We start from the raw sequence: 57,671 nt of genomic DNA, 5'->3' as shown, positions 1-57,671 counted from the left end.
TAGCCATCTTCTAAAATGAATCCTGCAGAACAATATATATTAAATCAGCCCGAACCTTTTCGGGCTATTTTATTGCATTTACAAATTTTAGTAGAACACACTTTACCAGAAATAGAATTAAAATACAAGTATAAAATCCCATTTTACTACTTAAAAGGAAAGCCTTTTTGTTATTTCAATGCCAGTCATAAAAAGCAATTTGTAGATGTTGGTTTTGTAAAAGGACCACAAATTAAAATACACCAAGAACATCAAATTACCGAAAATCGTAAAAAAATGATGTCACTTAGATATACGTCTTTAGATGCTATAAATGATAACATTTTTATTGATGTATTGAAAGCTGCTAGTGAGTTGTATTGAAAAACAAATAGCTCTATCATCAAAGGTAATATTCATTATTGTCACTTCGAGTGATTTTACGAAGAGTAACGAAGTAAAATTGTATCGAGAAGTATAAACTTAAAGTTCTCGATACATTTTTTATTCCATTTAAAATTGCATAAAAAACACTCGAACTGACGTAGTTTTATAAACAACTATATTAGAAATATAATTAGTGATAATTCGTGTAATTGGTGTCACTAATTAAAAACTCTGCACCAACTTTCTAATCGCTACCAAATTAGTTAGTAAACCTTCTAAATTATCTAAGTGTAGCATGTTTGCTCCATCGCTTTTTGCGTTAGCTGGATCAAAATGTGTTTCGATAAATAAACCATCTACATTATTTACAACGCCAGCACGCGCAATAGTTTCGATCATATCTGGTCGTCCGCCTGTAACACCAGCGCTTTGGTTAGGTTGTTGTAAAGAATGTGTAACGTCTAAAACTACAGGCGCATAGTGTTTCATTGTAGGAATACCTCTAAAATCTACAATCATATCTTGGTAACCAAACATAGTACCACGATCGGTAATCCAAGCTTTATCACTTCCTGCATCCTTTACTTTTTGTACAGCGTGTTTCATCGCTTCAGGACTCATAAATTGTCCTTTTTTAAGGTTGACTACTTTTCCTGTTTTTGCAGCAGCAACAACCAAATCGGTTTGACGTACTAAAAACGCTGGGATTTGTAATACATCTACGTATTGTGCTGCTTTTGCAGCATCGCTAACTTCATGTATATCTGTAATGGTAGGGACATCAAATTTTTCAGACACTTTAGCAAGAATCTCTAATGCCTTTTCATCGCCAATACCTGTAAAACTATCAATACGACTACGATTTGCTTTTTTAAAACTACCTTTAAATACGTAAGGTATATTTAGCTTATCGGTAATGCTAACTACTTTTTCGGCAATGCGGTAAGCCATGTCTTCGCCTTCAATTGCGCAAGGACCACAAAGTAAAAAGAAGTTATTACTATCTGTATGTTTGATTTTAGGTATGTCTTGAAGTGTCATTATTATAGTTTTAGATGCTACAAAGATACTATTAATGACCGAAATAAATAGGCTTTTATTTTTAGTTGAAATAAATAATCTTGGCAAACACTTGCATTAGCGATTGAAGAATTGTTGGAGCACATCTTTGATTGCGACTTCTGAAAGCGCGACCCTTAGTAACCTGTTAATAATCTTTGTTTTAGTCTAAAAAAAGGCGTTGTTACAAAGGGTAATGCCCAATTAAAAAATAAAGTGTTGAATATATATAATTTATACCTACCTTTGCACGCTTAAAATAAGGCACTATTTATGGCTAAGATTAAAAACATTGCAATTATTGCGCACGTAGACCACGGTAAAACAACGCTGGTTGATAAAATTATGTATCACTGTCAGTTATTTAGAGAAAACGAAAATACTGGTGATTTAATTTTGGATAATAACGATTTAGAGCGTGAACGTGGAATTACGATTACTTCTAAAAACGTATCGGTTACTTATAAAGACACTAAAATTAATATTATTGATACACCAGGTCACGCCGATTTTGGTGGAGAAGTAGAACGTGTTTTAAACATGGCAGATGGTGTACTTTTATTAGTTGATGCTTTTGAAGGACCAATGCCACAAACGCGTTTTGTACTTCAAAAAGCTATTGATTTAGGGTTAAAACCTTGCGTAGTTGTAAACAAAGTTGACAAAGAAAACTGTACGCCGGATGAGGTACACGAAAAAGTGTTTGACTTAATGTTTGAACTTGGTGCAGAAGAGTGGCAATTAGACTTCCCAACAGTTTATGGTTCTGCAAAGAACAACTGGATGAGTGAAGATTGGAAGCAACAAACAGAAAACATCGAACCATTATTAGATATGGTTATCGAGCATATTCCTGAACCAAAAATTGAAGAAGGAACAACGCAAATGTTAATCACATCTTTAGACTACTCTAGCTTTACAGGTCGTATCGCTATTGGACGTTTAACACGTGGCGACTTAAAAGTTAACCAACAAATTACGTTAGTAAAACGTGATGGTTCTAAGGTAAAAAGTAGAATTAAAGAATTACACGTCTTTGAAGGTTTAGGTCGTATAAAGGTAGATCAAGTACAAACTGGAGACATCTGTGCTATTGTTGGTCTTGATGGTTTTGAAATTGGAGATACTGTTGCCGATTTCGAAAATCCTGAAGGATTAAAAACAATTGCAATTGACGAGCCAACAATGAGTATGTTATTTACGATTAACGATTCGCCTTTCTTTGGTAAAGACGGAAAGTTTGTAACGTCAAGACATATTAAAGACCGTTTAACAAAAGAGTTAGAAAAAAACTTAGCCTTACGTGTACAAGAGACTGATAGTGCCGATAAATTTATGGTCTTTGGTCGTGGTGTATTACACTTATCGGTTTTAATCGAAACGATGCGTCGTGAAGGTTATGAGTTACAAATTGGTCAGCCACAAGTAATCATTAAAGAAATTGATGGTGTAAAATGTGAGCCAGTTGAAGAAATGACTATCGATTTACCAGAAACAGTATCAGGTAAAGCTGTAGAGCTTGTAACGATGCGTAAAGGTGAAATGATGAGTATGGAAGCTAAAGGAGACCGTATGGTTTGTGAGTTTATCATTCCGTCAAGAGGTATCATCGGTTTACGTAACCAATTATTAACAGCAACTGCAGGAGAAGCTATTATGGCGCACCGTTTTAAAGAATATCAGCCAGTAAAAGGTGGTATTCCAGAAAGACAAAACGGATCTTTAGTATCTATGGAAAACGGTCAAGCTATTCCTTATTCTATTGATAAATTACAAGATAGAGGTAAGTTTTTTGTGGATCCAGGAGAAGATATTTACGAAGGTCAAGTTATTGGAGAAAACTCTCGTCAAGATGATATGACTGTAAACGTTACAAAAACTAAAAAGTTAAGTAATGTACGTAGTGCAGGAGCAGACGATAAAGCTAAAATTGTACCTGCAATTAAGTTTTCTTTAGAAGAAGCTTTAGAATACATACAAAAAGATGAGTATGTAGAGGTAACACCAAATCACTTACGATTACGTAAAATTTTATTAAAAGAAGTAGAGCGTAAGCGTAATAAAGCTTTGTAAAAAGTGACCGATACTACCATATCAAATCCTTTGCTTAGGCGCATTGTACACTCTAAATATATAGATGTACTAGGAGTAGTTTTGGTAGTTAGTATTACGCTTTACAGAAACTTTCATGAAACTATATATTATGAAGGAGGTATCCGTTTTGGGATACCTTTTTCTAGTTTATGGGGCTATATAGAAAAAGGTGCTTTCCCGATAGGAATTTTATCAATTATTGGTGCGGCATTTTCTTTATTAGCGACACGTTTTTTAGTTAGACAAAGTAATATAGGTAACGTAATTTGGATTTTTACGACTATAAATTCTGGAGTTATAGATTATTTATTTGGCAATCATTCAGCTATAATAACTTATCCTTTAACCTTTGGATTAGCGTTACTGTCTACAAAAAAATGGTATGAAGGCGAACGTATTAAAAATGCAGATTTTAGATATTGGATATTATTTATTGTTGCATTTATAATATCGTATAGTCTTGTATATTTAGGGTTTTATTGGTTTGGTACAACAATAACCAATCCAATTTTTAAACATACAATTGCAATTATTTTTGGAATATCTATTATAGGAAATGTTGGTATTGTATTTAAATACAAACAGTCCTTTTTAGTCTGGACATTTTATAATTTTGCTCAAATAGTAAAGAATTTTATTCAAGGTAATTTAGCTAATGTTATCAAATATGTATTTTATTTAAGCAATGCTATTTTAACCTATTTTGATTGGCATCTTAATGGAGATGTAAAAACTTTAAAAGAAAAATAAATGGAATTATTCGGTATAACTTTAACAGAATACATAGGCTATTTTGCCTCTTTTTTTGTCTTACTTTCATTTACAATGAAAAACGTAAAAAGACTAAGAATTATTAACATGATTGGTTGTACATTATTTATAATTTATGGGTTTATGTTACCAACTGTTAGAGTTGGTTTGCCTATAATTATAGCAAACGCAGCAATTTTTTGCGTTAACTTTTATTATGCGTTTTTAAAGAAAAATTAGTACTTTCAAAGCTGTAAAACAGTTACTTTATTTATTCTGTACTAAAATATTCAGCATCACATCTTAAGCTTTGGAATGACTTTATAAGTCAATCCAAAAATGGCACATTTCTTTTTAATCGTCATTTTATGGATTACCATAAAGACCGATTTGAAGACTATTCTTTAATGGTCTTTAAAGATAAAAAACTTGTTGCTGTCTTGCCGGCAAATAGAGTAGAAGATAAGCTGTTTTCTCATCAGGGATTAACTTATGGCGGATTTGTGTTTTGTGAAAATATTAAAGACTTCACTAGTTTAGTAGATATTATAAGTCAGGTCGGTGTATTTTTAAAAAAGCAAAATTTTAAGTCTTTAAAGATTAAATCAATTCCTGAATTTTATTACAAACAAAAATATCTCTATAATGAAATTATTACTTGTTTTAATGAACAGGTAGAAGAGACTAAAATGGTTTTTGCAGTAGATTTAACTAAAAAGTTAACGATACATAAAAATAAATTAAAAAAGTACAGGAATAATAAGCATCATTTTATAATAGATAAATCAAATCAATTTGACCGGTTTTGGAATGATGTTTTAATTCCTAGATTAAGAGAAAAACACCAAGCACAACCAGTTCATTCACTTTCTGAAATTAAATATTTATCTAATCTATTTCCTGATAACATAAAACAATTTAATATTTATTTAGATAATATTTTATTAGCAGGTATAACTATTTTTGAAAAAGACCATGTTGTAAAATCACAATATGGAGCAACTACAACTCTAGGAGAAAAATATCGAGCATTGGATTATCTTTTCATACACTTAATCAATTTGTATCAAAAAGAAGGTAAGCAAAGTTTTTCTATGGGTACAGCGTTTGCAAAAACACCTTTAGGGTATAATCCTGGCTTAAAGAAGCAGAAGGAGGAATTAGGTTGTACCATATTTGAACAGTCAATAATTAATTTAGAGTTTGATGATTAGTTTTCTAGACTTACATAAAATAAACGCACGTTTTGAAACCGAATTTAAAACAAAGTTTGAGGCTTTTTTAAAAAGCGGTTGGTACATTCTTGGTGAAGGAGTAAAACAGTTTGAAACCGAATTTGCTACCTATTGCGGCACGCAATATTGTATAGGAACAGGTAATGGTTTAGACGCTTTAGAATTGATTTTTAAAGGTTATCTAGAGTTAGGACTTTTACAGCCAAAAGATGAGGTAATTGTTCCTGCAAATACTTATATAGCAAGTATTATATCTATAATTAATGCTGGTTTAACTCCAGTTTTAGTAGAGCCAGACGCAAAAACTTTTAATATTGATGTATTAGAAATAGATAAGCATATTTCAACTAAAACAAAAGCAATTTTAGTCGTTCATTTATATGGGCAGTTGTGCGATATGAATTCTATAAATAAACTGGCTAATGATAAAAATTTATTAGTTATTGAAGATGCAGCACAAGCACATGGTGCAACAGCAGATTCAAAAAAAGCAGGCAATTTAGCAGATGCTGCAGCATTTAGTTTTTACCCTTCAAAAAATCTTGGCGCATTAGGAGATGCTGGTGCTGTTACTACAAATAATGAAGAATTAGCGAAGGTGATTTTCAAGTTAAGAAATTACGGATCTTCAGCTAAATATGTTAACGAATTTGTAGGAAGTAACAGTCGTTTGGATGAAATACAGGCATTGTTTCTTTCAACTAAATTAAAACAATTAGATGCAGATAATTTAAGACGTCAAGAGATAGCAAAGTGTTACTTATCCGAAATCAATAATCCTAAAATCAAATTACCGTTTTATGATTACTCCTCAAACCACGTGTTTCATTTATTTGTTGTTTTAGTAGAAAATCGTCAGGATTTTGTTAATTATTTAAAAGCTAACAAAATAGAGTCGTCTATACATTATCCTACAGCTCCTCACCAACAAAAAGCGCTTTATCGATTAAATAGTTTAAAATTTCCGATAACAGAAAAAATTCACGAAACTTGTGTTAGTCTACCTATTAGTCCTGTGATGACTCAAAAAGAAGTAGATCAAGTTATTAGAACCCTTAATGATTACTAATTGAAAAAAGTATTAAACTATATTAATAATAATGTTTTATTAAAAGTAGCTTCACTTAATTCAGTATCTGTGATTGTTAAAATTATAGCTGGATTTTTAACGTCAAAGTTTATGGCTATTTTTATTGGTGCCGAAGGTATGGCACTAGTGGGTAACCTTCGTAATTTTGTAGGTTCTGTACAGTCTGTATCTATTTTAGGTCTATACAAAGGTGTTGTTAAATATATAGCACAACATAAGCATGACAGGACAAAACTTTCTAAGATACTATCTACAGTTTTTTATTTAGGGTTTATCTCTACTCTTTTACTAAGTTTTTTAATTTATTATAATGCAGAGTACATAAACGACTTCATTTTTAAAGCCTATAATAACTACACATACATAATAAAAATTTTAGCATTAGCACTACCTTTTTATGCATTAAACACGTTGGCTTTTGCTATAATGAATGGTTTTTCTAAATATAAATATTTAATCATATTCAACATTTTTGGTCAGATTTTAGGAGCCATTATTACTATTCTTTTAATTTGGAAAAACCGAATAGATGGAGCCTTAACAGCTGTTGCTATTGCAGAGTCTATAATCTTTTTAATTACGCTTGTAGGGATTATTAATAGACAAAACTTGGCACCATTAATTAAAGCTAGTAAGTTTAGTTTTAAGTTAACTAAAAAGCTAAGTTCATATTCCGGAATGGCTTTGTTTTCTGCCATTATTTTACCTTTAGTAGCATTATTTATAAGAAATTATATTATAGATAATGTAGGAGTAGAAAGTGCTGGACATTGGGAAGCAATGAACAGAATATCTAACTACTATTTAATGTTTGTTAGCACACTTTTGTCTCTATATATTTTACCTCGTTTTTCTGAAATTGATACTATTAAAGACTTTAGAAAAGAAGTGTTTAGCTTTTATAAGACTATAATTCCGATTTTTGGATTAGGTCTCATTATCATTTACTTCTTAAGACATTTTATTGTTTTAATTGTTTTAACTGAAGAGTTTCAACCTGTAGAAGACCTATTTTTTTGGCAGCTTTTAGGAGATTTTATCAAAGTACTATCAATAGTTATTGCCTATCAATTTTTGGCAAAACGAATGTTTTGGCATTATATAATTACAGAAGCTTTTTCTGTAACAACCTTATACTTTACAAGTCAGTATTTGATTGATGAGTTTGGAGTTGTTGGTGCAAATATGGCTCACTTTGTAACTTATGTATTGTATTACGGGATTATCTTGATGATTTTTTATTCTTCTTTATTTGGTATAATCCCAGAGAAACAGGAAGAAGATTAATTATTCTGCCAAGTTGCTAAGTATTGTTTTGCAACTTCTTTATAATCATGATGTGTTTCAATAAACTGTCTAGCATTTTTAGAAATCTTATTAATTTGATCAGGGTTTTCTATTAACCATTCTAATTTTTTAACTAAATAATTTACATCAGGTAAAGCGTTTATAGCAACAGTATCTTCTTCTAAATTATAATGATCTAGCCATTCTTGTTCAGCGCCTGTAAAAACTACTTTACCTTTTGCCATAGCTTCTAGAGCATTGTAACCTTGGTCGTATGCATAGATCTGGTCTAATAATATATGAGCGTTGTTGTAAATGTTTATGTATTCTTTATAGGGTAGATTAGTAGTTTCAATGATATTTACTTTGTCTTCATATTTTTTCTTAATAATATATAATGCTTCAGTAAAGAATTTGTTACCTTTTTTTATAGAAGAATGACTATTAATACCATGAAAAATGTTGATTTTATCATTTACATTTAGAGGAATGTATTCAATTTTATCAACATTAATTGGGTTTGGGATTAAGCCTAAGTAATGCGGATGATTTTTTAATGGGATATGATAATCCATATCAGAAGCTATTACGCCTTTAGTATTTTTGTAAATAAAATGATGTAGTTTTTTATATGGTGGTGTTATGTATTTTAAAGCGTATATAAATCTTTTCTTTTGGGACTGGTCTTCTAAATATGAAGTCATGGAAGAATGTTTTAACTTGCCATCTAAAGCGTATTTGACTGATATGTAATCATTACCACAACATAGCAGAAAAGTATCTTTATTTTGAGAAAATAGTTTGTCTAAAAATTTAATTTGAAATTTAGGATAAGTAAATAAAGCATCTTCATTTATTAACTGTATAATATCAAAACCTTTTAATTGATTGATTTTTTGGTTGTAGTAAAAAGCGTTTTCAAGTTTAATAAAATCAAGATTTAAAAACCTTATAAACATAGAATTAATAAGGCTTAATATTTTTGATTTTTTGATTTTAGAACTAACATCAATGTCAACACTAAAATCTTTAAAACCATCACCACTTCCAATTAAAATTACATTATGACCTGATTTTTCTAAACCTTCTTTTAAAGAGTTATGTAATCTGCTAAATTCGCCAACCAATAAAATGTTCATTTATTATATCTTTACGCCAAAAGTATTAAAATATATTTATGATTAGCCAAGATACATTAAGTTTAGAAATTCTTATTTCTACAATGAAAAGAAGTAATCTTGACTTTTTGAAACCTATGTTTCCTAAAGATTTTACTAACTATAATATTTTAATAATTAACCAAACAGAAAAAGGGCAAGAGTTAACTTCAAAATATGATAATATAAGAGTTCTTAATTCATATGAAAAAGGACTGTCTAAAAGCAGAAACCTAGCACTTAAAAATGCAAAAGGAGATATTTGTTTACTAGCAGATGATGATATAAAATATGTTGAAAATTTTGACAACATCATTAAAAATGCTTTTAATACAAACAAAAATTTTGATGTGTTAACATTTATGATGTCTGATTTTGAAGGAAAACTTGCTAAAAAATATAATTTACAAAAACAGCATAATTATAAAAGTTTAGTAAAAGCAAACTCCGTCACAATAGCATTTAAAAATCATAAAGTAATTGAGACAAAAATAAAATTCGACACCAATTTTGGTTTAGGAAGTATTTTTGAAATTGCAGAAGAATTTATCTGGTTAAGAAGCTTGTATAAAGCTAATCTTAAAATAGGATTTATACCAAAAGTTATAGTACAACATCCTTATGAAAGTTCTGGGCGTTTTGGGGGAAGTGATCGTGTAATAGCAGCCAGAGCAGCACTGTTTTATAAATACTCTAAACGATTTGCATATTTAAAATTAATTAGATATTTAATATTAATGCTAAAAAAACAACAAATAAAGCCTAATGAATTTGTTAAAAAACATCGTATAGGTTATAATGCTATTAATTATTATAAAATCATTTTACAATCAAAAAAAGAGTAAATGGAGCATACTACAATTAATTCAGTAAAACTAGTTGATATACCCAAAATTAAAGATGTTAGAGGTAACCTTTCTGTCGTAGAAAAAGATACCATTCCTTTTGATATAAAACGCGTATATTACTTATATGATGTGCCAAGTGATGCCTATCGTGGTGGGCATGCACATAAAGAACAGTTAGAGTTACTTATAGCATTAAGCGGAAGCTTTGAGGTGACTCTTGATGATGGTAAAAGTAAACGCTCAATAATATTAAATAAACCAAATAAAGGCTTATTAATACCTAAAGGAATTTGGAGAGAGTTGCAAGATTTTTCATCTGGATCTGTGTGTTTGGTACTAGCTTCAGATGTGTTTGATGAAGAAGATTATATTAGAGATTACAATGATTTTTTGTCTTTTAAAGATTAATTTTTTTGATATAAAAAACTAAAATAACTTAGCTTTAGTAGTTGTAATAAAAAAATATTAGGCTTATTACTTAGTAGCTGTTTTTCTATTATACCATTGCATGATTTGTAAAACCAACTAAAAAGAAGGTTTAGATATATTTTTTTTATTCTAGAATGTGTCTTAAGTAAACTATTATCATGCTTGGTTATTTCTCTTTTTTCAACTGAGTCATACAGCAACTTTACTGCATCTTTTTGTTTCTTTAAAAAGGAACTATTATCCTCAAGTCCTAAATGGATAACTTCATTGTCAATATGTAGAGTTTTTATATTTTGCTCTTTTAGTAAAGTAGCAAAGATTAAATCACCGCCATAAGTATTTGTTTTTACTTGTTTTGATAAAGAAAGATAAGTGTCCTTCACTATTAAAAGGTTTGCTGAAATTATGACCTTATATGGATTTAAATTTCTTTTTTGGGCAGTTACTTCTTCCTTTTGTTTTCCATATTTCCATCTTAAAAGATGTTTTTTATTGCTGTTTTCATCGTAATAAAAACCACCAAAAATAGCTTTGTAATCTTGATCTATGTAGTTTAGATACTTAGTTATAAAGTTATCGTTTTTAGGTATAACATCTGCGTCTAAAAACAAAAGCCATTTATTTTTGGCTAATTTTGCTAAATGTTCTCTTGTTGCAACTCTTCCTTTGTTTTCGGAGCTTATTTTATAGTAACAACTTGATAGTTTTTCAATTTTTTTGTTTGCTTTAGTAAAATCTGAATCAGAGTGATCGTCTAAGCAGATAATTTCAAAGTCAATGTTTGCTTTTAAACATTTTTCATGAATGTTTAATACCAAATCGTAGATGTAGTAATTGTAAGTTGGTATTAAAATGGATAACATAAAATTTTAACTTTTACGTTGTACAACTTCAAACACTTTGTTGTCATCACATTTTAAAGTCTTACTTGGGTATTTTAAAAGTAAAGCATAGTCATGGGTCGCCATTAAAATGGTGTTTCCGTTTTTGTTAATGTCTTGTAGCACTTCCATTACCTCAATACTTGTTTGTGGATCTAAATTACCAGTTGGTTCATCTGCTAGGATTAATTCTGGCTCGTTTAATAATGCTCTTGCAATAGCAATACGTTGTTGTTCTCCTCCAGATAATTCATGCGGAAATTTAAAACCTTTAGTTTTCATACCTACTTTGTCCAAAACGGTTTCTATGCGTTCTTTCATTTTATCTTTGTCTTTCCAGCCTGTTGCTTTTAAAACAAAGGTTAAATTGTCATTTATGGTTCTGTCGGTTAGTAATTTAAAATCTTGAAAAACAATACCAAGCTTTCGTCTTAAAAAAGGAATTTCTTTTTCTTTAAGTGTGCGTAAATTAAAATCTACAATATGACCTTCGCCTTGTGTTAGTTTTAAATCACCATAAAGCGTTTTCATAAAACTACTTTTTCCAGATCCAGTTTTTCCTATTAAATAAACAAAATCACCTTTGTTGACTTGTAAATTAACATTAGATAGTACTAAACTTTCTCCTTGAAAAATACTAGCATCTTTTAATTCTAAAACGGTTTGACTCATATTCGATTTTAATTATTTATAACAAAGTAAACAAAATTTTATGTCACAGCCTATTAAAAGGTTTTTATATTAATCTTAAAGCATTACCTTAGTCCTTTTTACAAAAAATGATAAAATTACTGCCTACCAAATACCGTATAATTTATCTCATAATTTTTGTTTTAGGACTTTTAAAAGTCTTAATAACTGGTGCTATTTTTTATCCAGATAGTTATGCGTTTTTAGATATGCAAATTAACAGGTCGCCTGTTTATAGTCTGTTCTTAAAACTGACAACGACTGTTTTTGGAGATTATTATGAGGTGCCAGTTTTAGTCTTACAGTATTTATTTTTTGTATTTGCTATTAATTATTTATTAAAGTCAATCAAATCAAAAATCAATCTATCAGCAGTAGGAGTTTTATTAATCCAGTTTTCAATTTTAATAAATGGGTTGTACTTTTATTTATCGGTAAATAGAGTGCTTTCTGAAGCTATAGTGTTTCCTTTAATCTTAATTTTTATTGCTGAAGTTTTTAAACTATTATCCAATAAAACACTTAAGAATTCTTATAAACTAATTGTTGTTTTTTTTGTTCTACTATTTACAAGAGGTCAATTTTTAGCTTTTTTACCATTATTAATTTTAGCGCTTGTTTATGTTGTTTATCAATCTAAAAATTATAAAAAAGGATTCATTGTTTTATGCTTAACATTAGCAACACCTTTTTTAAGTAGTCTTTTAGAAAAGACGTATAATAAAATAGTTATAGGTGAATTTAAAGGTTATGCTATGACCTATGTGCATTTTATAGCAAATCCTTTTTATATCGCTAATGCGGAAGATAAAAATCTATTTTCTAATCCTGATGAAAAAGCATTTTTTAATAGGACATATAATTTAATGTTAGATAAAAAAATAACAAGAAACCAAGCTATACAAACCAAATATGTAGACGATTATCTTTTTTTTGAGAACAACTTTTCAAAAATTTGTAACGCTTCAATTCATCAGGCTAACATGGATTATTATGGCACGCAAGGGTATAATTATTTAGAACAGCAATACAAGGTAGACCAAATGACATCTAGTATGTTTTTGCCTTTATTAAAGGCAAACTTTAAAACATGGGTAAGAATGGTTGTAAAAAGCTTTATTAAAGGATTTGGCGGAATACAAATGTGTCTTGCTTTAGGATTATTACTCTTATATTGCATCATGTTTTTTAAAGATAATACAATGTTATTTTTAGGAATAGCAATAACTTTAAAGGTTTTAAACGGAATTATCATCGCAATGGTCGTACATTCAATTTATAGGTATACTTTTTATTTTGATTGGGTTTTATTAGCAGCATTTATTTTAATATTAGATTCTAAAATTAAAAAAGCATAAGATGTCTGTAGAGTTATCCATAGTAATGCCATGTTTAAATGAAGCTGAAACCATAGAAAGCTGTATAGCAAAAGCACTAAATTTTTTAAAAGAAAACAATATTTCTGGAGAAGTTGTTATTGGTGATAACGGAAGCACAGATGGTTCTCAAAATTTAGCATTGGCTTTAGGCGCTAGAGTGGTAGATGTAAAAGAAAAAGGTTATGGTAGCGCGTCAAGAGGCGCAATTGAAGCAGCCCAAGGCAAATATGTAATTACTGCAGATACAGACGATAGTCATGATTTAGAAAACCTAATGCCTTTTGTAAAAAAACTGCGCGAAGGTTATGACTTGGTAATGGGTAATCGTTTTAAAGGCGAAAAAATTGAAAACTCAATGCCTTTTTTACATCGGTATTTAGGTAATCCAGTACTGAGTTTTATAGGGAATTTATTTTTTAAAACTAAAATAAACGACTTTCATTGTGGTTTACGAGGTATTAATAAAAAAGCATACCAAACACTAGATTTAAAATCTACAGGAATGGAGTTTGCTTCAGAAATTGTAGTAAAAGCCTCCATGTTAAATCTTAAAATTACCGAAGTCCCAACTACAGTTTTTCCAGCGGGAAGAACACGTAAAGCGCATTTAAGAACATTTCCCGATGGTTGGCGTCACCTTCGTTTTTTATTGCTGTACAGTCCAAAATGGTTGTTTCTTTTTCCTGGGTTGTTATTATTATTAATAGCCTTAATTGCTACAGTTTATTTAGTGGTTAAACCAGAAGATAATTTAATAAAATGGTTGCCGGTTTCGTCTTCATTAATATTAATCGGGTTTCAGTTTATATTATTTTATGCGCTAACAAAGATTTATGCCACAAATCAAAACCTAATTCCAAGAGGAAAAAACTATAATAACCTATTTAAATATTTTACTTTAGAAAAAGGTTTGTTAGTTGGATTTTTAATGATTCTTGGCGGAAGCGCAAGTTTAATCTATTGCTTTTTAGCAGAAACTTCTTCTTTTGAAGTGTTAAAACTCTTAATTCCTTCTGCAATTTTTACAGCGCTTGGTGTACAACTAATTTTGTTTAGCTTTTTCTTTAGTATACTTGGTTTAGTAGATAAAAAAGAATAACTAAAGTCTACATTTAATAACTACGTTTATAATTATTAGTTAAATCTAACGTTAAGCAATTAGATTAATTTATCTTTGATTTACAATTTAAAAAACGTGTCAATGTTAGTAAAAAAACAGCTCACCTTTTTAGTGGTTTTTCTATTTTCGGTAATGATGATGGCGCAACAAACTGCCATTTATACAAGTCCTTTAACCGATTATCAAAAAGCACTTCAACTATTTAATAATCAACAATATTTGGCAGCGCAAACCTTGTTTAGTCAGGTTAAAAAGCAAACCGATAATCCTAATATCGAAAGCGATTGTGCTTTCTACATTGCTAATTCGGCAATTAGATTAAACCAGCAAGGTGCAGATACGATGATGGAAAATTTTGTTGAAAATTATCCAACAAGCACTAAAAAAAACACAGCCTTTTTAGATGTAGCCGATTATTATTTTGAAAACGGAAAATACGCTTACGCTCAAAAATGGTACGAAAAAGTAGACGAAGCGTCTATGAGTAGAGCAGACCGAGAAAAATTCAATTTTAATAATGGTTACGCTTCATTTGTTACCAAAAATTATAACGATGCTAAAAAGTATTTAACGCGTGTAGAGACTTCACAAAAATATGGCTCTCAAGCAAAATACTATCTTGGTTTCATGTCTTATCAAGGTGATGATTATGATAGCGCCAACAAGTATTTTGATCAAGTTAGTGATGAAGAAAAATACAAAGAAAAGCTAAGCTATTATCAAGCCGATTTAAATTTTAAACTAGGTAAGTTTGAAAAAGCGATAGAATTAGCTAAAGAAAAACTGCCAACTAGTGATAGAAATGAAATTTCCGAACTTAATAAAATTATAGGCGAAAGCTATTTCAACTTAGAAAAATACAGCGAAGCCATTCCGTATTTAAAAGAATACCAAGGTAGAAAAGGTAAGTGGAGCAATACCGATTATTACCAATTAGGTTACGCTTATTATAAGCAAAAGGATTACGATAGTGCTATTTCAGAATTTAATAAAATAGTAAGTGCAAATAATAGCGTTGCCCAAAATGCTTACTATCATTTAGGTGAAAGTTATGTACATGTAGGTAAAAAACAAGAAGCATTAAACGCTTTTAGAAATGCATCTCAAATGGATTACGATTTAAAAATTCAAGAAGATGCTTGGTTAAATTACGCAAAGATTAGTTATGAGATTGGTAACGCTTACCAATCGGTACCACAAGTGCTAACAGGTTATTTAGAAAAATATCCTGATACACAATATAAAGATGAAGTAGAAACACTTTTAATAGACTCTTACATCACCTCTAAAAACTACAAAGAAGCATTAGAACTATTAAAAAACAAAAAGAGTTTTGAAAGTAAAGTAGCGTATCAAAAAGTAGCGTTTTATCGTGGTTTAGAATTGTACAATGAAGGAAATTACCAAGATGCAAAAGACCTGTTTGAAAAATCATTAAGCGAGCAACAAGACCAAACCTTTACTGCACGTGCAACATTTTGGAATGCCGAAACCGATTACAATTTAAGTGATTACAACGAAGCTTTAATTGGTTTTAAACAGTTTGAACAACAAACTGAAGCACCTTCAACTAAAGAATATACTAACTTAGATTACAATATTGCTTACACCTATTTTAAACAAAAAAAGTATAGTGAAGCGACACAGTATTTCAACAGTTTTATCTCAAAACACAAAGAAGATAAAGTAAGATTGAATGATGCTTACTTGCGTTTAGCCGATGGTTATTTTGTATCAAGTCGTTATACAGATGCTATTTCGGCTTACGAAAAAGCAATTGCTGTTGGACAATTAGAAAACGATTATGCGTTCTTTCAAAAGGCGATGAGTTATGGTTACATTAGTCAAGATGCTAAAAAAAGAAGTGAGTTAGAGCAATTTATTTCAACCTATAAAAATTCAAAATTACGTGATGATGCGATGTATGCGTTAGGAGATTCTTATGTAAAATCTGGTGACGATGCTAAAGCAATTCAGACCTTTGATCGCTTAATTTCAGAATACAAAACAAGTCCGTTTAACAGCAAAGCGCAATTACGTCAAGGATTAGTGTTTTACAATAAAAATGATAACCAACGCGCATTGACTAAGTTAAAAGCTGTCGCAGAGAATTATCCAAATTCGGCAGAAGCCAATCAAGCGGTTTCTACTGCACGATTAATTTACATAGATCTAGGTCAGGTAGATGCTTATGCGGCTTGGGTAAATACTTTGGATTATGTAGAAGTTACCGATGCCGATTTAGATAACGACACTTACGAAGCTGCCGAAAAACAATTTTTAGACAACAATACCAATGCAGCGATTAAGCAGTTTAATAACTATTTAAACCAATTCCCTAATGGATTACATGCTAACTCTGCACATTTCTATTTGGCGCAAATGTATTTTAAAAAGGACTTAACAGATAATGCAAAACCACATTTTGAATATGTTGTAAACCAATCACAAAGCGAATTTACGGAAGAAGCATTGCTACGTTTGTCTCAAATTCAGTTAGATCAAAAAGATTGGAATGCAGCAATACCAACGTTAAAGCGTTTGGAAGCCGAATCTAATTTCCCGCAAAATTCTCTGTTTGCGCAGTCTAATTTAATGCAAGCCAATTACCAGCTAGAGCAATTTAGTCAAGCTGTAGCTTACGCGGAAAAAGTACTTGCTAACAACAATTTAGATAACAAAATTAAAAGCGATGCTTACGTCATCATTGCACGTTCTGCAATCAAAACAAATAATGAAGCTAAAGCTAAAACAGCATATCAAAACGTTGAAGAAACCGCAACAGGTGAAACTGCTGCAGAAGCTTTGTACTACAGTGCTTATTTTAAAAACAAAGAAGGTGATTATGAAGCGTCTAATGCAGTAGCACAGCGATTAGCTAAAGATTATTCGGGTTATAAATATTACGGAGCAAAAGGCTTAATCGTTATGGCAAAGAATTTTTATGCTTTAGGCGATGCGTTTCAAGCGACTTACATTTTAGAAAGTGTGATTAAAAACTTCAGCAACTTTGAAGATGTAAAAGCAGAAGCCGAAACCGAATTAGCAACTATAAAAGCTGAAGAAGCTAAAACAAATTCTTCTGTAATTACTGAAGATTAAGATACAATCATAATTCAATAAAACTAAATTATGTTTAATAACAAAAAGCAAATCATATTACTGTTTTTATCTTTGATAACAACCGTAATGTTATTTTCTCAAGAAAGAGATCAAGACACTATAAATACAGATGTTATAGATGTTATAAAGCCATATACACCAACCGTTTCGGATGCATTTAAAGTAAAAGAAACACCAACGTTAGATGATACCGAAACTGGTGCAAAAAAAGAAGTGCAATACAATATTTTTTCGTTTCCTGTAGCATCTACATTTACACCAGCAAAAGGTAAAGCAGCAGTTGTTGACAAAGCAAAAAAAGTGAAATTATACGATAACTATGCTAGTTTAGGTGTTGGGACTTACACAACTATTGTTGGAGAAGTGTTTTTAAATCATGCAATTGGTCGTGATCAGTCTGTAAGTGCTCATATTGCACATCAATCGTCTCAAGGCGATGTGGAAGATGTGTTGACAGATAGTGGTTTTTCAGATTCTAAATTAAATTTAAGCTATACTAATAGAAATAGAGATTTTACTTGGACAGCTTTAGGTGGATTTCAATATCAAACTTACAATTGGTACGGTTTACAACAACCAATTTTTGATCAAACAACAGCAGATGGATTGGACGTTGGTCATTCTTTTTACACTGCGCATGTTGGTGGCGATATTAATTTTGAAGATGCAATTGTTAATGATGGAAGTGTGTTGTTTAGACGATTTGGAGACGATTATAGTTCTGGAGAAAATAGATTTAAAGCCGATGTAAACGGAACAGTGACCATTCAAGATTTAGATATAAATACAGGAGTTTTTATAGATTATTTAAGCGGAAGTTTTGACCGTGATTACTACTCGCCAACCGAATTAAACTATGGTAATTTTCAAGTGGGAATCAATCCAAAATTACAACTCAAACAAGACGATTTAACAGTGGATTTAGGTTTAAAAGCGGTTTATTTTAATAATACAGAAGCTAGTGATAGTAAGTTTTTTGTCTATCCAGATATTGCAGCAAGTTATAAATTAGTAGACGAAATTTTAATCGTTTTTGCAGGAGTAAAAGGTGGATTAATACAAAATAACTATCATGATTTTGCACAAGAGAATCCGTTTGTGTCACCAAATTTATATGTCGTCCCTACAGATCAGCAATACAATGCATTTGGAGGATTAAGAGGAAAATTATCTAGCAATACAAGTTATACGATTAGCGGAAGATATCAAGTCGAAAAAAACAAAGCTTTATTTATAAATAATGATGTGTTGGCAACAGAACAACCATATACTTATGGTAATTCTTTTGGTGTAACCTATGATAATGTAAACACGTTTAGTGTTGCAGGTGAAGTAAATTTAGACGTAAACAGAAACTTTACCTTAGGTTTAAAAGTCGAATATTTTACTTATGATGTTAAAAATGAAGAAGAAGCATGGAATCTGCCAGATATTGAAGCGTCTTTATTTTTAGATTATCAAATAGACGAACATTGGTTTGCTGGAGCTAACTTATTTTATGTTGGAGAACGTAAAGATTTATTATTTGTGCCAAGTCTATTAGCTCCACCAACAAATCAAGTAGTAACTTTAGATAGTTATTTTGATGCTAATGCACATGTGGGTTATCACATTACCGATAGATGGTCTGCATTTTTAAAGGCAAATAATATTGCTTCTCAAAACTACAACAAGTGGCAAAACACGCCAGTACAAGGTATTCAGATCTTAGCTGGTGCGACTTATAAGTTTGATTTTAATTAGTATTGGCATAATAATTGTTAAATTTGAAATAACAATAAACCTTTAAAATGAAAAATATAATCACTCTTATTTGCTTTTTAGTAGTAGCAAATACAGGTTTTGCACAAGTTGATGCCTATAGCGAAGACGTAAAAAAATGCATAAAAAGTAATGGTACCATTGCTTATTATGAAAATGTAGTAGACCAAATGTTTACAATGTTAGAAGAGCAGTTTGAATCTCAAAACGTACCAGCAAAAGTTTGGACAGAAGTAAAAGCAGAAAAAACAGATGCAATGGATGAGTTAGCTCAAATGATAGTGTCTGCTTATCGCGCACATTTTACGCATGAAGATGTAAAAAATATGAATGCATTATATGCAACCAAGGCAGGACAAAACATGTTTAAACCAGAAGAGTTGTCTGAAGGTGATAAAGTAGTTTTAAAAGAATTTTATGCAAGCGAAACAGGACAGAAAATTGTAAACTCACAGGATTCTATGAATGCGTCCATGAGTAATATATCTGAGATGTGGAGTAAAGATTTATACCAAGGTGTAATTTCTAAATTATCAGAAAAAGGTTATAATCTTTAAGTGATTTTATGAAAGTTAATACTTTAACAATAGGGCTATTACTTTTTTCAGTGGTTAGCTATGCTTGTAGTTGTAGTTACGGAACATTAAGTACTAAACTTAATAGTTTTGATAATATTTTTACAGCTAAAGTAGTTAAGGTGTTAGAGTATCATAGTAATTCTAAACAAGCAAAAAAGATAGAGGTTGAATTTTTAGAAAAAATAAATTTTAAGTACAATTCAAATATAATTTATTTCTCAGAACCAAGTGGGATTTGTCCAATACCAAACCCAAAAAAAGATTCAGAATGGCTTTTTTATATTAATATATCTGAAGAAAATAAATTAATTATCAGTGAATGTAATCCTTCAGTTAATTTAAAAAACAAGCGAGCTAAAGATGATTTAAGTAAATTAAAAATCTTAAACAATCTACGAAAGGAAAATTTAGAGTCTTTAAGTTTTTATGAAAGTAATCTATCTTTTTTTCAGTCAGATTTTAGTCGATCAAAATATTATGAGTTTGATAATGATTATGGTCTATATGAAGTTGTTTTTGACAATAATCTTTCAAGTGTAAACAAGATAACAGTAAAAAAAGGACTAGGCGATAAATTTGATGAAAAAATAATGAGTTATTTTAAAAATAGGTTTAATTTAAAATTAAGAAGTAATGTGAAGTCTTTAGTTGATGATAATTTTAAATTAAGAGTTTTAGTATGGAAGACTAAATAAAAATTTTAGCCAAATAATCATAATGCTCGCCTTCAGCGAGCATTTCGCATTTTAAACCAACAGCTTTGCATGCGGTATCTAATAAATTAAAGTCTAGGTAAAGCCACTTCATTGGTGTTTCTTTTTCACCTTTATAAGAAATGTAATAATCTAATTCGCCATAATAATTAGCATTCATATCGTGCCAAAATCCGCCATCTTCATCTAAGTACATATATTTTATATCACTAGAATCAATTAAAATTTGTCCGTTTTTATTTAAAATAGATTTTAAGTGTAATAGGTATCTTGACACTTGATTTAAGGTTTGAAAAATACCAGTGCCATTCATAAGTAAAAGAATAGTATCAAAAGTTTCGGTTTCATCTAAAATAGATTTGTGTTCAATATTTAAAACGCCTCTTTGTTTTGCGACTTTTACAGCGCCTTCAGAGATATCTATTGCTTTAACTTCAATATCTTTTTGTTGTAAATACAAACTATGGCTACCTGCGCCACAACCAACATCAAGTGTTTTACCTTTTGCTAATTTTAGTGCTTTTTGCTCTAGTTTAGGCATGTCTTTAAAACCTCTGAATAAATAAGGAAGTGGTAACTCGTCCTCATCAGAAATGTTTGTTGAGGTTATAATGTCTTCGGTGTAGTTACCGTTATAATAATCTAATAAAGCTTTTCCAAAAAGGTCTTTCATTTAGTTTTAATTTTCATTTCCGCGAAAGCGAAAACATAGTGGTAAAATAGTATTTTTGTAGCATGCAAGAGTTTATAAATAACCTTCCAAAGCTTGCCAAAGATAAGCATAAGGAAAACAAAACCTTTTTTACAAAGCTAAAAAAGAAACCACCAAAACAATTAGATTATATCATGCAAGAGCTGCATGAAGAAGAATTTGAACGTACAGATTGTTTAGAATGTGCTAATTGTTGTAAAACAACAGGTCCATTATTTACCAATAAGGATGTAGAGCGTATTGCTAAGTATTTTAAAATGAAACCACAACAATTTATCGACACGTATTTGCGTATTGATGAAGATAATGATTATGTATTGCAAAGCGTACCATGTACATTTTTAGGTGCCGATAATTATTGTTCTATTTATGATGTTAGACCCAAAGCTTGTGCCGAGTTTCCGCATACGGATAGAAAAAAGTTTCAGCAAATATCAAATTTAACAATGAAAAATGTAGCCATTTGTCCTGCAGCTTATAATATAGTTGAAGCTATGAAAAAACGTATTAATCTATAACGTTTGGTTTGGTTTTTGTGCATTAATGGTCTAAATTTAATTCTATGAAAAAAAGTGTATTTGCTTTATTATTATGTGTTTTTGTAACTAGTTTTTCTTGGTCGCAAGAATGGTTAACCTCTTTTAAATTTGCTAAAAGATTGGCTTTAATGGAAGATAAGATGATTTTGGCAGTTTGGGAAAACTCTGCAAGTTATGCTTATCCTGTTTTGATAGAAGACAATAAAGGTGTTAAGTACGAGGTCAAGCTATTTGAAGATGAAAACGCAAACAAATTAGTTTGGGAATATTTTGTGCCTGTTATAATTAGTGAGAGTAATTATGATGATCTTGCAGCAGAATATTTAACCGATAAAAACTACAAGTATAAAGACCGTTTTAATGATGACTTTTTAAAAGTCATGGATCCAAATGGAAATATAATTAACACAGGTTTTCAAGATGAATACGGTATTTTAAACCTTACTAGACTGATTAGAAGCTATGCATTAAACTTATCATTTTTAAAATCTGAAATGACAGGTTATTTTGAAAACAAGTCATTTTCGTCTGCATTTAGACTTGCAGTTAAATATTTAGATTTTGCAACTTATGCTAAAGAAGACGTTAAAAAAGAGATTGTTAATTTATCTGATATTTATATGAATGAAGCTAAGACATTGTTAGAAAAAAGTAATTTTGATAATAAATCTGCTTTAACTCAAAAAATAGAATTATTAGATTTAAATAAAGATTTAATCTTAGGTAGAGATCGTAAAGTTTACCGTGCTTTAAAAAAGACAAATGAGACTAGTATAGATAAAATTAATAAATCACTATATGCCTTTTTACAATATGCTTCATTAAAAGGTATAGGTAAAATAGAAGAATCCTTAAAATGGCAAGATCAAGTTTCTCAAAATGATTTGAACAAAATAAAGTTTCTCGTTAAATAAACTTTATTTCATATCTTGTAGTTGGTTATGGAAACACTTTTAAACTACTTTGAAGCTATACCGTCAACACACAGAAGTGCGTTGTTAATTGGAGGTATTACGCTATTTTGGATATTAGAAGGTATGTTGCCACTTTTTAATTTTAAATACAAAAAATGGAGGCATGCATTGCCTAACCTATTCTTTACACTTACAACGGTTATTATCAATTTTGCATTAGCAGGATTATTAATTTTTACTTCCTTTTGGGTGAAAGAAAATAACTTTGGGATCATCAATTGGTTACCAGAAATGCCTTTATGGTTATATGCGCTATTAGGAGTTTTACTTTTAGACTTTTTTGGAGCTTACTTAGCACATTATGTAGAGCATAAAGTAAAACCACTTTGGATGGTACACCTTGTACATCATTCTGATCATAATGTAGATACAACCACAGCAAATAGACATCATCCAATAGAAAGTATTATAAGATTTGCATTTACACTTGCAGGTGTATTTATAGTTGGTGCGCCAATAGCAATTGTGTTTTTGTATCAGTCAATGTCACTTGTTGCTACGCAGTTTACACATGCTAATATCAAAATGTCTAAGCGTGTAGATAAATTAATTAGTTACGTGTTTATTTCACCAGATATGCACAAAATTCATCATCATTATAAATTACCATATACAGATTCTAACTACGGTAATATTTTTTCTATTTGGGATAGACTTTTTGGTACTTATATGTACATGAACCGAGAAAATATTGTTTATGGTGTAGATACCTTTCCTAATGAAAAAGAAAATGGTAGTCTAATTCATCTTTTAAAACAACCTTTTCATAAATATAGAAAGCCTACAATAGATTAGTTTTGTATAAATTTCAATCATTTTATTGTTTTGTTGATTTTATCCTAATAAATTAAATAAAACATTATATTTTTATATGTTTTGTATTGAGTTTAATGCATAAATTATTGATTATCAGTTAAATTGGTTATTGGTCGAGTATTTTATGCTTTTTGGCTAATTTCTTATAAATTTAATATTGATACCAACTTAGTAAGTTTTTTTCGATATACATTTGACTTCCCTTAGCAATTGATTTTTAGCATTACGTTAAAAATATAAAGATGAAATACCTACAAAAAACATTACTATTCGCAGCTTTATTTGTGCTAACTTTTTCTGTAACTGCTCAAGAAAAATTTACGCTTATTCATAAAAATAAAAATAGCTCTGCTTTAGGTTTAAAACATGATTTAAATAAAGTAGGAGATACTATTTTGATGACAAGTGATAAATCGATTCTAAGAGTAAGCTTTTTAAGTCATGCTCAAAAAGAGACCGTTATGGTAGATTTAGATAATAAAAGCGCTAAAATACCACTGCACCACTTAGCAAAAGGAAGGTATACTATTGCTGTTTATAGAGAAGACATGATTATTGCTTTTGATATTGTAAGGCAAAAAGAAATTTTAGCTGTAGACAATTCTGTTACAGATTTAGAAGAAAGTATCTTGCGATCTAGCTTATCTCAAGAAGAACAAGAAAAAAGATTCATAAAGCCTTTATCAAAAAGCACTAATAAAGATACGCGTTTAGCAAGTAGTAATAATATAAATACTAAAAATCAGCTATCAGATAAAGAAATTTCTGAACGTGATAGAATAAAAAAAGAGAGAGAAGCGCTTTTAAAAAAAGAAAGAGCAATAGCTAAAGCAAATCTTATTAAATTACAAGAAGAAAGAGCTGCAAAACAAAAGAAAGAAGAAGTAGCAATAGCAGAAGCTAAAAAAGAAGAGGAATTAGCAAAGCAAATATCTTTAAAACATCAAGAAGAATTAAAGCTAGCTGAAGAGAACCGAAAAAAGCTAAAAGAAGAAGCTGAAAAGAAAAGAATTGCAGAAGCAAGACAAAAAGAAGAAGAAGCAAAAAGAACAGAAATAGAAGCGTCTAAAAGAGTAATGTTAGCTCAGTTAGAAAAAAATAAAAAAGATAAAGCTAATTCTGAAAAAGAATTAGCTAGCAATACAGTAAAATCAAAAAAGGTAAAATATAATTTGACTCTTGTTAATGATAAATCTGTAGATGTTCAGACAAGAGAAGAGTATCGTAGGGAAAACTTAAGGCCAAACGGTAAACCTTATAACGATTAATTATAAATTAAATAGGGTTTTCTTTTAATCAAATAATCTTCTAAGCCACTTTGCCAAGTGGCTTTTATTTTGTCTTCAGTCCAACCTGCTTTAATTTGTTTCTGTAATTTGTTGGTTCCAGCTAACTTGGCTATAAAATTATTTTTTAAGAAAAAGCTTTCTTTGTTTTTAGTTGCATTGTAAGCGTTTATGATAAAGCTTAAATCTATTTTGTCAAGTCTTTTGAGGTCTCTTAAATCGTATCCGTTACAAACCTTGTTTTCATGCTTTGGGTATTTTGCGCCATCATTAGATTTTGGTGTAAAAGTAAAGTCTGTTTTAGGTAAATCTGGTGATCCATAAATTTGAAACTGCATATCTGTACCACGACCAGCGCTTACATTAGTGCCTTCAAAAAAACACAAGCTAGGATAAAGATTAATTGCTTTTGCATTTGGTAGGTTTGGAGATGGTTTAACAGGTAAATCATACTCTAAATCACGAGCGTAATTATCCATAGGTATAACTGTTAAGTCACATGTAATGTTGTTCTTTAACCAACCTTCTCCGTTTACCATTTTAGCATATTCGCCAATAGTTAATCCGTGTACAATTGCTACAGGATGCATACCAACAAAACTTTTATATTCTGGATCTAAAATAGGACCATCAACATAATGCCCATTTGGGTTTGGTCGATCTAAAACAATCACTTTGATGTTGTTTTCAGCGCAAGCCTCCATAACATAGTGTAATGTAGAAATATAAGTGTAAAAACGAGCGCCAACATCTTGTATGTCAAAAACAATAACATCAATGTCTTTTAATTGATTGGCGGTTGGCTTTTTGTTATTACCGTATAAAGAAATAATAGGTAAACCAGTTTTGGTATCAATACCGTCCTTAACAACTTCACCAGCATCTGCTTGACCTCTAAAACCATGTTCTGGCGCAAAAACAGTTGTCACATTTACGCTCATATAATCTTTTAGGTAATCGACTAAATGTTGTGTTACTTTTTTGCTTCCCATTGTACTTTCATCTACAACTGCGCGTTGTAAAAAAGTTATTTCAGAAGTTTGATTAGCAACAATTCCAACACGTTTCCCTTTTAATAACGGTAAATATAATTTAGTTCTATTAACACCAAGTACTAAGGGTTTTGATGTCTCAGTTGTAGTGTCAGCTTCAGTTTTAATAACTGTTTTTTCTGTGTGAGTTAAACTTTTTTTTGTTTGATTACCACAAGCAAATAGTGTTAAAACAAATAATAAAACTGTATTTTTACACCAATTAAAAGAAAATATCATATTGAATCTCGAGTTTTTTATAGCTAAACGCATTATTGATAGTAAGGCGTATAAAAGTAGTATTTCGGCGCCAATTATAAAAATAGGAATTTTAGCCATAATCCTAGGTATGATTGTAATGTTAATTGCTATTGCTACTGGTATTGGCTTACAAAAAAAGATTAGAGAAAAAGTAGTTGCTTTTGAAGGTCATGCAGTTATAGAAAGATATGATAACAATAACTCTCAAGAAAGTCAGAATCCAATAACGACAGAGCAAGATTTTTATCCAAAATTTTCAGCAGTTCCAGAAGTAACACATATACAAGCAACAGCAACAAAATCTGGTATAATTAGGTTGGAAGACGATTTTGAGTATGTTGTTTTAAAAGGAGTTGGTAAAGATTACGACTGGCAATATTTTGAAGAGTTTTTAGTAGAAGGAAAGCTACCAGATTTTCCTAAAGAAAAATGGAATGACCAAATTCTAATTTCAGAATATTTAGCCAATAGATTACAGTTTAAAGTAGGTGATAAATTCAATACCTATTTCTTAAAAGAAGATACTTCAAGACCACCAAATATTGTAACTTTTGAAATTGTTGGTATATACAATTCAGGATTAAAAGAATTTGATCAATTATATGTTGTTGGCGATATTACACATATACAAAGATTAAATAAATGGGACAATAATCAAGTAGGACGTTTTGAGGTGTTTGTCAAAGATTTTGACCAATTAGAAACTACCGGAAACGCAATAAGAGAAGAAGTACCAACCTTACTCAATGCAGTAACCGTAGACCAAATGCATCCTGTAATTTTCGAGTGGATTTCCATTTTTGATAAAAACACATACGCCATTATAGGTATTATGATTTTAGTAGCAGGAATAAATATGATTACAGCTTTGCTAGTACTAATTTTAGAACGCACACAAATGATAGGCATTTTAAAAGCATTAGGAAGTAGTAACTTAAGCATCCGAAAAATATTTTTATACAACGCAACCTATTTAATTATAAAAGGATTATTTTGGGGGAATTTAATAGGTATTAGCCTATTATTAATTCAAAAGTATTTTGGTTTATTTCCTTTAGATCCAAAAACATATTACGTTTCTACAGTTCCAATTTATTTCAATATCGGGTACATTATCGCACTTAACATCGGTACGTTTGTATTATGCTTACTCATGTTAATTATCCCATCGGTAATAGTGTCAAAAATTTCACCGGTAAAAGCCATTCGTTTCGAGTAAATTTCAAACTTTTTTGGGCGTTACCACAAGGGTCGCGCTATCCGTTACTAGTTTTGGCTCGATGCGCGCCTCGCCAAAAGCTAACCACTACTATCGCTAACGCGGGTTAACACTATTGGTTGTTTTTTAAAATCAACATAAAGACTATTCGTTTAATTCTAAAACAATTCCGTACTTTTGCAACCGCAAAAAATATCAAATGAACTACGCAAACAACATATTAGAAACTATCGGTAACACACCGTTAGTAAAAATAAATAAGCTAACCGAAGCGTTACCATGTTTAGTCCTTTCAAAATACGAAACCTTTAATCCAGGTAACTCTGTAAAAGATCGTATGGCACTTAAAATGATAGAAGATGCAGAAGCAGACGGACGCTTAAAACCAGGCGGAACAATTATAGAAGGTACTTCTGGTAACACAGGTATGGGATTAGCATTAGCTGCGATTGTAAAAGGTTACAAATGTATTTTTGTAATGGCAGATAAGCAAAGTAAAGAAAAGGTAGATATCTTAAAAGCTGTAGGTGCAGAAGTTGTAGTTTGTCCAACTGCGGTAGAACCAGATGATCCACGATCTTACTATTCAGTATCTAAACGATTAAGTACCGAGATTGAAAACAGTTGGTACGTTAACCAATACGATAATCCAAGTAATGCAAAAGCGCATTACGAAAGTACAGGTCCAGAAATCTGGCAACAAACCGAAGGTAAAGTAACACACTTTGTTGTTGGTGTTGGTACAGGCGGAACCATTTCTGGAGTAGGAAAATATTTAAAAGAACAAAATCCAAACGTTAAAGTTTGGGGCGTAGACACTTATGGAAGTGTGTTTAAAAAATACCACGAAACAGGAATCTTTGATGAAAACGAAATCTACCCTTACGTAACCGAAGGTATTGGGGAAGATATTTTACCAGAAAATGTAGATTTTAGTATTATCGATGGATTTACAAAAGTAACCGATAAAGATGCAGCAGTTTATACACAAAGACTAGCCAAAGAAGAAGGTATGTTTTTAGGTAATAGTGCAGGAGCTGCAATAAAAGGTGTGTTACAATTAAAAGAACATTTTAAACCAGAAGATGTAGTTGTAGTTTTATTTCATGATCACGGAAGTAGATACGTTGGTAAAATGTTTAATGACGATTGGATGCGCGAAAAAGGTTATATTGAATAGTACCATTCCTGCGAAAGCAGAAATCTCTTAAAATAAAAATTATCCTAGGTCATTTAGACTAGAAGGAGAAATTACAATAACATAGTTGCGAATTAGATAACTCTCTTTCGTTCGATTTGACAAAAAAACTCACAGTGGTTAGCTGTGAGTTTTTTTATGAAAATATTTAAAGGATTGAGAATTAATTCAATACTTAAAATAAATTTGTATTTTCAAAGCATGCAAGAAGACTTTTTACACTACCTCTGGAAATACAAAAAGTTTGAATCAACTAATCTTCAAACTACTAATGGTGAAGCATTATCTATCAAAAGTTTAGGGACGCATAACCATAATGCTGGACCAGATTTTTTTAATGCACAAATAACAATAGGTGATCAACTTTGGGCAGGAAATGTAGAAATCCATATAAAATCTAGCGACTGGTTTGTACATAACCATGAGGTAGATTTAAACTATGATAATGTTATTTTACATGTAGTTTGGCAACACGATACAGATGTTTTTAGAAAAGATAATACAGTCATACCTACTTTAGAGCTTAAAAAGTACGTGCATTTATCGGCATTAAATAATTATCAAAAATTATTTAATAGTAAATCTACTTGGATTAATTGTGAAAATGAAATAAATCAAATATCAGATTTTATATTTAACAACTGGTTAGAACGGTTATTTTTTGAACGTTTAGAACAAAAAGCAAAGGTTATAAATGTTGTTTTAGAACAATCTAAAAATAATTGGGAAGCAGTATTATTTAAACTTTTAGCTAAAAATTTTGGTCTAAAAATTAACGGAGAAGCCTTTTTAAGTGTAGCTAATAGTTTTGATTTTTCGGTAGTGATGAAGCAGCAAAACAGTTTTCAAAACTTAGAAGCTTTATTTTTTGGACAAGCAGGTTTGTTAGAAAAAGATGTACAAGACGCTTACTTTTTAAAGTTGAAGAAAGATTATGTGTTTTTATCTCAAAAGTTTGGGTTAAAAAATAGTAATGTGCTACCAATGCAGTTTTTTAGGTTGCGTCCACCTAATTTTCCGACAATTCGTTGGTCGCAATTAGCTAATTTGTATGCACAGCACAAAAATCTATTTTCAAAAATTATAGACTGTAAAACTAAAGAAGATATTTATGATATTTTTAAAGTAAGCACTTCAGAGTATTGGGACACGCATTATACGTTTGGAAAAGTTTCAAAAAAAGTCAGCAAAAAAATCAGTACTTCATTTATAGATTTACTTATCATAAATACGATTGTTCCGCTTAAATTTTGCTACGCGAAACAACAAGGAAAAGATATAGATGAAAAGTTGACACAATTATTATCTCAAGTTTCAGCAGAAAAAAATAGTATTATCGATAAATTTGATTCGTTAAATGTAAAAGCAACTTCAGCATTACATAGTCAAGCATTACTTCAGCTTAAAAATGAATATTGTAATAAAAATAAATGTTTACAATGCGCAGTGGGTAATACTTTATTAACCAACTAACTTATATTACGATCATAAGTAATTGTTTAAAATAAATATAGAAACAAAGCTTAAAATTAATTAACTTGCGGTATGCAAATATCTTACAAGCCATTATTATATTTTCAAAAAAGAGGTTATCATGTTTGTCAACGTATCGCAGACCGATTAGGTATTCGAGCTAAGGTAGTACGAACTAGTTTTATGTACTTAGCTTTTGTAACTCTAGGTTTTGGGTTTGCATTGTATTTATTCTTAGCGTTTTGGATGCGCGTAAAAGATCTTATTTATACCAAAAGGACTTCTGTCTTTGACCTATAAAAAATTATGACTAACCCAATTATTCAGCTTTTTAGATCAAAAGTTTATACAGCAGTTTTACTATTAGTAATATTATTAATAGTCGGTGTTTTAGGGTTTAAATTCATGTCAGATTATAGTTGGGTAGATGCAATGTACATGACGGTAATTACTATTACCACGGTAGGTTTTGGAGAAGTACAACCTTTAGATGATGTATCAAAAATATTCACAATGTTTTTAATTTTAACAAGTGTGATTATTGTTGGGTATGCTATTACTGTTATTACCGAATATATTTTAAGCCGAAATAATATTGAAGAATTAAAACAAAAGAAAATGCAGAAAAAAATTGATGCACTGTCTAATCATATTATTATTTGTGGTTATGGACGAAACGGAAAACAAGCTGCAACTAAATTGCTAGCTTACAATAAGCCTTTTGTTATTATAGAAAAAGATAAAGACATAATAGACAAATTTCAAGATGAAAATATGTCATTTATTTTAGGTAATGCTAATGAAGATGAGGTTTTGCATCAAGCAGGGATAGACCGTGCTAGTACGTTAATATCAGCACTGCCAAACGATGCCGATAATTTATTTGTTGTACTTTCAGCAAGACAAATAAAAAAAGACTTACATATAATTAGTCGTGCATCTCAAGAGACATCTTATGAAAAATTAAAATTAGCAGGAGCTAACAATGTAATCTTACCAGATAGAATAGGAGGAGATCATATGGCGTCTTTAGTTGTAGTTCCAGATTTAATAGAGTTTATAGATAATCTTGCTATTGTTGGAGAAACAAACATAAATATAGAAGAAATTAAAGCAGAAAAGCTTTATGATGTATCAAAACAAGCAAGAACAATAAAAGATTTAGACCTGCGTCACAAAACAGGTTGTACAGTAATAGGTTACAAAGGTGAGCATGGAGAGTATATTGTTAACCCAGAAGCAGACCAAAAGTTAATGCCAAACTCAAAAATAATAGTACTAGGAAGACCAGAACAAATCAATAAATTAAACACACTATACAAGTTAGACTAACTACTGATTTAACAGCATATGTTTTAAAAATTCATCATTTTTTTGCATCTTGCTAACTTTAACTAAACTTATAACTAACAATTTAAAATAATTATGAAGAAATATCTTCTTTCAATTTTTACTTTGATTATACCAATAATCACATTTGCACAAGATAGTACTGCAGAAAAATTTGACGCTGTATTTAAAGAATATACAGGCTGGTTTGTAGAAGGCATATTTGCAGAAATACCTTTTACAGATGATATTCAAATTCCGTGGGTTTTATTTGTGCTAGTTGGAGGAGCATTATTCTTTACTATATATTTCAAATTTATCAATATTACTGGGTTTAAAACAGCAGTAAAAGTTGTTCAAGGTAAATACGAAGACATCGAAAAACATGGAGTTGATAAACTTTACGGAGATCAAACACCAGGAGGAAATGTTTTTGAAACAATAAAAGATGATGGGGCAGATGGAGAAGTATCTCACTTCCAAGCATTAACAGCAGCATTGTCTGCTACAGTAGGATTAGGTAATATTGCAGGTGTAGCAGTAGCTTTATCTATAGGTGGACCAGGAGCAACGTTTTGGATGATTGTGGCAGGTCTTTTAGGGATGGCTTCAAAATTTGCAGAATGTACATTAGGTGTAAAGTATAGAGACGTAGGAGAAGACGGAACTGTTTACGGTGGACCAATGTATTATTTATCTAAAGGTTTAAAAGAAAAAGGAGCTGGAGGAGTTGGTAAAGTATTAGCAGCTATTTTTGCAATTTTTGTTATCGGTGGATCTTTTGGAGGCGGTAATATGTTTCAGGCTAACCAAGCAGCAGCACAGTTTACAAAATTATTTGGTTTAACTGGTGATAATGCAGGTATGTACTTTGGTATAGTAATGGCTGCATTAGTGGCAGTTGTTATTATTGGAGGAATTAAACGTATTGCCTCTGTTACAGAAAAAGTTGTACCATTTATGGCTGGTATTTATGTGTTAGCAGCATTAATAATTTTATTTGCCAACTTCACTTTAATAGATGATGCTTTTGCTTTAATCTTTGAAGGTGCATTTTCTGGATTAGGAATAGCAGGTGGTTTAATTGGTGTTATGATACAAGGTGTACGTCGTGGTGCATTTTCTAATGAAGCTGGAGTTGGTTCTGCAGCAATTGCACACTCGGCTGTACGTACAAAATATCCTGCAAGTGAAGGTATCGTTGCATTATTAGAACCTTTTGTGGATACAGTAGTAATTTGTACAATGACAGCTTTAGTAATTATCATTACAAACTTTGGAGGCGATTCTTCTGCTATTAGTGGTACATTTATGCAATATGGTGTAGAGGTAAAAGAAGGTGTAGAGATTACAGCAACAGCATTTGATACGGTAATTCCTCACTTCTCGATTGTACTTACAATTGCGGTAATTTTATTTGCCTTTAGTACGATGATTTCTTGGTCTTATTATGGTATGCAAGGTTGGGCTTATCTTTTTGGAAAAGGAAAAATAACAGATTTAATCTATAAAATCTTATTTTTATTCTTTGTAGTTGTAGGTGCATCTATAAGTTTAGGAGCAGTAATAGACTTTTCTGATGCAATGATTTTTGCAATGGTAGTACCAAATATTATTGGTGTAGTTATGCTGTCACCATTAATTAGAAAAGAACTTAAAAAATACATGAATGCTATTAATAAAAAGGAAGACGCTTTAGAAGATGGAGCAACAGACTTGGTAGACGAAATGTAAAAAAATATATTAAAATGAATATCAAATCCCATTTCACGTTTTCTAATCAACAACGGAATGGGATTTTTTTATTGTTACTTCTTATTATAATTATTCAGTTGTTTATTCATTTTGGTTCTGAATATGTCTTTAAAACTGAAGTTGTTTCTACACAAAACAATAAGGAGTTAATTGCTTTTATCAATCAAATTGACTCATTAAAACAGGTTGAAGTTGAAAACCGTAAACCTAAAATTTATCCTTTTAATCCAAATTTTATAACTGATTATAAAGGTTACACTTTAGGAATGTCTCAAGATGAAATTAATAGGCTTTTAGAGTTTAGGAAACAGGATCAATGGATTAATACCACAACACAATTTCAAAAAGTAACTAAAGTTTCAGATTCTTTATTAAATCAAATTTCTCCCTATTTTAAATTTCCAGATTGGGTCACTAATCCAAAACCAAAAAAATATACGCAAAACTTTTCCGCGAAAGCGAAAGAAAAAACTTCTGCCCAAAAAATAGATCTTAATAAAGCAACAGCAAGTCAGCTTCAAAAAGTTTATGGTGTTGGAGAAGCACTTTCTGCAAGAATAATAAAGTGCAGAACTAAAATAAATGGGTTTTATGACTTAGTAGAACTAACAGAAGTTTATGGTTTGTCGACAGAAGTTATAGAAAATATCAAGCTTGATTTTGAGGTTAAAACTCCAAGAAAAATAAATAAAATTTCTCTCAACAAAGCAACAAGAGATCAGTTAGTGACGATTAAATATATTGATTACGAAGTGGCTTACAATATTATAGAACAAAGAACACTTCTTGATGGCTTTTCTTCCTTAGAAGATTTGAAAAAAGTTAAAGGTTTTCCGCTTAAAAAATTTGATATAATTAAGTTATCTTTACAGCTCAATTAAAAAACTAACAAGCTATGGAGAGTATGTACTTCACTGAAGAGCATCAATTATTTAGAAACAGTTTACGCGATTTTTTACAAAAAGAAGTCGTGCCACATATCGAAAAATGGGAAAAAACAGGAACTATAGGGCGATTTATCTGGAATAAATTTGGCGAAATGGGCTTTTTAGGGATTAGTTATCCTGAAAAGTATGGCGGATTAGATTTAGATATTTTCTATATGATTATCCTTTTAGAAGAGTTACAACGTATAAACTCCGCAGGATTTGCAGCAGCTATTTGGGCGCACGCTTACCTAGCTATGACACACCTTAATGCAGAAGGAAGCGAAGCAATTAAAGAAAAATATCTATCTGCAAGTATTACAGGAGATATGATTGGTTGTCTTTGTATTACTGAACCTTTTGGCGGAAGTGATGTAGCAGGAATGAGAACAACTGCTGTAAAAAAAGGAGATAATTATGTTATTAACGGTTCTAAAACCTTTATTACTAATGGAATTTACAGTGATTATTTGATTGTTGCGGCAAAAACAAATCCTGAATTAGGCAATAAAGGTATTAGCATATTTTTAATAGACAGAGATACGCCAGGTGTATCTGCAACCAAATTAGATAAATTAGGTTGGAGAGCATCAGATACTGGTGAGATTGCGTTTGATAATGTAACCATTCCTGCATCAAATTTAATGGGTGAAGAAAATAAAGGCTTCCCATACATTATGCAGCACTTTGCTTTAGAGCGTTTAATTATGGGTGTAAATGCACATGCAAGAACACAGTATGCTTTAGAGTATACGTTAGAGTACATGTCAAACCGTGAAGCATTTGGTAAGACAATAGATAGATTTCAAGCATTAAGACATAAAATTGCGGATCATTATACAGAGTTAGAATTATGTAAGACGTTTAATTACAATATTGCTTTTAGATTAGATAAAGGAGAATATGTAGTTAAAGAAGCAACAATGTCTAAATTAAAATCCACTAAAGTTGCAGACGATGCTATTTACGATTGTTTACAGTTTTTAGGCGGTTATGGTTATATGGAAGAATATCCTTTAGCAAGATTGTTCCGTGATAGTCGTTTAGGACCAATTGGAGGTGGAACGTCTGAAATATTAAGAGAAATAATAGCTAAAATGGTTATAGACGGTAAAGACTATAAACCAGCTACAAAGTAAAAATAGCCTATCATATGAAATTATCTTACTTGAAACATAGTTTTAAATTATTTTTATTTTTAATAAGTGTTTCAGCTTTTTCTCAGCACGAGCTTAAAAACAAAGTAGTAGACTTTGTAAACTTGTTACCTATAGAAAATGCAAGTGTTTATGTTCAAAATACAACTATTGGTACAGTAACTAATGCAGATGGTAAATTTGTGCTTTTAGTGCCAGAAGAAATGGCTAAAGATACTTTGGTAATCTCTTCAATAGGATTTAAAAGTTACAAAGTGCCTGTAGAGGAGTTTGATAATTCATTTGAAGTTTTTCTTGAAGAAGATGTCGCTACTTTAGAAGAAGTGGTTTTAAATGCAACACCAAGACCAAAAACAGGTGACAGTATTGTGCTTCGTGCTTTAGAGCGTTTGGATAGAAATTTTCCATCACAAGCTTATCTTCAAAAAGGATTTTTAAGACATAAAGAACGAAACAAAAAACAATTTAAATGGCTAATAGAAAGTGCGATTACTGTTTATGACGATACAACGTACGTTAATGGCGAAACTGATAATCTTAAAATAAACGTAGACGAAGTAAGAAAAAGTTACGATTTAAGAGATGTAGATAGTCTATTTGCGTACTCAACATATCTAAAGTATAATGCAAACGTTAATTTAAAACCTAAAAACTTAAGAAGAGACACTATAAAAACATCGTCTCTTGTTAAAGCAATTAAATGGAATGATACCAGAGTAAATGGATTAGAAGGTCTATTTAAAGGTAAATTGAATTTAGTAAGAAATTCAAAAAGTCCAGACGCCTTATTTGGAGAAGATGTTCTTGCTACTCACAAATTTAGATTAGATACCATATTAGTAGATAACGAACGTAAGATTTATAAAATCCAAATAGATAAATCAAGAGAGTATGTTGGTTTAGATACCGAAGGTATTTTTAATGAAGGGTATAATGCCAAAGGATGGATATATATCTACTGGGATAATTTTGCAATAAAAAAGATAGAATACGATTTAGTAGCCGCATCTCCAGCTCAAAAAACACGAAGTAAAAGATTGTTTGATACGCAGACCAACCATAAACTAGTGATTAGTTATATGGAATATCAAGACAAGATGTATCCAAACTATATTTATTACGAAACACCAAAACTGGTTAACGTAGGTTTAAAGAATGATCAAAATTTAACTGAAGAAGAGCAAGAACGCTACAATAAAGAAGAACGTTTTTATTACACAGTACAAGAAATATTATTTACCGAAATAATTTTAGACGAAGAAAAGCTATCGCAAGTAAATACATCAAATTGGGATCCAGATATTTTTGCAAAAAAACCTTATCATAAATCATTTTGGGATAATTACAATACCTTATTAGAAAGTGAAGAAGATGAGCAGCTTATCAAGGATTTAACTAAAAGATCTTCACTTTATAATAAAAATTAAAAGACAAGAATTAAGGCAATTAAAATATTTTTTAATTAAAGTTGAAATATTTAAAATACTTTCTATATTTGCACACCAAAATTTTAAAAGAGAGGAGGTTAAGACACTATGTTAATAATTCCATTAAAAGACGGAGAGAATATAGAAAGAGCGTTAAAACGTTACAAACGTAAGTTTGACAGAACAGGAGCGCGTAAAGCTTTATACGAGCGTAAACAATTCGAAAAGCCTTCAGTTGTTAAAAGAGCACAAGTTCAAAAAGCACAATATATTCAAAGACTAAGAGATCAAGAGTCAATCTAATTTTTCTAAGTCAAAACAAATTAAATCCTACTTAAATAAAGTGGGATTTTTTTATGTTCAAAAATTAAAAGTGTATATTTATATTTCATCCTCAAGCGTATGTTATTACAATCATTTCTAGATTATTTACTACTCGAAAAAAACTACTCAGAGCTTACCATAAAAGCTTATGGTAAAGACATACAATCGTTTCTAGATTTTTTAAAAGAAGAATATAAAAATGAAAACCTAAAAGAAGTTAACTACGCTCAAATAAGATCATGGATTATACAAATGGTCAATCAAAATATTTCTAACAGAAGTATTAACCGAAAAATTTCATCCTTAAATAGTTTTTTCAAATTTTTAATAAAAACAGAATACATTAAAACTAATCCATTAGCTAAACACAAAGCCTTAAAAACTAGTAAAAAAGTGCAAGTGCCTTTCTCTGAAGAAGAAATAAATTCTGTGTTAAATAAAATAAGTCACGCAGATAGTTTTGAAGGCGTAAGAAACAAGCTTATTATCGAACTTTTTTACGCAACAGGAATAAGAAGGATAGAACTTATTAATATCAAGGTAAAAAACATAGACTTAGAGAGTAAAACTGTTAAAATACTTGGTAAAAGAAATAAGGAGCGTGTCATTCCGTTATTAAATATGCTTGTAGATAGTATAAAAACGTATTTAGAAAAACGAAAGTCTTTAGAGAAGATAGAAGATGAAGATTACTTACTATTAACAGTTAAAGGTGTTAAATTATACGAAACACTTGTTTATAGAATAATCAATGAGTATTTTAGTCTAGCTTCAAGCAAAGTAAAAAAAAGTCCACATATACTCAGGCATTCATTTGCAACGCACCTTTTAAATCAAGGAGCAGAGCTTACTGCGGTAAAAGAACTTTTAGGTCATTCGTCATTAGCAGCAACACAGGTATATACACATAATAGTATTGCAGAGTTAAAAAAAGTTTACGCAAAAGCACATCCAAGAAGTAAAAAGGACTAATTGTTTAACCAAAAATTAATTCTCATGGAGGTAAACACGCAAGCAGTTAACTTTAACGCAAAGCCACAATTATTAGAATTTATTCAAAGAAGAATGAATAAGCTAGAACAATTTTATGATAAAGTCATACAGACAGATGTCTATTTAAAAGTTGAAAACACAAATAATAAATCAAATAAAATATTTGAAGCCAAAATAAATATACCAGGAGATAGTTTAGTGGTAAAAAAACAATGTAAAACATTTGAAGAAGGAGTAGATACAGCAATTTCTTCTTTAAAAAGACAACTTCAAAAGCGAAAAGAAAAATTAAGAGCACATTTTTAAAATATTTATTAAAAAATGTTTTGAATAAAAAAATAAATATATACATTTGCAGTCCGTTAGAAATAGCGGGCTTTTTTTGTAGTGTGAAAAAAGTTAAAAAGCCGATGTAGCTCAGCTGGCTAGAGCAGCTGATTTGTAATCAGCAGGTCGTGGGTTCGAGTCCCTCCATCGGCTCGTTTAGATAGAAAGCTTAATAAAAGTTTTTACGTTCATATAAAGAGTGAAAAGTTTAAATTGGGGAGATACTCAAGCGGCCAACGAGGGCAGACTGTAAATCTGCTGACTATGTCTTCGCAGGTTCGAATCCTGCTCTCCCCACTTTTTTAAACTTGATTAAGGATTTTAAATAATTGCGGGAGTAGCTCAGTTGGTAGAGCGTCAGCCTTCCAAGCTGAATGTCGCCGGTTCGAACCCGGTCTCCCGCTCTAATATTTAAGCCGGTGTAGCTCAGGGGTAGAGCGTTTCCTTGGTAAGGAAGAGGTCACGGGTTCAAATCCCGTCATTGGCTCTATATTTAAACAGAAAATTAGAATACACTAATATTATTATATAACTAAGATTAAATTATTAAAACATGGCAAAGGCAACTTTTGATCGTTCAAAACCACACTTAAATATTGGTACTATTGGACACGTAGATCACGGTAAAACAACTTTAACTGCTGCTATTACTAAAGTATTAGCTGATGCAGGTTTATCAGAATCAAGAGATTTCGATACTATCGATAACGCTCCAGAAGAAAAAGAAAGAGGTATTACAATTAATACTTCTCACGTAGAATATCAAACAGAAAAGCGTCACTACGCACACGTTGACTGTCCAGGTCACGCCGATTACGTAAAAAACATGGTAACTGGTGCTGCGCAAATGGATGGTGCTATCTTAGTGGTTGCTGCAACAGATGGTCCTATGCCACAAACTCGTGAGCACATCTTATTAGGTCGTCAGGTTGGTATTCCTCGTATCGTTGTTTTCTTAAACAAAGTAGATATGGTGGATGATGCTGAGCTTTTAGAGTTAGTTGATATGGAAGTTAGAGAGTTATTATCTTTCTATGAGTATGATGGAGATAATGGACCTGTAATTTCTGGTTCTGCTTTAGGTGCACTTAATGGTGAGCAAAAGTGGGTTGATACTGTAATGGAATTAATGAATGCAGTAGATGAGTGGATTGAAGAGCCTGTTCGTGATATGGATAAGCCTTTCTTAATGCCAATCGAGGATGTATTCTCTATTACGGGTCGTGGTACAGTAGCAACTGGTCGTATTGAGACAGGTGTTGCTCAAACAGGAGATCCTGTAGAAATTATTGGTATGGGTGCTGAAAAATTAACTTCTACTATTACAGGTATCGAAATGTTCCGTCAAATATTAGATAGAGGTGAAGCTGGTGATAATGCAGGTATCTTATTAAGAGGTATTGAAAAAACACAAATCTCTAGAGGTATGGTAATCACTAAGCCTGGATCTGTAACACCACACGCTAAATTTAAAGCTGAGGTTTATATCCTTAAGAAAGAAGAAGGTGGACGTCACACTCCATTCCATAATAACTATCGTCCTCAATTCTATGTACGTACAACTGACGTGACAGGAACAATTTCTCTTCCTGATGGAGTAGAGATGGTAATGCCAGGAGATAACTTAACTATCACTGTTGAGTTAATTCAGCCAATTGCAATGAACGTAGGTTTACGTTTCGCTATCCGTGAAGGAGGTAGAACAGTTGGTGCTGGTCAGGTAACTGAAATTTTAGACTAAGTTTTAGTCTTCTAAAATAAAATTAAGGTGCTTCGTTTTTCGAAGCGCCTTGATTTATATTAACGGGTTTAGCTCAGTTGGTAGAGCACTGGTCTCCAAAACCAGGTGTCGGGAGTTCGAGTCTCTCAACCCGTGCAAAATAAATAGAATCTTTTAAGGTTTTATTTGAGCTTAAAAATTAATATGTCTACTCTTTTAAGAAGAGACATAAATAAATAAAATTATGGCTGGAGTGGTAAATTACATAAAAGAATCATTTACAGAACTAAAGAATAATGTAAGTTGGACACCATGGGCAGAAGCTCAAAGTTTAACTATTCTAGTGGCTGTTTTTTCAATCATCTTTTCACTAGCTATTTGGGGAGTAGATACAGTTTTTAGTAAAGTAATAAGTTTATACTTTAATCTAATAAACGGATAAGATATAATGGCTGAAGTTGGAGAAAAAAAATGGTATGTTGTAAGAGCAGTTAGTGGACAAGAAAATAAGGTTAAAACTTATATTGAAAACGAAATTGCGAGACTAGGACTACAAGATTATGTTGAACAAGTATTAGTGCCTACAGAAAAGGTAGTTCAGATACGTAACGGAAAAAAAATAAATAAAGAAAAAGTTTATTTCAGCGGTTACATTATGATTAAAGCTAATCTTTCAGGAGAAGTTCCTCATATTATTAAATCCGTTACAAATGTAATTGGATTTTTAGGGGCTACAAAAGGAGGTGATCCATTACCATTAAGACAATCTGAAGTAAACAGAATGTTAGGTAAAGTTGATGAATTAACTGTAGATACAGATGTTAACGTAGCTATTCCTTACACAGTTGGAGAAACAGTAAAAGTAATTGATGGACCATTTAATGGTTTTGATGGTACTATAGAAAAAATTAACGAAGAAAAGCGTAAGCTTGAAGTAATGGTGAAAATATTTGGAAGAAAAACACCATTAGAGTTAAGCTATATGCAAGTTGAAAAAATATAATAATTGTTACACTAAGGAAAGTACTCATTGCTTCCAAAAAGTGAGTATGAAACTAAATTATTCAAAATGGCAAAAGAATTAGGAAAAGTAGTTAAACTACAAGTAAGGGGAGGCGCAGCGAACCCATCGCCGCCGGTTGGACCCGCTTTAGGTGCTGCTGGAGTTAATATCATGGAGTTCTGTAAGCAGTTTAACGCAAGAACCCAAGATAAAGCAGGTAAAGTATTACCTGTGGTGATTTCCGTTTACAAAGACAAGTCATTTGACTTTGTAATCAAAACACCACCTGCAGCAGTTCAATTATTAGAAGCGGCCAAAGTAAAAAAAGGTTCAGGAGAACCTCATGTAAGAAAAGTAGCAAAAGTTTCTTGGGATCAAATCAGAACTATTGCAGAAGATAAAATGCAAGATTTAAATGCGTTTACATTAGATTCTGCAATGAAAATGATTGCTGGTACTGCAAGATCTATGGGTATAACTGTTAAAGGTGGAGATGCACCAAATTAACCTAAAAAGATTTTAAGAAAATGGCAAGATTAACAAGAAAACAAAAAGAAGCTCAAGCAAAAATAGAAAAGGATAGATTATATTCTTTAGAAGAAGCTTCAGCTTTAGTAAAAGAAATAACAAACACCAAGTTTGATGCTTCTGTAGATTTAGCTGTTAGATTAGGAGTAGATCCTAGAAAAGCTAATCAAATGGTTAGAGGTGTTGTATCTCTTCCTCACGGAACAGGTAAAGATGTTAAAGTATTAGCATTAGTTACACCAGACAAAGAAGAAGAAGCTAAAGAAGCAGGTGCGGATTACGTAGGTTTAGATGAATACCTTGATAAAATCAAAAGTGGTTGGACAGACGTAGACGTAATTATTACAATGCCTAGCGTTATGGGTAAATTAGGACCTTTAGGTCGTGTATTAGGACCAAGAGGATTAATGCCTAACCCAAAAACAGGAACAGTAACTATGGATATAGCTAAGGCTGTAACAGAAGTAAAGGCTGGTAAGATAGACTTTAGAGTTGATAAAACTGGTATTGTTCATGCATCAATAGGTAAAGCATCATTTAGTGCAGATAAAATTGCAGGTAACGCAAACGAATTATTAACAACATTAATTAAACTTAAGCCAACTGCAGCTAAAGGTACTTATGTAAAAAGTATTTACATGTCAAGTACTATGAGCCCAAGTATTGCAATAGATACTAAAATAGGTTAAGTAGTTAAAAACTTTTATTATGACAAGAGAAGAAAAATCACAAGTAATTCAAGACTTAACTGCACAATTAGCCGATAACGCTAATATCTATATTGCAGATATTTCTGGATTAAATGCAGGTGCTACTTCAGACCTACGTCGTGCTTGTTTTAAAGCAAACGTAAAGTTAGCAGTAGTAAAAAATACATTACTTGAAAAAGCAATGGAAGCTTCAGATAAAGATTTTGGAGACTTACCAACAACTTTAAAAGGAAATACTTCAGTAATGTATTCTGAAACAGGGAATGCTCCAGCTAAGGTAATTAAAGCCTTCAGAAAGAAGTCTGAAAAGCCTTTATTAAAAGGTGCTTTTATTGAAGAAGCTATCTATGTAGGAGATGATCAATTAGATACATTAGTAGACATCAAGTCAAGAGAAGAATTAATAGGAGATATCGTAGGATTATTACAGTCTCCAGCTAAAAATGTTATTTCAGCTCTTAAATCTGGTGGAAACACATTATCTGGTTTAGTTAAGACCTTATCAGAAAGAGAAGGTTAAAAGAGTACGCACTTTTACAATTATATATTAAATTAAAAAATTATTAAAACGATAGAAAAATGGCAGATTTAAAAGATTTCGCAGAACAATTAGTTAACTTAACAGTTAAAGAAGTAAACGAGTTAGCTACTATTTTAAAAGATGAATACGGTATAGAGCCTGCTGCTGCTGCAGTAGCTGTTGCTGGTGGTGCTGCTGCTGGTGGAGCAGAAGCTGCAGAAGAAAAAACAGAATTCGACGTAGTTCTTAAAGCAGCTGGAGCATCTAAGCTTGCAGTTGTTAAATTAGTTAAAGAATTAACTGGTTTAGGATTAAAAGAAGCTAAAGAATTAGTTGATGGTGCACCAAGTAACATCAAAGAAGGAGTTTCTAAAGACGAAGCTGAAGGCTTAAAATCTTCATTAGAAGAAGCAGGAGCAGAGGTTGAGCTTAAGTAAGCTTAGCACTTAAATTTTACAAAGGTTTAGGTCTGGAGAGTTGTCTCTTAGACCTAAACCATTTGTCGTATATAGTGATTAACTATATACAAACATTTTTTTTTAATCAAAATTTCGTCCATTGATGTTAGTAACACAAGCTGAAAGATTAAATTTCTCTTCTATTATAAATAGAACTGAATACCCAGACTTTATGGATATTCAGATTAAATCCTTTCAGGATTTTTTCCAGTTAGAAACTAAATCTGAAGAAAGAGGTGATGAAGGTTTATATAACACCTTCCTAGAAAACTTTCCAATTACAGACACACGTAATCAATTTGTTTTAGAGTTTTTAGATTACTTTATAGATCCACCAAGATACACTATTGAAGAGTGTATAGAAAGAGGATTAACTTATAGCGTTCCTTTAAAAGCAAGGTTAAAGTTATATTGTACAGATCCTGAACATGAAGATTTTGAAACCATAGTTCAAGATGTGTATTTAGGAACAATACCTTACATGACTCCTAGTGGTACATTTGTTATCAACGGAGCAGAACGTGTAGTAGTATCTCAATTACACAGATCGCCAGGTGTGTTCTTTGGTCAATCTTTCCATGCCAATGGAACAAAATTATATTCAGCAAGAGTTATACCTTTTAAAGGTTCTTGGATTGAATTTGCAACAGATATTAACCAAGTAATGTATGCGTACATCGATAGAAAGAAAAAGTTACCTGTAACTACTCTTTTTAGAGCTATCGGTTTTGAGCGTGATAAAGATATATTAGAAATTTTTGATCTTGCAGAAGAAGTTAAAGTTTCTAAATCTGGACTTAAAAAAGTTTTAGGACGTAAGTTAGCAGCACGTGTACTTAATACATGGCACGAAGATTTCGTTGATGAAGATACAGGAGAAGTTGTTTCTATTGAGCGTAACGAAATTGTTTTAGATCGTGATACAGAATTAGATAAAGATAATATAGAAGAAATCCTTGAAGTTGGAGTAAAAACTATTCTTTTACATAAAGAAACATCCCAACAAGGAGATTACGCTATTATTCATAATACACTTCAAAAAGATCCAACAAATTCTGAAAAAGAAGCTGTTGAACATATTTACCGTCAATTACGTAATGCAGAACCGCCAGATGAGGAAACTGCACGTGGTATTATTGACAAATTATTCTTCTCTGACCAACGTTACTCTTTAGGTGAAGTAGGTCGTTATAGAATGAACAAAAAATTAGGTCTTGATATTGGTATGGACAAACAAGTTCTTACTAAAGAAGATATCATTACCATTATTAAATATTTAATCGAGTTAATCAACTCTAAAGCAGAGATTGATGATATTGATCACTTATCAAATCGTCGTGTACGTACAGTAGGAGAGCAATTATCATCTCAGTTTGGTGTTGGTTTAGCACGTATGGCTCGTACCATTCGTGAGCGTATGAATGTACGTGATAACGAAGTGTTTACACCAATAGACTTAATTAATGCTAAGACGTTATCTTCAGTAATTAATTCATTCTTTGGTACAAACCAGTTATCTCAGTTTATGGATCAAACAAACCCATTAGCAGAGATTACTCACAAACGTCGTTTATCTGCTTTAGGACCAGGTGGTTTATCTCGAGAGAGAGCAGGTTTCGAGGTACGTGACGTTCACTACACACATTACGGAAGACTTTGTCCTATTGAAACTCCTGAAGGTCCAAACATTGGATTAATTTCATCACTTTCTGTGTATGCAAAAGTGAATTCTATGGGATTCATTGAAACGCCATACAGAAAAGTTGAAGACGGAGTAGTAGATATTAAAGGAGATCCAATATATTTAAGTGCAGAAGAAGAAGAAGAAAAATTAATCGCTCAAGCAACTGTAAAAGTTGATGATAGTGGTAAAATCCTTCACGACAAAGTAATTGCTCGTATGGAAGGAGATTTCCCAGTAATGGATCCAAAAGAAATCCATTATACAGATGTGGCGCCTAACCAGATCTCTTCAATTTCAGCATCTTTAATCCCATTCTTAGAGCATGATGATGCCAACCGTGCATTAATGGGATCAAACATGATGCGTCAAGCAGTACCATTATTAAGACCTCAATCTCCTATCGTAGGTACAGGTCTTGAAAAGCAAGTAGCATCAGACTCTCGTGTATTAATTAATGCAGAAGGAAATGGTATTGTAGAATATGTAGACGCTAATGAAATAGTAATTAAATACGAACGTACAGAAGACGAAGCAAAAGTAAGTTTTGATAGTGATGTTAAGTCTTATCCTTTAATCAAGTTTAGAAAAACTAACCAAGGTACTTCAATTAACTTAAAACCAATCGTAAGAAAGGGAGATAAAGTTGTTAAAGGTCAAGTACTAAGTGAAGGTTATGCAACCGAAAAAGGAGAATTAGCTTTAGGTAGAAACATGAAAGTTGCCTTTATGCCTTGGAAAGGGTATAACTTTGAGGATGCGATTGTTATTTCTGAAAAAGTAGTTCGTGAAGATATATTTACATCTATACATATTGATGAATATTCTCTAGAAGTAAGAGATACAAAACTAGGTAATGAAGAGTTAACTAATGACATACCAAACGTTTCAGAAGAAGCTACTAAAGATTTAGATGAAAATGGTATGATCCGCGTTGGAGCAGAAGTTAAACCTGGAGATATATTAATAGGTAAAATTACTCCTAAAGGTGAATCTGATCCAACTCCAGAAGAAAAACTTTTACGTGCTATTTTTGGTGATAAAGCTGGAGATGTAAAAGATGCTTCTCTAAAAGCATCACCGTCATTACATGGTGTTGTAATTAATAAGAAGTTGTTCTCTAGAGCAATTAAAGATAAGCGTAAAAGAGCTCAAGACAAAGAAGATATAGCAAAATTAGAAACGTTATATGCTACTAAATTTGATGAGTTACAATCTGTTTTAGTTGATAAACTTTTTACAATTGTTGGAGGAAAAACATCTCAAGGTATATACAATGATTTAGGAGAAGAAGTTTTACCTAAAGGTAAAAAGTTTACTCTTAAAATGTTAAACGCTGTTGATGATTATACTCATTTAACAAGTGGTACATGGACAACAGATGAGCATACTAATAAATTAGTTGCAGACTTAATCCATAACTACAAGATTAAGGAGAATGATTTACAAGGTGCGTTAAGAAGAGAGAAGTTTACTATTTCTGTTGGAGATGAACTTCCATCAGGAATTATCAAACTTGCTAAAGTTTACATTGCTAAGAAACGTAAATTAAAAGTAGGAGATAAGATGGCAGGACGACATGGTAACAAAGGTATTGTTGCACGTATTGTCCGTCAAGAAGATATGCCTTTCTTAGAAGATGGAACACCTGTTGATATCGTTCTTAACCCATTAGGTGTACCTTCTCGTATGAACATTGGTCAGATTTATGAAACAGTACTTGGTTGGGCTGGGCAAGATTTAGGTAAAAAGTTTGCTACACCAATCTTTGATGGTGCTACATTAGATCAAATTAATGAGCTTACAGACGAAGCAGGTATCCCAAGATTTGGACATACATATTTATATGATGGAGGAACTGGAGACCGTTTTGACCAACCAGCAACAGTTGGTGTAATCTATATGCTTAAGTTAGGTCACATGGTTGATGATAAGATGCATGCACGTTCTATCGGACCTTACTCTTTAATTACACAACAACCATTAGGTGGTAAAGCACAATTTGGAGGTCAGCGTTTTGGAGAGATGGAAGTTTGGGCACTAGAGGCATATGGTGCATCTAGTACACTAAGAGAAATCTTGACAGTAAAATCTGATGACGTGGTCGGAAGAGCTAAAACTTACGAGGCAATCGTAAAAGGAGAAGCTATGCCAGAACCAGGATTACCAGAATCTTTTAACGTATTAATGCACGAATTAAAAGGTTTAGGGTTAGACATTAGATTAGAAGAATAAAAAAATAGTAGTCAGTAATCAGTATGTAGTTTATCTACATACTGAAAGCTGGAGACTGAATACTATAAGAAATTATGGCTAGAAAACAAGATAAGAATACAGTAAAGAGATTTAATAAAATCTCAATTGGTTTAGCATCACCAGAGTCTATTTTAGCAGAATCTAGAGGTGAAGTTTTAAAACCAGAAACTATCAATTATCGTACTCATAAACCAGAAAGAGATGGTTTATTTTGCGAGCGTATTTTTGGTCCTGTAAAGGATTACGAGTGTGCTTGTGGTAAATATAAACGTATTCGTTACAAAGGTATTGTATGTGACCGATGTGGTGTAGAAGTAACAGAAAAGAAAGTACGTCGTGACCGTGTAGGGCACATTAATTTAGTAGTACCAGTAGCTCACATTTGGTACTTCCGTTCTTTACCTAATAAAATAGGATATTTATTAGGATTACCATCTAAAAAATTAGACATGATTATTTACTACGAACGTTACGTAGTAATTCAACCAGGTAATGCTAAAAATGAAGAAGGAGAACCATTACAAAAAATGGACTTCTTAACAGAAGAAGAGTATTTAAATATTTTAGAAACACTTCCTCAAGATAATAACTATTTAGAAGACACAGACCCTAATAAGTTTATAGCTAAAATGGGAGCAGAGTGTTTAATAGAATTATTATCAAGAATAGACTTAGATGCTTTATCTTATGAGTTAAGACATAAAGCAAATAATGAAACTTCTAAACAACGTAAGACAGAAGCTTTAAAACGTTTACAAGTTGTTGAAGCTTTACGTGAATCTAATGAAAATAGAGAAAATCGTCCAGAATGGATGATAATGAAGGTGGTACCAGTAATTCCACCAGAATTAAGACCATTAGTACCATTAGATGGAGGACGTTTTGCAACTTCAGATTTAAATGATTTATACCGTCGTGTAATTATACGTAACAACCGTTTAAAGCGATTAGTAGAAATTAAAGCTCCTGAAGTAATTTTACGTAATGAGAAACGTATGTTACAAGAATCTGTAGATTCATTATTTGATAACACACGTAAATCTTCTGCTGTAAAAACAGACTCTAACAGACCATTAAAATCTTTATCAGATTCTTTAAAAGGTAAGCAAGGACGTTTCCGTCAAAACTTACTTGGTAAACGTGTAGATTATTCAGCACGTTCTGTAATTGTTGTAGGACCAGAATTAAAATTATTTGAATGTGGTCTTCCTAAAAATATGGCAGCAGAGTTATACAAGCCTTTCGTAATTAGAAAATTAATTGAGAGAGGAATTGTAAAAACTGTAAAGTCTGCAAAGAAAATTATAGATAAAAAAGAGCCAGTAGTATGGGATATTTTAGAAAATGTTTTAAAAGGACATCCTGTACTTTTAAACCGTGCTCCTACGCTTCACAGACTTGGTATTCAAGCTTTCCAACCTAAATTAATAGAAGGTAAAGCTATACAGTTACACCCATTAGTGTGTACTGCATTTAATGCCGATTTTGATGGTGATCAAATGGCGGTTCACTTACCATTAGGTCCAGAAGCTATTCTTGAAGCGCAATTACTTATGTTAGCGTCTCATAATATCTTAAACCCTGCAAACGGTTCGCCAGTTACTGTACCATCTCAGGATATGGTTCTTGGTTTATATTATATGACTAAAGAGCGTAAATCTACTCCAGAAGTTCAAATAAAAGGAGAAGGTTTAACTTTTTATTCAGCAGAAGAAGTGACTATTGCTTACAATGAAAAGCGTGTTGACTTAAACGCAGGAATTAAAGTTAGAGCAATCGATTTTAATGAAAACGGAGAGTTAGTACCACAAATTATTGAAACTACAGTTGGTCGTGTACTTTTTAATGAAAAAGTACCAGCTGCTGCAGGTTATATAAATACGGTATTAACAAAGAAAGCTTTAAGAGATATTATTGGTAATATCCTAAAAGTTACTAGTGTACCAGAAACAGCTCAGTTCTTAGATGAAATTAAAACTTTAGGATACAACTTTGCCTTTAGAGGTGGTTTATCTTTCAGTTTAGGAGATATCATTATTCCTGCAGAAAAGCAATCAATGATTGATGCTGCTAACAAAAAAGTAGATGTTATTACTGGTAACTATAACATGGGATTAATTACTAATAACGAACGTTATAATCAAGTAATTGATGAGTGGACATCTACCAATGCCGAGTTAACAGAATTATCTATGAAACGTATTAGAGAAGACCAACAAGGGTTTAACTCTGTATACATGATGCTTGATTCTGGAGCTCGTGGATCTAAAGAGCAAATTCGTCAGTTAACCGGTATGCGTGGATTAATGGCTAAGCCTAAAAAATCTAACGCTGGTGGTGGAGAGATTATTGAAAACCCAATTCTTTCTAACTTTAAAGAAGGACTTTCAATTTTAGAATACTTTATCTCTACTCACGGTGCTCGTAAAGGTCTTGCCGATACCGCACTTAAAACAGCCGATGCAGGTTACTTAACTCGTCGTTTAGTGGATGTATCTCAAGACGTTATTGTAAATAGTGAAGATTGTGGTACTTTAAGAGGTGTAGAAGTTGCACCACTTAAAAAGAATGACGAAGTTGTAGAAAGTTTAGGTGAAAGAATTGTTGGACGTGTATCATTAAATGATGTTTATGATCCATTAACAGAAGAAGTATTAGTAGAAGCTGGTCAATTAATTGACGAAACAATTGCTGATAAAATAGAAAAATCACCTATAGAGTCTATAGAAGTACGTTCACCATTAACATGTGAGGCTAAGAAAGGTATTTGTGCACAATGTTACGGTCGTAACCTAGCAACCAACAAAATGGTTCAACGTGGTGAAGCTGTAGGTGTTGTAGCAGCTCAGTCTATTGGAGAGCCAGGAACACAGTTAACACTTCGTACTTTCCACGTAGGAGGTATTGCAGGAAACATTTCAGAAGAAAATAAATTAATAGTTAAGTTCGATGGTGTTGCCGAAATTGATGACCTTAAAACAGTAAAAGGTACTGATAATGAAGGTAACGAAGTAGATGTTGTAATCTCTCGTACATCAGAACTTAAATTAGTAGATAAAAAGACAGGTATTGTTTTAAGTACTAACAATATCCCTTATGGGTCACATATCTTTGTTAAGAGTGGAGATAAGTTAAGTAAAGGAGATGTTGTTTGTTCTTGGGATCCATATAACGGAGTAATTATCTCAGAATTTGCTGGAAAAGTAAGATATGAAAATATCGAGCAAGGTGTTACTTATCAAGTAGAAATTGATGAGCAAACAGGTTTCCAAGAAAAAGTAATTTCTGAATCAAGAAACAAAAAATTAATACCTACTCTTATTATAGAAGATAGTAAGGGAGAAGCAATCCGTTCTTACAACTTACCAGTAGGAGCACACATTATGATTGACGATGGAGATAAGATTAAGGTTGGGAAAATCTTAGTTAAGATACCACGTAAATCTGCTAAAGCAGGTGATATTACAGGAGGTTTACCACGTGTAACAGAATTATTTGAAGCACGTAACCCTTCTAACCCAGCTGTTGTTAGTGAAATTGATGGAGTTGTATCTTTTGGTAAAATTAAAAGAGGTAACCGCGAGATTATTGTAGAGTCTAAATTAGGAGATATTAAGAAGTACTTGGTTAAATTATCTAACCAAATCTTAGTACAAGAAAATGACTTTGTAAAAGCAGGTATGCCTTTATCTGACGGTTCTGTAACACCTAACGATATCTTAAATATAAAAGGTCCTTCAGCAGTACAACAATACTTAGTTAATGAAGTACAAGAAGTTTACCGTCTACAAGGAGTAAAAATTAATGATAAGCATTTTGAAGTTGTTGTAAGACAAATGATGCGTAAAGTTAGAATTATTGACTCTGGAGATACTGTATTCTTAGAAAACCAACTAATTCATAAATCAGATTTCATAGAAGAAAATGATGAAATCTTTGGAATGAAAGTAGTAGAAGATGCAGGAGATTCTTCTAACTTAAAAGAAGGTCAGATTGTTTCTGCTTTCCAATTAAGAGATGAAAATTCTATACTTAAACGTGAAGATAAAAAGTTAGTTGTAGCTAGAGACGCTAGACCAGCCACAGCAACACCTATCTTACAAGGTATTACAAGAGCATCACTTCAAACTAAGTCATTTATCTCGGCAGCATCGTTCCAAGAAACAACAAAAGTTCTTAATGAGGCAGCAGTAAGCGGAAAAGTAGATACTTTAGAAGGTCTTAAAGAAAATGTAATTGTAGGTCACCGTATACCAGCAGGAACAGGTATGAGAGCTTATGATAACATTATAGTTGGATCTAAAGAAGAATTTGATCAAATGATGAAAGCTAAACAAGAGGTTAATTTTAACTAATATTTCTTGTTAAGAATATCATTTTAAAATTTATTAATACTAAAAGAATCCTGCTTCAAGCAGGATTCTTTATTTAAAATAAAATAACATGTCAGACAATAAAGACAATAAGCAAAAACAAGGACAAATTAATATTGAGTTAGATGAGAAAGTTGCAGAAGGAACCTATTCTAATCTTGCAATAATAAATCATTCGGTATCAGAATTTGTAATTGATTTTGTAAGCATTATGCCAGGTACACCAAAAAGTAAAGTAAAATCTAGAATTATATTAACACCACAACATGCTAAACGATTATTAAAAGCTTTAGGTGATAATGTAAATAGATTTGAAAAAGCTCATGGAGAAATTAAAGATTATGAGCAACCACCAATTCCATTAAATTTTGGTCCAACAGGTCAAGCATAAAAAAATCCCATCATTTTGATGGGATTTTTTATTTATAGATTTTTGTTATTTGTAATCAATTCCTTAATAAGGTTAAGTTATCTTTTTGAAAAAATCAAGTTTTTTAATGAGGTTTTTATGCTGAAATTATAAATTATAATGTAATCTATATATCTTTTGATTATAATCTCTTAAAATAGCTTAAAATTGATTTTTGAGTTATTTGAATTCTGAAACATAATGAAATTTTATACTTGGGTATTTTTGTTCTGTCATTTGAAGAGAAAAAGCAGAGTCTGCTAAAAACACTAGTTGACCTTGTTTATCTTTTGCAAGAAAACGTTGCTTAACTCTTAAGAAATCTTTGTATTCATCATTTTTAGGATCTTCTGGATCTACCCAACATGCTTTATATACATTTAAATTTTCATAGGTACATTTAGCTCCGTATTCATGTTCTAATCGATATTGAATCACTTCATATTGAAGTGCTCCAACGGTACCAATTACTTTTCTTCCATTTAATTCTAATGTAAATAATTGGGCAACACCTTCATCCATTAATTGATCTATACCTTTATATAATTGTTTAGATTTTAAAGGATCTGCGTTATTGATATATCTAAAATGTTCTGGAGAAAAGCTTGGTATTCCTTTATAGTTTATAATTTCTCCTTCTGTTAGTGTATCACCAATTTTAAAGTTTCCTGTATCGTGTAATCCTACAATATCACCAGGATAAGAAACATCTACTATTTCTTTTTTTTCAGCAAAAAATGCATTAGGGCTAGAAAATTTCATTTTCTTATTATTTCTAACGTGTAGATATGGAGTATTTCTCTTAAACTCACCCGAAACAATTTTTATAAATGCAAGTCGGTCTCTATGCTTAGGGTCCATATTAGCATGAATTTTAAAGACAAAACCGGTAAATTGCTTCTCATCTGGTTTAACTAAGCGTTCTTCACTGTTTTTTGCTCTAGGTTTTGGTGCTATATCTACAAAACAATCTAGTAATTCTCTAACACCAAAGTTATTTAAAGCAGATCCAAAAAATACAGGTTGTAAATTACCATTAAGGTATTCTTCTCTATCAAAACTTGGATAAATACCTTCAACTAATTCTAACTCTTCTCTTAAAGTTTCGGCAGATTTATCACCAATTAAGCTATTAACTTCAGAAGAATTTATATCAGAAATTTCTATGGTTTCTTCAATGTTCTTTCTGTTATCACCGCTAAATAAGTTTATATTTTGTTCCCAAATGTTATATATACCTTTAAATTCATAACCCATTCCTATAGGAAAACTTAGCGGTATAACTTTTAATTTAAGTTTTTGTTCTATTTCGTCTAATAATTCAAAAGCGTCTTTACCTTCTCTATCTAATTTATTGATAAAAACAATCATTGGTATATTACGCATTCTACATACTTCAACTAATTTTTCTGTTTGTTCCTCAACACCTTTAGCTACGTCTATAACTACAATTACACTGTCTACAGCAGTAAGTGTTCGGTAAGTATCTTCAGCAAAATCTTTATGACCTGGTGTGTCTAAAATATTGATTTTTATTCCATTGTACTCAAAAGCTAATACAGAAGTTGCTACAGATATACCTCTTTGGCGTTCAATTTCCATAAAATCACTTGTAGCACCTTTTTTAATTTTATTACTTTTTACAGCTCCTGCTTCTTGAATAGCACCACCAAAAAGTAATAGTTTTTCTGTAAGTGTAGTTTTACCTGCATCTGGATGAGATATAATACCAAAGGTTCTCCTTCTGTTGATTTCTTCTATAAACTTCATTGAAAATTTAATTTGCGCAAATATATAGTTATTATTTGCATTTTAAGATGTCAATTTTTGTTAATAGTAAAGGATGTTTGAGTAAAGTAGAACTAAAAGTTGTTGACTAATCATTCATATTGTGAGAAATTTCTATTAATAGACAGAAAATTGCATTTCGTCGAAAAATGATATTTGTTTAGAACATTTTAAGGTTTCTTTAACCAAAACAACATAATTTAGCATTGTGCAATTACCTTCCCTTATGGTAATTTAATATGTGTAAATAACTGATTGTCATTTTTTTTAGAGTAACAGAGCGCCTGTAACTAAAGTTTAATTTAATTAAATTTAGTTTATGGGTTTTATATAGTATTATAATATTCTTAACATTATTCATATAAATATGAACATTTTTACTTTCTCCAAAAGAATTAAGTTAATAGCCCTTTTTTGTACTTTTTCTTTAATGTTTGTGTCATCTGTTTTAGCAGATGGAACTAAACAAGTAATGCCAAATTCAACTAATGGTACAGCAATTTATATAAGAACAGATGCTGGTAATGTAGGTCCATATTTGGGAGCTCCTGAAACAGAAAGACTTTATTTTACTATAGCGGATGCTTCGGTAGAGAATCTTTATTTTGGAGTTCAGGCAAGAATAAGAAATTCGTATGCAGGAGGGAATAATCCTCTCTTAACTAATTTTTACTACAGAATATTTAACGCAGCAGGTGTCCCGCAAACACCTGCTACTTTGTTTACAAACAATGGTACGGCTGTAGGTTATATACCAAATTATGCTTCTGCTGTTGCAGGACCAAATATCGGAGGTGCAACACCTGCAGGTTATAATCCTATAACATTTAATCCATCAGCAAACGGTGATTATTACATTGAACTTTATTCTAGTAATGATGGAGGTGCAACTGCTGTTAATACTGCTCCTGGAGGAATTAATTTTTTACCGTATTTTGATTTTACTGTTTCTGATGCTTCAAACAACCAAGTAGAAGGAAGAATATGGTCAAGAAAATGGAGTTTTATTACATATAGAGTTGAAGATGCTGATAATAATGCAACGACACCAAATGTTCCTAATCCATCAGATGTAGCTTCTTTTGAAGGAGATTTTTATGCGTATACAGATGATCAAGTAATAGTACAAGTTCAGTTTGAACCAGGATTCAGACCATTTGGTTACCAATTAGCAATGAATAGATTTGGAGTGGTCAATGATGATGACGATATGACGAATGACTTCCTAACAACAAGAAGGTCTCAGTCATATGGGTTAGGTACTCCAGTAAATCTTGATAATGGTTATCAAGTCTTTATTACAGAACCTGATCAAAATATTTTTGTACCTAGTGTAGAACCTAACCCTGTAGTTGCAGACAAAATTTTAGGTTGTCCTGGTAATTACTTTATACCAATAACATTAATATTAGCCCAAGATACAGCTATAATCTTAGACTTTAATGGTGTGGCTGGTTATCAATCAGGGACAGAAGATGTTTTAATTGAAGTTTATGAAAATACACCAGGTCAAAAATTAATTCCATGGGATGGTAATGATGGTTTAGGTAACCCAGTAACAACAAATGCAACAACTGTAACGGTTGTATCATATATAGGACGTACTAATGTCCCTATGATTGATGCCGAATTAAATATTAATGGTTTAAGTATTAATGGGATTGCTCCAACATCAGGAAGTAAACAAATGTTTTGGGATGATAGAGCTGTTACAGTTACTAACGACGGAACTGGATGTAATGTAGCTGGTGGTAGTAATGCTTTAAATAATATAACAACTGTAAATCCTGCATTTAGTAGAGAAGGTCTATTAGATGGTACTTTTGGACCTGCTCACGCATGGAGTTCTAGTAATCCAGACGATTCTGTACCTGCTATTAGCCAAGGCGGTAATAATACTAATGCTGTTTTATGTGATGACTTTGGAAACACTCGTGTGATTAATACTTGGTTTTATGGATCAACAAGATCTACAACTCCATCGTCAATTGAAATTCCTTTATGTGATAATGATAATGATGGTATTTTAGATAATGCAGACATTGATGATGATAATGATGGAGTTTTAGATATTACAGAGAATAATAATGAAGATCCATTAGCAGATGAAGATGGAGATGGAGCAGCTAATTACTTCGATCCTGATTTTTCAGGTTTTATAGATGCCAATGGAGATGGTATAAGTGATCAGTATGATTTAGATGGAGACGGAATAATTAATCAGTTTGATTTAGATACTGATGGAGATGGGTGTTTTGATGCTTTAGAAGGTGACGGAGGTTTTGTATCTAATGATTTAAACCCTGATGGTTCTATTAATGATACAGTAGATGGTAATGGCGTACCAAATTCAGCTTCTGGAGGACAAAACGATGTAAGTTCTCAAAATGCATTAATAAATGCATGCGATACTGACGGAGATGGTGTTTTAAATGATAACGATCAATGTAATGGTTTTGATGATAATGTTGATACAGATGGAGATTTAATTCCTGATGGTTGTGATTTAGATAATGATAATGATGGTATTTTAGATTCAATTGAATGTCCAAACCCTTATACAGATTCTGGAATTGATGGTCCTATATCTTTAAATTCTTCAGATTTCACTTTTTCGGGTGCAGCAAATAACTCTAATGGAGTACATAATTTAGAGTCTATAACAATATCAGGTGTCACTTATTCAGACTTTATTGGACCAGACTTTTATATTAATTCTAATTTCCCTGGAATAGATTCTGCAAATGATGTTACTAGAAGAACAGCAGCATCTTTAGGCTCACCAAGTCTTTTTAATGATGGTAAATCCGAATATGAAAATGGAATAACTCCTGTTTTTCAAAGCAGAGACCTTAATGATTATCAGCAATTGGATGGTCATAATTTTTCAGGAACTAATAGCTCATACGAATTATTATTTACCACACCGATTATATCTACTAGCAGTACTTTTGTTGTGCTTACTGAAAGAAACGGAAATAACTCTCAACAGGTTGAAGCTTTTGATATTAATAATAATTCATTAGGTACTGTTATAGCTATTGGTGGATCAACAGATTATAATGATACAGGAGCATTATTGAATTTTAATCAAAATGCTTTTCTTTCTATTTTTCCAATAGACGATTTAGCTCCTGTTGGAACAAAGATTTATAAACTACGTATATCATTCTTAAATAGTAATAACGGAGATGGTCCAGACGGAAAAGTTTTCTTTTTTGGAGATATATCTGCTCAATCTCCTGATTGTACAGATACTGATGGAGATAACACACCTGATTATTTAGATGTTGATTCAGATAATGATGGTTGTTATGATGCAATAGAAGGAACAGCATCAATTTCATTAGATGATGTAAATACTCAAGGTCAAATATTAGGAAATGTTGATTCAAATGGAGTTCCTGTTTTAGTTTCAGGAGGACAGAATATAGGTGGTTCTTTAGATGATAATATAAATTCTTGTTTAGGCGACTTAAGCGGAACGGTATTCGAAGACACTAATGGCAACGGCGTACAAGATGCAGGCGAAGCAGGCATCGCAGGCGTAGATGTTGTAGTAACCGATGTCGATGGTAACCCAACGACAGTAACCACAGATGCTAATGGAGATTGGACAGCAACCGACATTCCAGTAGGTGATGCAACGGTAGATGTAGATGAAACAACCTTACCAGCAGACATCACAGATACCTTAACCACAACAGGCTCAGATCCAGAGACCGTAACTGTAGTTGAAGGTACAAATACAACCACTGATGATGGCTATGCACCAGCATTAGGCGACTTAAGCGGAACCGTATTTGAAGATACTAATGGCAACGGCGTACAAGATGCAGGCGAAGCAGGCATCTCAGGTGTAGAAGTAATCATCACCGATGTAGATAATAATCCAACGACAGTAACAACAGATGCTAA

Annotated in this window: 50 protein-coding genes and 5 tRNA genes (1 of these 55 running past the window's edge); 48 read left to right on the top strand and 7 right to left on the bottom strand. The window is 31.6% G+C overall.

The genetic code is table 11. The annotated features are described in order from the left end of the window. Together FHS04_RS12635 and FHS04_RS12630 are read left to right on the top strand one after the other, a co-directional pair. Positions 1-14, top strand: the end of a protein-coding gene (locus FHS04_RS12635) for a hypothetical protein (RefSeq protein ID WP_106678924.1). It extends 346 nt beyond the left edge of the window; the window shows 14 of its 360 coding nt (coding positions 347-360); the start codon falls outside the window, past its left edge; it ends in the stop codon at positions 12-14. Position 15: 1 nt separating this feature from the next. Then, positions 16-363, top strand: coding sequence for a DUF1801 domain-containing protein (locus FHS04_RS12630; RefSeq protein WP_106678926.1), 348 nt, complete (start codon positions 16-18; stop codon positions 361-363). 225 nt (positions 364-588) lie between these two features. On the opposite strand, the gene kdsA is transcribed toward FHS04_RS12630, so the two are convergent. After that, positions 589-1,407, bottom strand: coding sequence for a 3-deoxy-8-phosphooctulonate synthase (kdsA, locus tag FHS04_RS12625; protein WP_106678928.1), 819 nt, complete (start codon positions 1,405-1,407; stop codon positions 589-591). A 291-nt stretch (positions 1,408-1,698) separates the two neighbouring features. On the opposite strand from kdsA, the gene typA reads away from it, so the two are divergent. The 6 genes from typA (at position 1,699) to FHS04_RS12595 (ending at position 7,881) form a co-directional block, all read left to right on the top strand. After that, positions 1,699-3,498, top strand: a complete 1,800-nt coding sequence (gene typA / locus FHS04_RS12620) for a translational GTPase TypA (RefSeq protein ID WP_106678930.1) — start codon at positions 1,699-1,701, stop codon at positions 3,496-3,498. A gap of 3 nt (positions 3,499-3,501) precedes the next feature. Next, a complete protein-coding gene (locus tag FHS04_RS12615; RefSeq protein WP_106678932.1) occupies positions 3,502-4,269 on the top strand; it encodes a nicotinamide mononucleotide transporter in 768 nt (255 codons plus the stop codon). Next, a complete protein-coding gene (locus tag FHS04_RS12610; RefSeq protein ID WP_106678934.1) occupies positions 4,270-4,509 on the top strand; it encodes a uroporphyrinogen decarboxylase in 240 nt (79 codons plus the stop codon). Positions 4,510-4,637: 128 nt separating this feature from the next. Beyond that, positions 4,638-5,483, top strand: a complete 846-nt coding sequence (locus FHS04_RS12605; RefSeq protein ID WP_221184986.1) for a FemAB family protein — start codon at positions 4,638-4,640, stop codon at positions 5,481-5,483. Further along, positions 5,476-6,573 carry a DegT/DnrJ/EryC1/StrS family aminotransferase gene (locus FHS04_RS12600; RefSeq protein WP_106678938.1) on the top strand — a complete coding sequence of 366 codons (1,098 nt, stop codon included), beginning with the start codon at positions 5,476-5,478 and terminating at the stop codon, positions 6,571-6,573. The genes FHS04_RS12605 and FHS04_RS12600 overlap by 8 nt, the downstream gene beginning before the upstream one ends. Next, the gene (locus tag FHS04_RS12595; RefSeq protein ID WP_027880420.1) at positions 6,574-7,881 is read left to right on the top strand and encodes an O-antigen translocase; all 1,308 of its coding nucleotides are present in this window, start codon (positions 6,574-6,576) and stop codon (positions 7,879-7,881) included. On the opposite strand, the gene FHS04_RS12590 is transcribed toward FHS04_RS12595, so the two are convergent. Beyond that, positions 7,878-9,020 carry a glycosyltransferase gene (locus FHS04_RS12590; protein ID WP_106678940.1) on the bottom strand — a complete coding sequence of 381 codons (1,143 nt, stop codon included), beginning with the start codon at positions 9,018-9,020 and terminating at the stop codon, positions 7,878-7,880. The genes FHS04_RS12595 and FHS04_RS12590 overlap by 4 nt on opposite strands. Positions 9,021-9,058: 38 nt before the next feature. On the opposite strand from FHS04_RS12590, the gene FHS04_RS12585 reads away from it, so the two are divergent. Both FHS04_RS12585 and FHS04_RS12580 read left to right on the top strand, forming a co-directional pair. After that, entirely contained in the window at positions 9,059-9,883 is an 825-nt protein-coding gene (locus tag FHS04_RS12585) for a glycosyltransferase family 2 protein (RefSeq protein WP_106678942.1), read from the top strand. Beyond that, positions 9,884-10,294 (top strand): sugar 3,4-ketoisomerase, encoded by a 411-nt coding sequence (locus FHS04_RS12580; RefSeq protein ID WP_106678944.1) that lies wholly within the window; start codon positions 9,884-9,886, stop codon positions 10,292-10,294. Here FHS04_RS12580 and FHS04_RS12575 read toward each other — a convergent pair. Further along, on the bottom strand, positions 10,291-11,178 hold the full coding sequence (locus FHS04_RS12575; RefSeq protein WP_106678946.1) for a glycosyltransferase family 2 protein: 888 nt from the start codon (positions 11,176-11,178) through the stop codon (positions 10,291-10,293). The genes FHS04_RS12580 and FHS04_RS12575 overlap by 4 nt on opposite strands. 6 nt (positions 11,179-11,184) lie before the next feature. Next, positions 11,185-11,868, bottom strand: coding sequence for a cell division ATP-binding protein FtsE (locus FHS04_RS12570; protein ID WP_027880426.1), 684 nt, complete (start codon positions 11,866-11,868; stop codon positions 11,185-11,187). A 107-nt stretch (positions 11,869-11,975) separates the two neighbouring features. Here FHS04_RS12570 and FHS04_RS12565 point away from each other — a divergent pair, with 107 nt between their 5' ends. The 6 genes from FHS04_RS12565 to FHS04_RS12540 all read left to right on the top strand — a co-directional run bounded on the left by FHS04_RS12565 (position 11,976) and on the right by FHS04_RS12540 (position 20,542). Beyond that, entirely contained in the window at positions 11,976-13,244 is a 1,269-nt protein-coding gene (locus tag FHS04_RS12565; RefSeq protein ID WP_106678948.1) for a hypothetical protein, read from the top strand. 1 nt (position 13,245) lies between these two features. Further along, entirely contained in the window at positions 13,246-14,364 is a 1,119-nt protein-coding gene (locus FHS04_RS12560; RefSeq protein ID WP_244906285.1) for a glycosyltransferase family 2 protein, read from the top strand. 102 nt (positions 14,365-14,466) lie between these two features. Beyond that, entirely contained in the window at positions 14,467-17,487 is a 3,021-nt protein-coding gene (locus FHS04_RS12555; protein ID WP_106678950.1) for a tetratricopeptide repeat protein, read from the top strand. 30 nt (positions 17,488-17,517) lie between these two features. After that, entirely contained in the window at positions 17,518-19,251 is a 1,734-nt protein-coding gene (locus FHS04_RS12550; protein WP_106678952.1) for a TonB-dependent receptor, read from the top strand. A gap of 47 nt (positions 19,252-19,298) precedes the next feature. Then, a complete protein-coding gene (locus FHS04_RS12545; RefSeq protein WP_106678954.1) occupies positions 19,299-19,826 on the top strand; it encodes a DUF2059 domain-containing protein in 528 nt (175 codons plus the stop codon). A gap of 8 nt (positions 19,827-19,834) precedes the next feature. After that, a complete protein-coding gene (locus FHS04_RS12540; protein WP_106678956.1) occupies positions 19,835-20,542 on the top strand; it encodes a hypothetical protein in 708 nt (235 codons plus the stop codon). Here FHS04_RS12540 and FHS04_RS12535 read toward each other — a convergent pair. Further along, positions 20,535-21,233, bottom strand: a complete 699-nt coding sequence (locus FHS04_RS12535; protein ID WP_106678958.1) for a class I SAM-dependent methyltransferase — start codon at positions 21,231-21,233, stop codon at positions 20,535-20,537. The genes FHS04_RS12540 and FHS04_RS12535 overlap by 8 nt on opposite strands. A 62-nt stretch (positions 21,234-21,295) precedes the next feature. On the opposite strand from FHS04_RS12535, the gene FHS04_RS12530 reads away from it, so the two are divergent. The 4 genes from FHS04_RS12530 to FHS04_RS12515 all read left to right on the top strand — a co-directional run bounded on the left by FHS04_RS12530 (position 21,296) and on the right by FHS04_RS12515 (position 24,869). After that, complete coding sequence (locus FHS04_RS12530; protein ID WP_027880434.1) at positions 21,296-21,790, top strand: YkgJ family cysteine cluster protein; 495 nt, start codon at positions 21,296-21,298, stop codon at positions 21,788-21,790. Positions 21,791-21,834: 44 nt separating this feature from the next. Further along, complete coding sequence (locus tag FHS04_RS12525; protein WP_106678960.1) at positions 21,835-22,725, top strand: hypothetical protein; 891 nt, start codon at positions 21,835-21,837, stop codon at positions 22,723-22,725. Between the two features lie 27 nt (positions 22,726-22,752). Then, on the top strand, positions 22,753-23,580 hold the full coding sequence (locus FHS04_RS12520) for a sterol desaturase family protein (RefSeq protein ID WP_106678962.1): 828 nt from the start codon (positions 22,753-22,755) through the stop codon (positions 23,578-23,580). Between the two features lie 263 nt (positions 23,581-23,843). Next, positions 23,844-24,869, top strand: a complete 1,026-nt coding sequence (locus FHS04_RS12515) for a hypothetical protein (RefSeq protein ID WP_106678964.1) — start codon at positions 23,844-23,846, stop codon at positions 24,867-24,869. Here the strand turns inward: FHS04_RS12515 and FHS04_RS12510 are convergent. Then, on the bottom strand, positions 24,866-26,158 hold the full coding sequence (locus FHS04_RS12510) for an exo-beta-N-acetylmuramidase NamZ family protein (RefSeq protein ID WP_244906286.1): 1,293 nt from the start codon (positions 26,156-26,158) through the stop codon (positions 24,866-24,868). The genes FHS04_RS12515 and FHS04_RS12510 overlap by 4 nt on opposite strands. A 1-nt stretch (position 26,159) precedes the next feature. Between FHS04_RS12510 and FHS04_RS12505 the strand changes: the two genes are divergently transcribed. The 27 genes from FHS04_RS12505 (at position 26,160) to FHS04_RS12375 (ending at position 51,947) form a co-directional block, all read left to right on the top strand. Continuing rightward, positions 26,160-27,398, top strand: a complete 1,239-nt coding sequence (locus FHS04_RS12505; protein WP_106678968.1) for an ABC transporter permease — start codon at positions 26,160-26,162, stop codon at positions 27,396-27,398. A 199-nt stretch (positions 27,399-27,597) separates the two neighbouring features. Next, positions 27,598-28,578: a PLP-dependent cysteine synthase family protein gene (locus FHS04_RS12500; protein ID WP_027880440.1), complete on the top strand. Its 981-nt coding sequence runs from the start codon at positions 27,598-27,600 to the stop codon at positions 28,576-28,578. A 219-nt stretch (positions 28,579-28,797) separates the two neighbouring features. After that, the gene (locus tag FHS04_RS12495; protein WP_106678970.1) at positions 28,798-30,069 is read left to right on the top strand and encodes a DUF2851 family protein; all 1,272 of its coding nucleotides are present in this window, start codon (positions 28,798-28,800) and stop codon (positions 30,067-30,069) included. A gap of 72 nt (positions 30,070-30,141) precedes the next feature. Further along, the gene (locus tag FHS04_RS12490; RefSeq protein WP_027880442.1) at positions 30,142-30,369 is read left to right on the top strand and encodes a PspC domain-containing protein; all 228 of its coding nucleotides are present in this window, start codon (positions 30,142-30,144) and stop codon (positions 30,367-30,369) included. Positions 30,370-30,375: 6 nt separating this feature from the next. Continuing rightward, positions 30,376-31,401, top strand: coding sequence for a potassium channel family protein (locus FHS04_RS12485; RefSeq protein ID WP_027880443.1), 1,026 nt, complete (start codon positions 30,376-30,378; stop codon positions 31,399-31,401). Between the two features lie 93 nt (positions 31,402-31,494). After that, a complete protein-coding gene (locus tag FHS04_RS12480; protein ID WP_106678972.1) occupies positions 31,495-33,132 on the top strand; it encodes an alanine/glycine:cation symporter family protein in 1,638 nt (545 codons plus the stop codon). Between the two features lie 14 nt (positions 33,133-33,146). Further along, positions 33,147-34,034: a ComEA family DNA-binding protein gene (locus tag FHS04_RS12475; RefSeq protein ID WP_106678974.1), complete on the top strand. Its 888-nt coding sequence runs from the start codon at positions 33,147-33,149 to the stop codon at positions 34,032-34,034. A 14-nt stretch (positions 34,035-34,048) separates the two neighbouring features. Beyond that, positions 34,049-35,218 carry an acyl-CoA dehydrogenase family protein gene (locus FHS04_RS12470; protein WP_106678975.1) on the top strand — a complete coding sequence of 390 codons (1,170 nt, stop codon included), beginning with the start codon at positions 34,049-34,051 and terminating at the stop codon, positions 35,216-35,218. Between the two features lie 14 nt (positions 35,219-35,232). Next, positions 35,233-36,663 (top strand): carboxypeptidase-like regulatory domain-containing protein, encoded by a 1,431-nt coding sequence (locus FHS04_RS12465; RefSeq protein WP_106678978.1) that lies wholly within the window; start codon positions 35,233-35,235, stop codon positions 36,661-36,663. Positions 36,664-36,771: 108 nt separating this feature from the next. Further along, on the top strand, positions 36,772-36,966 hold the full coding sequence (rpsU, locus tag FHS04_RS12460; RefSeq protein WP_027880448.1) for a 30S ribosomal protein S21: 195 nt from the start codon (positions 36,772-36,774) through the stop codon (positions 36,964-36,966). 99 nt (positions 36,967-37,065) lie between these two features. Then, positions 37,066-37,959 (top strand): tyrosine-type recombinase/integrase, encoded by an 894-nt coding sequence (locus tag FHS04_RS12455; protein WP_106678980.1) that lies wholly within the window; start codon positions 37,066-37,068, stop codon positions 37,957-37,959. A gap of 24 nt (positions 37,960-37,983) precedes the next feature. Beyond that, complete coding sequence (gene hpf / locus FHS04_RS12450; RefSeq protein ID WP_027880450.1) at positions 37,984-38,286, top strand: ribosome hibernation-promoting factor, HPF/YfiA family; 303 nt, start codon at positions 37,984-37,986, stop codon at positions 38,284-38,286. A 100-nt stretch (positions 38,287-38,386) separates the two neighbouring features. Beyond that, positions 38,387-38,460: transfer RNA gene (locus tag FHS04_RS12445), tRNA-Thr, on the top strand. A 62-nt stretch (positions 38,461-38,522) separates the two neighbouring features. Continuing rightward, positions 38,523-38,604, top strand: a tRNA-Tyr gene (locus FHS04_RS12440). 34 nt (positions 38,605-38,638) lie between these two features. Continuing rightward, a tRNA-Gly gene (locus FHS04_RS12435) sits at positions 38,639-38,711 on the top strand. Positions 38,712-38,722: 11 nt separating this feature from the next. Continuing rightward, positions 38,723-38,794, top strand: a tRNA-Thr gene (locus tag FHS04_RS12430). A gap of 66 nt (positions 38,795-38,860) precedes the next feature. Beyond that, entirely contained in the window at positions 38,861-40,048 is a 1,188-nt protein-coding gene (gene tuf, locus FHS04_RS12425; RefSeq protein ID WP_027880451.1) for an elongation factor Tu, read from the top strand. 62 nt (positions 40,049-40,110) lie between these two features. Then, positions 40,111-40,183 (top strand) — tRNA-Trp (locus tag FHS04_RS12420). An 88-nt stretch (positions 40,184-40,271) separates the two neighbouring features. Then, on the top strand, positions 40,272-40,469 hold the full coding sequence (secE, locus tag FHS04_RS12415) for a preprotein translocase subunit SecE (protein ID WP_027880452.1): 198 nt from the start codon (positions 40,272-40,274) through the stop codon (positions 40,467-40,469). Positions 40,470-40,475: 6 nt separating this feature from the next. Next, positions 40,476-41,030, top strand: a complete 555-nt coding sequence (gene nusG, locus FHS04_RS12410) for a transcription termination/antitermination protein NusG (RefSeq protein ID WP_106678982.1) — start codon at positions 40,476-40,478, stop codon at positions 41,028-41,030. Positions 41,031-41,096: 66 nt separating this feature from the next. After that, the gene (gene rplK, locus FHS04_RS12405) at positions 41,097-41,537 is read left to right on the top strand and encodes a 50S ribosomal protein L11 (protein ID WP_027880454.1); all 441 of its coding nucleotides are present in this window, start codon (positions 41,097-41,099) and stop codon (positions 41,535-41,537) included. A 20-nt stretch (positions 41,538-41,557) separates the two neighbouring features. Further along, positions 41,558-42,247: a 50S ribosomal protein L1 gene (gene rplA, locus FHS04_RS12400; protein WP_027880455.1), complete on the top strand. Its 690-nt coding sequence runs from the start codon at positions 41,558-41,560 to the stop codon at positions 42,245-42,247. Positions 42,248-42,266: 19 nt separating this feature from the next. Then, complete coding sequence (gene rplJ, locus FHS04_RS12395) at positions 42,267-42,788, top strand: 50S ribosomal protein L10 (RefSeq protein WP_027880456.1); 522 nt, start codon at positions 42,267-42,269, stop codon at positions 42,786-42,788. A gap of 59 nt (positions 42,789-42,847) precedes the next feature. Then, positions 42,848-43,225, top strand: a complete 378-nt coding sequence (rplL, locus tag FHS04_RS12390; RefSeq protein WP_027880457.1) for a 50S ribosomal protein L7/L12 — start codon at positions 42,848-42,850, stop codon at positions 43,223-43,225. A 124-nt stretch (positions 43,226-43,349) separates the two neighbouring features. Continuing rightward, entirely contained in the window at positions 43,350-47,162 is a 3,813-nt protein-coding gene (gene rpoB, locus FHS04_RS12385) for a DNA-directed RNA polymerase subunit beta (RefSeq protein ID WP_106678984.1), read from the top strand. Between the two features lie 74 nt (positions 47,163-47,236). Then, positions 47,237-51,538: a DNA-directed RNA polymerase subunit beta' gene (rpoC, locus tag FHS04_RS12380; RefSeq protein WP_106678986.1), complete on the top strand. Its 4,302-nt coding sequence runs from the start codon at positions 47,237-47,239 to the stop codon at positions 51,536-51,538. Between the two features lie 88 nt (positions 51,539-51,626). Then, positions 51,627-51,947 (top strand): DUF3467 domain-containing protein, encoded by a 321-nt coding sequence (locus FHS04_RS12375; RefSeq protein WP_027880460.1) that lies wholly within the window; start codon positions 51,627-51,629, stop codon positions 51,945-51,947. Between the two features lie 198 nt (positions 51,948-52,145). On the opposite strand, the gene FHS04_RS12370 is transcribed toward FHS04_RS12375, so the two are convergent. Continuing rightward, positions 52,146-53,735 carry a peptide chain release factor 3 gene (locus FHS04_RS12370; RefSeq protein WP_106678988.1) on the bottom strand — a complete coding sequence of 530 codons (1,590 nt, stop codon included), beginning with the start codon at positions 53,733-53,735 and terminating at the stop codon, positions 52,146-52,148. Between the two features lie 448 nt (positions 53,736-54,183). Between FHS04_RS12370 and FHS04_RS12365 the strand changes: the two genes are divergently transcribed. Further along, positions 54,184-57,671, top strand: a 3,488-nt coding sequence (locus tag FHS04_RS12365) for an SdrD B-like domain-containing protein (RefSeq protein ID WP_317617185.1), incomplete at its 3' end; no start/stop codon positions are given.

The organism is Mesoflavibacter zeaxanthinifaciens subsp. sabulilitoris (genome assembly GCF_014191595.1).
Taxonomy (GTDB): Bacteria; Bacteroidota; Bacteroidia; order Flavobacteriales; family Flavobacteriaceae; genus Mesoflavibacter; species Mesoflavibacter zeaxanthinifaciens.
This window is presented reverse-complemented; position numbering and strand designations above follow the sequence as displayed.

Bases quoted from the DNA above. Each gene is read 5' to 3' on its own strand.
- FHS04_RS12525 (WP_106678960.1), top strand. From the start codon at position 21,835: ATGAAAAAAAGTGTATTTGCTTTATTATTATGTGTTTTTGTAACTAGT.
- FHS04_RS12575 (WP_106678946.1), bottom strand. From the start codon at position 11,178: ATGTTATCCATTTTAATACCAACTTACAATTACTACATCTACGATTTG.
- secE (WP_027880452.1), top strand. From the start codon at position 40,272: ATGGCTGGAGTGGTAAATTACATAAAAGAATCATTTACAGAACTAAAG.
- tuf (WP_027880451.1), top strand. From the start codon at position 38,861: ATGGCAAAGGCAACTTTTGATCGTTCAAAACCACACTTAAATATTGGT.
- nusG (WP_106678982.1), top strand. From the start codon at position 40,476: ATGGCTGAAGTTGGAGAAAAAAAATGGTATGTTGTAAGAGCAGTTAGT.
- FHS04_RS12500 (WP_027880440.1), top strand. From the start codon at position 27,598: ATGAACTACGCAAACAACATATTAGAAACTATCGGTAACACACCGTTA.
- FHS04_RS12630 (WP_106678926.1), top strand. From the start codon at position 16: ATGAATCCTGCAGAACAATATATATTAAATCAGCCCGAACCTTTTCGG.
- FHS04_RS12370 (WP_106678988.1), bottom strand. From the start codon at position 53,735: ATGAAGTTTATAGAAGAAATCAACAGAAGGAGAACCTTTGGTATTATA.
- FHS04_RS12555 (WP_106678950.1), top strand. From the start codon at position 14,467: ATGTTAGTAAAAAAACAGCTCACCTTTTTAGTGGTTTTTCTATTTTCG.
- rpoC (WP_106678986.1), top strand. From the start codon at position 47,237: ATGGCTAGAAAACAAGATAAGAATACAGTAAAGAGATTTAATAAAATC.
- FHS04_RS12590 (WP_106678940.1), bottom strand. From the start codon at position 9,020: ATGAACATTTTATTGGTTGGCGAATTTAGCAGATTACATAACTCTTTA.
- FHS04_RS12375 (WP_027880460.1), top strand. From the start codon at position 51,627: ATGTCAGACAATAAAGACAATAAGCAAAAACAAGGACAAATTAATATT.
- FHS04_RS12480 (WP_106678972.1), top strand. From the start codon at position 31,495: ATGAAGAAATATCTTCTTTCAATTTTTACTTTGATTATACCAATAATC.
- kdsA (WP_106678928.1), bottom strand. From the start codon at position 1,407: ATGACACTTCAAGACATACCTAAAATCAAACATACAGATAGTAATAAC.
- typA (WP_106678930.1), top strand. From the start codon at position 1,699: ATGGCTAAGATTAAAAACATTGCAATTATTGCGCACGTAGACCACGGT.
- FHS04_RS12540 (WP_106678956.1), top strand. From the start codon at position 19,835: ATGAAAGTTAATACTTTAACAATAGGGCTATTACTTTTTTCAGTGGTT.
- rplL (WP_027880457.1), top strand. From the start codon at position 42,848: ATGGCAGATTTAAAAGATTTCGCAGAACAATTAGTTAACTTAACAGTT.
- FHS04_RS12515 (WP_106678964.1), top strand. From the start codon at position 23,844: ATGAAATACCTACAAAAAACATTACTATTCGCAGCTTTATTTGTGCTA.
- FHS04_RS12585 (WP_106678942.1), top strand. From the start codon at position 9,059: ATGATTAGCCAAGATACATTAAGTTTAGAAATTCTTATTTCTACAATG.
- FHS04_RS12530 (WP_027880434.1), top strand. From the start codon at position 21,296: ATGCAAGAGTTTATAAATAACCTTCCAAAGCTTGCCAAAGATAAGCAT.
- FHS04_RS12550 (WP_106678952.1), top strand. From the start codon at position 17,518: ATGTTTAATAACAAAAAGCAAATCATATTACTGTTTTTATCTTTGATA.
- FHS04_RS12570 (WP_027880426.1), bottom strand. From the start codon at position 11,868: ATGAGTCAAACCGTTTTAGAATTAAAAGATGCTAGTATTTTTCAAGGA.
- FHS04_RS12610 (WP_106678934.1), top strand. From the start codon at position 4,270: ATGGAATTATTCGGTATAACTTTAACAGAATACATAGGCTATTTTGCC.
- FHS04_RS12560 (WP_244906285.1), top strand. From the start codon at position 13,246: ATGTCTGTAGAGTTATCCATAGTAATGCCATGTTTAAATGAAGCTGAA.
- FHS04_RS12580 (WP_106678944.1), top strand. From the start codon at position 9,884: ATGGAGCATACTACAATTAATTCAGTAAAACTAGTTGATATACCCAAA.
- FHS04_RS12545 (WP_106678954.1), top strand. From the start codon at position 19,299: ATGAAAAATATAATCACTCTTATTTGCTTTTTAGTAGTAGCAAATACA.
- FHS04_RS12605 (WP_221184986.1), top strand. From the start codon at position 4,638: ATGGATTACCATAAAGACCGATTTGAAGACTATTCTTTAATGGTCTTT.
- FHS04_RS12475 (WP_106678974.1), top strand. From the start codon at position 33,147: ATGAATATCAAATCCCATTTCACGTTTTCTAATCAACAACGGAATGGG.
- FHS04_RS12565 (WP_106678948.1), top strand. From the start codon at position 11,976: ATGATAAAATTACTGCCTACCAAATACCGTATAATTTATCTCATAATT.
- FHS04_RS12535 (WP_106678958.1), bottom strand. From the start codon at position 21,233: ATGAAAGACCTTTTTGGAAAAGCTTTATTAGATTATTATAACGGTAAC.
- rplJ (WP_027880456.1), top strand. From the start codon at position 42,267: ATGACAAGAGAAGAAAAATCACAAGTAATTCAAGACTTAACTGCACAA.
- rplA (WP_027880455.1), top strand. From the start codon at position 41,558: ATGGCAAGATTAACAAGAAAACAAAAAGAAGCTCAAGCAAAAATAGAA.
- FHS04_RS12600 (WP_106678938.1), top strand. From the start codon at position 5,476: ATGATTAGTTTTCTAGACTTACATAAAATAAACGCACGTTTTGAAACC.
- FHS04_RS12520 (WP_106678962.1), top strand. From the start codon at position 22,753: ATGGAAACACTTTTAAACTACTTTGAAGCTATACCGTCAACACACAGA.
- FHS04_RS12495 (WP_106678970.1), top strand. From the start codon at position 28,798: ATGCAAGAAGACTTTTTACACTACCTCTGGAAATACAAAAAGTTTGAA.
- rpsU (WP_027880448.1), top strand. From the start codon at position 36,772: ATGTTAATAATTCCATTAAAAGACGGAGAGAATATAGAAAGAGCGTTA.
- rpoB (WP_106678984.1), top strand. From the start codon at position 43,350: ATGTTAGTAACACAAGCTGAAAGATTAAATTTCTCTTCTATTATAAAT.
- FHS04_RS12465 (WP_106678978.1), top strand. From the start codon at position 35,233: ATGAAATTATCTTACTTGAAACATAGTTTTAAATTATTTTTATTTTTA.
- FHS04_RS12485 (WP_027880443.1), top strand. From the start codon at position 30,376: ATGACTAACCCAATTATTCAGCTTTTTAGATCAAAAGTTTATACAGCA.
- FHS04_RS12490 (WP_027880442.1), top strand. From the start codon at position 30,142: ATGCAAATATCTTACAAGCCATTATTATATTTTCAAAAAAGAGGTTAT.
- FHS04_RS12510 (WP_244906286.1), bottom strand. From the start codon at position 26,158: ATGATATTTTCTTTTAATTGGTGTAAAAATACAGTTTTATTATTTGTT.
- hpf (WP_027880450.1), top strand. From the start codon at position 37,984: ATGGAGGTAAACACGCAAGCAGTTAACTTTAACGCAAAGCCACAATTA.
- FHS04_RS12470 (WP_106678975.1), top strand. From the start codon at position 34,049: ATGGAGAGTATGTACTTCACTGAAGAGCATCAATTATTTAGAAACAGT.
- FHS04_RS12455 (WP_106678980.1), top strand. From the start codon at position 37,066: ATGTTATTACAATCATTTCTAGATTATTTACTACTCGAAAAAAACTAC.
- rplK (WP_027880454.1), top strand. From the start codon at position 41,097: ATGGCAAAAGAATTAGGAAAAGTAGTTAAACTACAAGTAAGGGGAGGC.